General features: G+C 72.7%; 51 protein-coding genes and 2 pseudogenes (2 of these 53 only partly in view). 20 read left to right on the top strand and 33 right to left on the bottom strand.

What is annotated here, in order from left to right; translation table 11 throughout:
- Both pepN and ACFV9J_RS08460 read right to left on the bottom strand, forming a co-directional pair.
- A protein-coding gene (pepN, locus tag ACFV9J_RS08465) for an aminopeptidase N (RefSeq protein ID WP_385351706.1) crosses the window boundary here: on the bottom strand, positions 1 to 1,832 show its 5' portion. Its footprint begins 667 nt before the window's first position; 1,832 of the gene's 2,499 nt are visible here — the first part of the coding sequence; the start codon lies at positions 1,830 to 1,832; its stop codon lies beyond the left edge, outside the window.
- Between the two features lie 129 nt (positions 1,833 to 1,961).
- Entirely contained in the window at positions 1,962 to 2,312 is a 351-nt protein-coding gene (locus ACFV9J_RS08460) for a chorismate mutase (protein WP_385351703.1), read from the bottom strand.
- Between the two features lie 120 nt (positions 2,313 to 2,432).
- Here ACFV9J_RS08460 and ACFV9J_RS08455 point away from each other — a divergent pair, with 120 nt between their 5' ends.
- Together ACFV9J_RS08455 and ACFV9J_RS08450 are read left to right on the top strand one after the other, a co-directional pair.
- Positions 2,433 to 3,383, top strand: coding sequence for a hypothetical protein (locus ACFV9J_RS08455; protein ID WP_385351700.1), 951 nt, complete (start codon positions 2,433 to 2,435; stop codon positions 3,381 to 3,383).
- Positions 3,384 to 3,423: 40 nt separating this feature from the next.
- On the top strand, positions 3,424 to 4,053 hold the full coding sequence (locus ACFV9J_RS08450) for an SIMPL domain-containing protein (protein ID WP_385351697.1): 630 nt from the start codon (positions 3,424 to 3,426) through the stop codon (positions 4,051 to 4,053).
- 19 nt (positions 4,054 to 4,072) lie between these two features.
- Here ACFV9J_RS08450 and ACFV9J_RS08445 read toward each other — a convergent pair.
- Both ACFV9J_RS08445 and ACFV9J_RS08440 read right to left on the bottom strand, forming a co-directional pair.
- A pseudogene (locus ACFV9J_RS08445) lies at positions 4,073 to 4,585 on the bottom strand (VWA domain-containing protein); the annotation flags it as partial.
- 186 nt (positions 4,586 to 4,771) lie between these two features.
- Positions 4,772 to 4,984, bottom strand: a pseudogene (locus tag ACFV9J_RS08440) (VWA domain-containing protein); the annotation flags it as partial.
- Positions 4,985 to 5,138: 154 nt separating this feature from the next.
- Here ACFV9J_RS08440 and ACFV9J_RS08435 point away from each other — a divergent pair.
- Both ACFV9J_RS08435 and ACFV9J_RS08430 read left to right on the top strand, forming a co-directional pair.
- A complete protein-coding gene (locus ACFV9J_RS08435) occupies positions 5,139 to 6,074 on the top strand; it encodes a rhomboid family intramembrane serine protease (protein WP_385351694.1) in 936 nt (311 codons plus the stop codon).
- Positions 6,075 to 6,087: 13 nt separating this feature from the next.
- Entirely contained in the window at positions 6,088 to 7,005 is a 918-nt protein-coding gene (locus ACFV9J_RS08430; protein ID WP_385351692.1) for a chitosanase, read from the top strand.
- A 140-nt stretch (positions 7,006 to 7,145) separates the two neighbouring features.
- On the opposite strand, the gene ACFV9J_RS08425 is transcribed toward ACFV9J_RS08430, so the two are convergent.
- The 3 genes from ACFV9J_RS08425 to ACFV9J_RS08415 form a co-directional block, all read right to left on the bottom strand.
- Positions 7,146 to 8,609, bottom strand: coding sequence for a glutamate synthase subunit beta (locus ACFV9J_RS08425; RefSeq protein ID WP_385351689.1), 1,464 nt, complete (start codon positions 8,607 to 8,609; stop codon positions 7,146 to 7,148).
- Positions 8,602 to 13,212 (bottom strand): glutamate synthase large subunit, encoded by a 4,611-nt coding sequence (gltB, locus tag ACFV9J_RS08420; RefSeq protein WP_385351686.1) that lies wholly within the window; start codon positions 13,210 to 13,212, stop codon positions 8,602 to 8,604. The genes ACFV9J_RS08425 and gltB overlap by 8 nt, the downstream gene beginning before the upstream one ends.
- 384 nt (positions 13,213 to 13,596) lie before the next feature.
- Positions 13,597 to 14,328, bottom strand: a complete 732-nt coding sequence (locus ACFV9J_RS08415; RefSeq protein ID WP_385351683.1) for a VIT1/CCC1 transporter family protein — start codon at positions 14,326 to 14,328, stop codon at positions 13,597 to 13,599.
- Positions 14,329 to 14,562: 234 nt separating this feature from the next.
- Here ACFV9J_RS08415 and ACFV9J_RS08410 point away from each other — a divergent pair, with 234 nt between their 5' ends.
- The 6 genes from ACFV9J_RS08410 to ACFV9J_RS08385 are packed head-to-tail and all read left to right on the top strand — an operon-like array spanning position 14,563 to position 22,369.
- Positions 14,563 to 16,521: an ADP-ribosylglycohydrolase family protein gene (locus tag ACFV9J_RS08410; protein ID WP_385351680.1), complete on the top strand. Its 1,959-nt coding sequence runs from the start codon at positions 14,563 to 14,565 to the stop codon at positions 16,519 to 16,521.
- Positions 16,518 to 17,795: an ADP-ribosylglycohydrolase family protein gene (locus ACFV9J_RS08405; protein WP_385351677.1), complete on the top strand. Its 1,278-nt coding sequence runs from the start codon at positions 16,518 to 16,520 to the stop codon at positions 17,793 to 17,795. The genes ACFV9J_RS08410 and ACFV9J_RS08405 overlap by 4 nt, the downstream gene beginning before the upstream one ends.
- Positions 17,792 to 18,970 (top strand): ADP-ribosylglycohydrolase family protein, encoded by a 1,179-nt coding sequence (locus ACFV9J_RS08400; RefSeq protein ID WP_385351674.1) that lies wholly within the window; start codon positions 17,792 to 17,794, stop codon positions 18,968 to 18,970. Before ACFV9J_RS08405 ends, ACFV9J_RS08400 begins: the two co-directional genes overlap by 4 nt.
- Complete coding sequence (locus ACFV9J_RS08395) at positions 18,958 to 20,376, top strand: ADP-ribosylglycohydrolase family protein (RefSeq protein WP_385351672.1); 1,419 nt, start codon at positions 18,958 to 18,960, stop codon at positions 20,374 to 20,376. Before ACFV9J_RS08400 ends, ACFV9J_RS08395 begins: the two co-directional genes overlap by 13 nt.
- Complete coding sequence (locus tag ACFV9J_RS08390; protein WP_385351669.1) at positions 20,319 to 21,548, top strand: CaiB/BaiF CoA transferase family protein; 1,230 nt, start codon at positions 20,319 to 20,321, stop codon at positions 21,546 to 21,548. The genes ACFV9J_RS08395 and ACFV9J_RS08390 overlap by 58 nt, the downstream gene beginning before the upstream one ends.
- Complete coding sequence (locus ACFV9J_RS08385) at positions 21,545 to 22,369, top strand: HpcH/HpaI aldolase/citrate lyase family protein (protein WP_385351666.1); 825 nt, start codon at positions 21,545 to 21,547, stop codon at positions 22,367 to 22,369. The genes ACFV9J_RS08390 and ACFV9J_RS08385 overlap by 4 nt, the downstream gene beginning before the upstream one ends.
- A 74-nt stretch (positions 22,370 to 22,443) precedes the next feature.
- Here the strand turns inward: ACFV9J_RS08385 and lgt are convergent, their stop codons facing one another.
- From lgt to hisI, 10 genes are all read right to left on the bottom strand, one after another.
- Positions 22,444 to 23,502 (bottom strand): prolipoprotein diacylglyceryl transferase, encoded by a 1,059-nt coding sequence (gene lgt / locus ACFV9J_RS08380; protein WP_385351663.1) that lies wholly within the window; start codon positions 23,500 to 23,502, stop codon positions 22,444 to 22,446.
- 76 nt (positions 23,503 to 23,578) lie between these two features.
- A complete protein-coding gene (locus tag ACFV9J_RS08375; protein WP_385351661.1) occupies positions 23,579 to 24,352 on the bottom strand; it encodes a DsbA family protein in 774 nt (257 codons plus the stop codon).
- Positions 24,353 to 24,452: 100 nt separating this feature from the next.
- Positions 24,453 to 25,268 carry a tryptophan synthase subunit alpha gene (gene trpA, locus ACFV9J_RS08370; RefSeq protein ID WP_385351658.1) on the bottom strand — a complete coding sequence of 272 codons (816 nt, stop codon included), beginning with the start codon at positions 25,266 to 25,268 and terminating at the stop codon, positions 24,453 to 24,455.
- Positions 25,265 to 26,548, bottom strand: coding sequence for a tryptophan synthase subunit beta (trpB, locus tag ACFV9J_RS08365; protein ID WP_385351655.1), 1,284 nt, complete (start codon positions 26,546 to 26,548; stop codon positions 25,265 to 25,267). The genes trpA and trpB overlap by 4 nt, the downstream gene beginning before the upstream one ends.
- A gap of 328 nt (positions 26,549 to 26,876) precedes the next feature.
- On the bottom strand, positions 26,877 to 27,686 hold the full coding sequence (trpC, locus tag ACFV9J_RS08360; protein ID WP_385351652.1) for an indole-3-glycerol phosphate synthase TrpC: 810 nt from the start codon (positions 27,684 to 27,686) through the stop codon (positions 26,877 to 26,879).
- Between the two features lie 117 nt (positions 27,687 to 27,803).
- On the bottom strand, positions 27,804 to 28,250 hold the full coding sequence (locus ACFV9J_RS08355; RefSeq protein WP_385351650.1) for a DUF2752 domain-containing protein: 447 nt from the start codon (positions 28,248 to 28,250) through the stop codon (positions 27,804 to 27,806).
- Between the two features lie 102 nt (positions 28,251 to 28,352).
- On the bottom strand, positions 28,353 to 28,604 hold the full coding sequence (locus ACFV9J_RS08350) for an HGxxPAAW family protein (RefSeq protein WP_356864286.1): 252 nt from the start codon (positions 28,602 to 28,604) through the stop codon (positions 28,353 to 28,355).
- Positions 28,605 to 28,712: 108 nt separating this feature from the next.
- Positions 28,713 to 29,348, bottom strand: a complete 636-nt coding sequence (locus ACFV9J_RS08345) for a TIGR02234 family membrane protein (RefSeq protein WP_109031862.1) — start codon at positions 29,346 to 29,348, stop codon at positions 28,713 to 28,715.
- Positions 29,349 to 29,431: 83 nt separating this feature from the next.
- The gene (locus tag ACFV9J_RS08340; protein WP_385351646.1) at positions 29,432 to 30,949 is read right to left on the bottom strand and encodes an anthranilate synthase component I; all 1,518 of its coding nucleotides are present in this window, start codon (positions 30,947 to 30,949) and stop codon (positions 29,432 to 29,434) included.
- 11 nt (positions 30,950 to 30,960) lie between these two features.
- Positions 30,961 to 31,347: a phosphoribosyl-AMP cyclohydrolase gene (gene hisI / locus ACFV9J_RS08335; RefSeq protein ID WP_385351644.1), complete on the bottom strand. Its 387-nt coding sequence runs from the start codon at positions 31,345 to 31,347 to the stop codon at positions 30,961 to 30,963.
- A gap of 81 nt (positions 31,348 to 31,428) precedes the next feature.
- Between hisI and ACFV9J_RS08330 the strand changes: the two genes are divergently transcribed.
- Positions 31,429 to 32,064 carry a TIGR03085 family metal-binding protein gene (locus tag ACFV9J_RS08330; RefSeq protein WP_385351641.1) on the top strand — a complete coding sequence of 212 codons (636 nt, stop codon included), beginning with the start codon at positions 31,429 to 31,431 and terminating at the stop codon, positions 32,062 to 32,064.
- A 10-nt stretch (positions 32,065 to 32,074) separates the two neighbouring features.
- Here ACFV9J_RS08330 and ACFV9J_RS08325 read toward each other — a convergent pair whose 3' ends face one another.
- The 11 genes from ACFV9J_RS08325 to hisD all read right to left on the bottom strand — a co-directional run bounded on the left by ACFV9J_RS08325 (position 32,075) and on the right by hisD (position 39,794).
- Complete coding sequence (locus ACFV9J_RS08325; RefSeq protein ID WP_385351638.1) at positions 32,075 to 33,337, bottom strand: MFS transporter; 1,263 nt, start codon at positions 33,335 to 33,337, stop codon at positions 32,075 to 32,077.
- A 4-nt stretch (positions 33,338 to 33,341) separates the two neighbouring features.
- A complete protein-coding gene (locus tag ACFV9J_RS08320; protein ID WP_385351635.1) occupies positions 33,342 to 33,716 on the bottom strand; it encodes a hypothetical protein in 375 nt (124 codons plus the stop codon).
- Positions 33,713 to 33,931 carry a hypothetical protein gene (locus ACFV9J_RS08315; protein ID WP_030186025.1) on the bottom strand — a complete coding sequence of 73 codons (219 nt, stop codon included), beginning with the start codon at positions 33,929 to 33,931 and terminating at the stop codon, positions 33,713 to 33,715. Before ACFV9J_RS08315 ends, ACFV9J_RS08320 begins: the two co-directional genes overlap by 4 nt.
- A gap of 67 nt (positions 33,932 to 33,998) precedes the next feature.
- Complete coding sequence (gene hisF, locus ACFV9J_RS08310; RefSeq protein WP_385351631.1) at positions 33,999 to 34,754, bottom strand: imidazole glycerol phosphate synthase subunit HisF; 756 nt, start codon at positions 34,752 to 34,754, stop codon at positions 33,999 to 34,001.
- Positions 34,751 to 35,155 (bottom strand): RidA family protein, encoded by a 405-nt coding sequence (locus ACFV9J_RS08305; RefSeq protein ID WP_385351629.1) that lies wholly within the window; start codon positions 35,153 to 35,155, stop codon positions 34,751 to 34,753. The genes hisF and ACFV9J_RS08305 overlap by 4 nt, the downstream gene beginning before the upstream one ends.
- Positions 35,152 to 35,877, bottom strand: coding sequence for a bifunctional 1-(5-phosphoribosyl)-5-((5-phosphoribosylamino)methylideneamino)imidazole-4-carboxamide isomerase/phosphoribosylanthranilate isomerase PriA (gene priA / locus ACFV9J_RS08300; RefSeq protein ID WP_385352220.1), 726 nt, complete (start codon positions 35,875 to 35,877; stop codon positions 35,152 to 35,154). The genes ACFV9J_RS08305 and priA overlap by 4 nt, the downstream gene beginning before the upstream one ends.
- A gap of 50 nt (positions 35,878 to 35,927) precedes the next feature.
- Entirely contained in the window at positions 35,928 to 36,596 is a 669-nt protein-coding gene (gene hisH, locus ACFV9J_RS08295; RefSeq protein ID WP_385352218.1) for an imidazole glycerol phosphate synthase subunit HisH, read from the bottom strand.
- Entirely contained in the window at positions 36,587 to 36,751 is a 165-nt protein-coding gene (locus ACFV9J_RS08290; protein ID WP_385351626.1) for a hypothetical protein, read from the bottom strand. The genes hisH and ACFV9J_RS08290 overlap by 10 nt, the downstream gene beginning before the upstream one ends.
- Positions 36,752 to 36,754: 3 nt before the next feature.
- Positions 36,755 to 37,348, bottom strand: coding sequence for an imidazoleglycerol-phosphate dehydratase HisB (gene hisB, locus ACFV9J_RS08285; RefSeq protein ID WP_030186039.1), 594 nt, complete (start codon positions 37,346 to 37,348; stop codon positions 36,755 to 36,757).
- A complete protein-coding gene (locus tag ACFV9J_RS08280; RefSeq protein ID WP_385351623.1) occupies positions 37,345 to 38,454 on the bottom strand; it encodes a histidinol-phosphate transaminase in 1,110 nt (369 codons plus the stop codon). Before ACFV9J_RS08280 ends, hisB begins: the two co-directional genes overlap by 4 nt.
- Positions 38,451 to 39,794, bottom strand: a complete 1,344-nt coding sequence (hisD, locus tag ACFV9J_RS08275; RefSeq protein WP_385351620.1) for a histidinol dehydrogenase — start codon at positions 39,792 to 39,794, stop codon at positions 38,451 to 38,453. Before hisD ends, ACFV9J_RS08280 begins: the two co-directional genes overlap by 4 nt.
- A 199-nt stretch (positions 39,795 to 39,993) precedes the next feature.
- Here hisD and ACFV9J_RS08270 point away from each other — a divergent pair, with 199 nt between their 5' ends.
- The 4 genes from ACFV9J_RS08270 (at position 39,994) to ybaK (ending at position 44,133) form a co-directional block, all read left to right on the top strand.
- Positions 39,994 to 41,571, top strand: a complete 1,578-nt coding sequence (locus ACFV9J_RS08270; protein WP_385351618.1) for an oxidoreductase — start codon at positions 39,994 to 39,996, stop codon at positions 41,569 to 41,571.
- 147 nt (positions 41,572 to 41,718) lie between these two features.
- Positions 41,719 to 42,849, top strand: coding sequence for a hypothetical protein (locus tag ACFV9J_RS08265; protein WP_385351616.1), 1,131 nt, complete (start codon positions 41,719 to 41,721; stop codon positions 42,847 to 42,849).
- Positions 42,850 to 42,860: 11 nt separating this feature from the next.
- A complete protein-coding gene (locus ACFV9J_RS08260) occupies positions 42,861 to 43,601 on the top strand; it encodes an LON peptidase substrate-binding domain-containing protein (protein WP_385351614.1) in 741 nt (246 codons plus the stop codon).
- A gap of 13 nt (positions 43,602 to 43,614) precedes the next feature.
- Positions 43,615 to 44,133, top strand: a complete 519-nt coding sequence (gene ybaK / locus ACFV9J_RS08255) for a Cys-tRNA(Pro) deacylase (protein ID WP_385351611.1) — start codon at positions 43,615 to 43,617, stop codon at positions 44,131 to 44,133.
- 112 nt (positions 44,134 to 44,245) lie between these two features.
- On the opposite strand, the gene ACFV9J_RS08250 is transcribed toward ybaK, so the two are convergent.
- From ACFV9J_RS08250 to ACFV9J_RS08235, 4 genes are all read right to left on the bottom strand, one after another.
- Positions 44,246 to 44,983, bottom strand: coding sequence for an AAA family ATPase (locus tag ACFV9J_RS08250; protein ID WP_385351608.1), 738 nt, complete (start codon positions 44,981 to 44,983; stop codon positions 44,246 to 44,248).
- A 34-nt stretch (positions 44,984 to 45,017) separates the two neighbouring features.
- Positions 45,018 to 45,842 (bottom strand): ABC transporter permease, encoded by an 825-nt coding sequence (locus ACFV9J_RS08245; RefSeq protein ID WP_003976755.1) that lies wholly within the window; start codon positions 45,840 to 45,842, stop codon positions 45,018 to 45,020.
- 107 nt (positions 45,843 to 45,949) lie between these two features.
- Positions 45,950 to 46,924 (bottom strand): ABC transporter ATP-binding protein, encoded by a 975-nt coding sequence (locus ACFV9J_RS08240; RefSeq protein ID WP_385352216.1) that lies wholly within the window; start codon positions 46,922 to 46,924, stop codon positions 45,950 to 45,952.
- 165 nt (positions 46,925 to 47,089) lie between these two features.
- Positions 47,090 to 48,301: an NYN domain-containing protein gene (locus ACFV9J_RS08235; protein ID WP_385351605.1), complete on the bottom strand. Its 1,212-nt coding sequence runs from the start codon at positions 48,299 to 48,301 to the stop codon at positions 47,090 to 47,092.
- A gap of 224 nt (positions 48,302 to 48,525) precedes the next feature.
- Here ACFV9J_RS08235 and ACFV9J_RS08230 point away from each other — a divergent pair, with 224 nt between their 5' ends.
- A complete protein-coding gene (locus tag ACFV9J_RS08230) occupies positions 48,526 to 48,693 on the top strand; it encodes a hypothetical protein (RefSeq protein ID WP_361007512.1) in 168 nt (55 codons plus the stop codon).
- Between the two features lie 58 nt (positions 48,694 to 48,751).
- Here the strand turns inward: ACFV9J_RS08230 and dnaE are convergent, their stop codons facing one another.
- Entirely contained in the window at positions 48,752 to 52,291 is a 3,540-nt protein-coding gene (dnaE, locus tag ACFV9J_RS08225) for a DNA polymerase III subunit alpha (protein ID WP_385351601.1), read from the bottom strand.
- 202 nt (positions 52,292 to 52,493) lie between these two features.
- Between dnaE and ACFV9J_RS08220 the strand changes: the two genes are divergently transcribed.
- The 4 genes from ACFV9J_RS08220 to ACFV9J_RS08205 all read left to right on the top strand — a co-directional run.
- A complete protein-coding gene (locus ACFV9J_RS08220) occupies positions 52,494 to 53,834 on the top strand; it encodes a DUF2252 domain-containing protein (RefSeq protein ID WP_385351598.1) in 1,341 nt (446 codons plus the stop codon).
- A gap of 86 nt (positions 53,835 to 53,920) precedes the next feature.
- Positions 53,921 to 54,631: a hypothetical protein gene (locus ACFV9J_RS08215; RefSeq protein ID WP_385351595.1), complete on the top strand. Its 711-nt coding sequence runs from the start codon at positions 53,921 to 53,923 to the stop codon at positions 54,629 to 54,631.
- A gap of 98 nt (positions 54,632 to 54,729) precedes the next feature.
- Complete coding sequence (locus ACFV9J_RS08210) at positions 54,730 to 55,530, top strand: DsbA family protein (RefSeq protein WP_385351592.1); 801 nt, start codon at positions 54,730 to 54,732, stop codon at positions 55,528 to 55,530.
- 83 nt (positions 55,531 to 55,613) lie between these two features.
- On the top strand, positions 55,614 to 56,659 hold the 5' portion of the coding sequence (locus ACFV9J_RS08205) for an alkaline phosphatase D family protein (protein WP_385351590.1). The gene runs 610 nt beyond the window's last position; 1,046 of the gene's 1,656 nt are visible here — the first part of the coding sequence; it begins with the start codon at positions 55,614 to 55,616; the stop codon falls past the right edge of the window.

Below are 56,659 nucleotides of genomic sequence, written 5' to 3'. Positions count from 1 at the left end.
AGGGCGGCGGGCCGCTGTTCGGGGGTGGCGTAGCGGTCGGCGATCTGGCCGGCGGCGAAGGCGAGGACGCCGTCGACGAGGGCGAGGTCGCTCTCGTGCGGGAGGTGGGTGCGGGCGATGTCGAGGTAGGTGGTGGCGGGGAGTTCGCCGTCGCGGACGGCGTCCCTGAGGGCGTTCCAGACGACGGCGCGGGTGAGCGGGTCGGGCAGGCCGGACAGGCTGTCGCGGACGGTCCGGAAGGAGTCGGGGTCGAAGCGGATCTTGGCGTAGCTCAGGTCGCCGTCGTTGAGTACGACCAGGGCGGGGAGCTTGCCGATGGGCCGGGGCTCGGTCTGGGGGACGTCGATGTCGAGGCGTTCGCGCGGGGTGAGGCGGCCCTCGTGGTCCGGGTTCTGGTCGTAGAGGCCGACGGCGATGCGGTGGGGGCGCTCGCCGGTGCGGTGGACGGTGAGGGTGCGGCTGCCGTTGTCGCCGGTGACGCCGGGGAGGAGGCTGTCGACGCCGGTGGTGCGCAGCCAGGCGTCGGCCCAGGCGTGGACGTCGCGGTCGGTGGCGGCGGCCAGGGAGTCGATGAAGTCGGCGAGGGAGGCGTTGGCGAACTTGTGCCGCTCGATGTGGATGTTGATGCCGGCCAGGAAGTCCTTCTCGCCGAGCCAGGCGACGAGCTGGCGCAGGGCGGAGGCGCCCTTGGCGTAGGAGATGCCGTCGAAGTTGAGGAGGGCGGAGGCGGTGTCCTGGACGTTCTCGGGGGCGACGGGGTGGGTGGAGGGGCGCTGGTCGGCGTCGTAGCCCCAGGCCTTGCGGGTGACGCCGAAGTCGGTCCACGTGTCCGTGAAGCGGGTCGCCTCGGCGGTGGTCTGGTAGCCCATGTACTCGGCGAAGGACTCGTTCAGCCAGATGTCGTCCCACCAGCGCAGGGTGACGAGGTCGCCGAACCACATGTGGGCCATCTCGTGGGCGATGACCATGGCGCGGGTCTGGCGCTGGGTGTCGGTGACGGCGGAGCGGAAGACGAACTCGTCGCGGAAGGTGACCAGGCCGGGGTTCTCCATCGCGCCGGCGTTGAACTCGGGGACGAACGCCTGGTCGTAGGAGTCGAAGGGGTAGGGCTCGTCGAACTTCTCGTGGTAGCGGTCGAAGCAGGCCCGGGTGACGTCGAGGAGTTCGTCGGCGTCGGTGTCCAGGTGCGGGGCGAGCGAGCGGCGGCAGTGGATGCCGAAGGGCAGGCCGCGGTGCTCGGTGCGCACGGAGTGCCAGGGGCCGGCGGCGACGGCGACGAGGTAGGTGGAGATCGGTGGGGTGGTGGCGGCCTTCCAGTGGCCGTCGCCGGTGTGCTCGGTGACGCCGTTGGCGAGGACGGTCCAGCCCTCGGGGGCGGTCACGGCGAGGTCGAAGACGGCCTTGAGGTCGGGCTGGTCGAAGGCGGCGTAGACGCGCTGCACGTCGTCCAGGAAGAGCTGGGTGTAGACGTAGGTCTCGCCGTCGCTGGGGTCGGTGAAGCGGTGCATGCCCTCGCCGGTGCGGGAGTAGCGCATGGCGGCGTCGACGCGCAGTTCGTGCTCGCCGGGGGTGAGTCCCTTCAGCGCCAGCCGGTTCTCGTCGAGCGCGGCCGGGTCCAGGGGGTGTCCGTCCAGGGTGACGGCGCGCAGCTCCGCGGGCTTGACCTCGACGAACGTGTCCGTGCCGGCCGTGTCGCCGCGGACGGTGAACCGGATCACGGTCCGGGAGTCGAAGGTCTCGTCCCCACGGGTCAGATCGAGGTCGATCGCGTAGTGGTGGACGTCGAGGAGCCGGGAACGGGTCTGCGCTTCGTCGCGCGTCAGTACGGACATGCACGACATGCTGCCTGATGCGGTGGGCAGGGCACAGAGGCGGTTCGGTACGCGCGGTATGTCCGGTCCGTCGCGCCGGCCGTCGCACTCCCTGGGCGTGCGCCCCCGTGGGCGGGGGCGCACCCGGTCTCAGTCGGTGGCCGGTGCCCGGCCGGCGGCGTTGCTCTCCGCGATGCGCTCGTGGTGGTGGATCACCTCGGCGACGATGAAGTTCAGGAACTTCTCGGCGAACGCCGGGTCGAGCTTGGCGCTCTCGGCGAGGGTGCGCAGCCGGGCGATCTGCTGGGCCTCGCGGGCCGGATCGGCGGGCGGCAGCTGGTGGCGGGCCTTGAGGTGGCCGACCTGCTGGGTGCACTTGAAGCGCTCGGCGAGCATGTGGACGACGGCCGCGTCGATGTTGTCGATGCTGTCCCGCAGCCGGGCCAGCTCCTCGCGGACGGCGGGTTCGACGGCACCGGTACCGGTGTTGCTGGTGGTCATGGGCGCACACCCTACGGGCGGGGGCCCGGGTGTCGCAGACCGTCTCAGGCGCTGAACGCCGTACGGTCCTCGTGCGGCTCGTACAGTGGGGGCAGGGTTCAGGCGCCTTGGGGGTCGGACGTGGCGAACGGCGGACCGGTCGAGCACGGGTTCCCGCACCTGGAGACGGTGCGGGCGGCGGTCACGGCGCTGTACCGGCGGCTGTCGTACGACACCGTGCGGACGTTCTCGGCCAGTGTGGCCCCGGTGGACGTGGCGTTCTGCGACACGGACGACCTGTACCTGGGTACGCAGCGGGTGGCGCACGAGCTGGTGCGGCACTACCGGCTGCCCGACGCCCGCATGATCGTGTCCTTCCGCGAGATGACCCACGCGGCGAACGTGGAACTCACGGCGGGCCCGGAGTACTTCGTCGAGCTGAACGACCGCTTCCGCACCCATCGCCAAGACATCGGCGCGGCCCTCGCGCACGAGGTGATGCACGTGTATCTGCACCGCCTCGACCTGGCCTTCCCCTCCACCCGGGACAACGAGATCCTCACCGACACGGCGACGACGTACCTGGGCGCCGGCTGGCTGCTGCTCGACGCCTACCGGGAGGACGCGGCGTCCTCGCAGAAGCTGGGGTACCTGACCCCGGAGGAGTTCGGCTACGTCCTGGCCAAGCGGGCGCTGGTGTTCGGCGAGGACCCGTCGGTGTGGTTCACGAGTCCGCAGGCCTACACGGCGTACGGCAAGGGCCTGGCCCGGGCGCGCCGGGACGAGCAGCAGCCGCCGTTGACCGCGGCCGGCTGGGCGGGCCGCCGCCGCTACGCCCGGGACCGCCGGCACGCGCAGGACCCGCACCCCGCCGGGGCGGTGGCCGGCGGCCCGGCGGCGGACGGCGGCCCGGCGGCGGACGGCGGCCCGGCGGCGGACGGCGGCCCGTACGCCTTCACCGCTCAGGCGCCGGGGCAGCTGCGGGTGTCGTTCCCCTGTCCGACCTGCCACCAGCGGATCAGGGTGCCGGTGCGGGGGCGGGTCCGGGCGCGGTGCGGGCTGTGCCGGACGGTGCTGGAGTGCGACACGTAAGTCGCCGCGCGGGGTGCGGGGCCGCTGCTTCAATGCCCTTATGACACAGGCCATCGAAGAACCGTGGGGCATCAGTGTGTTCGGCTCGGGCACGGTGCGGGCCGAGCCGTCGCTCGCTCGGGTGCGGCCGGCGGTGGACGTGCTGGAACCGTCGCCGGAGCAGGCCTTCCAGCGGGCCGGGGAGGCCGTGGCCCGGCTGCGGGAGGTGCTGCGGCGGCACGGCGTGCCGGACGCCTCGGTGTCGGGTTCCCGGCTGGGCCTCAGCTCGGAGTACGACGGTCACGCCCGTGGCCGGACGCTGCTCGGGTACCGGTGCCAGGCCTCGTACTCGGTGGAGACGGGGGCGCTGGACGACCTGGAGCGGCTGATCGCGGACGTGGTCGACGCGGGCGCGCACCGGATCGACGGCGTGGAGTTCGACGTGCGCGACAGGCCGGCGCTGCTCGACGAGGCACGGCGCAGGGCGGTGGCCGCGGCCCGCCGCAAGGCCCAGGTGTACGCGGAGGCGGCGGACGCGCGGCTGGGGCCGGTACTGCACATCCAGGACGTGGAGGCGGAGCCCGTCGCCGCGTTCCGGGCCTCCGCGGGCGGCGGCCCGCCCGGCGTGCTGGCTCCGGGCGCGGTGGAGGTGTCCGCCCGGGTCGTGCTGGGCTTCTCCCTGCGGCACTGACCGGCGCGCTCGGGCGCCTTCAGGAGGGCCGCACGATCCCCTGGGCGCGGGCGGCCGCCAGCCACTGGGGGAACTCGCCCACCAGCCGGTCGTACAGCTCGGCGTCGGTCACCTTCCGCGGGTCGCGGCCCGCGTGGAAGAACCCGGCGTTGTCGATCACCCGCTTGCCGGGCACCGCGAGTTCGTCGAGCCCCCGCAGGTACTCGAACTGGCGGCTGCCGGGGTCGCCGAAGCCGACGAACTGCCAGAACAGCGGCAGCGGCGCCGCCTTGCACAGGTAGCGTTCGGCGGCGAGCCGGTTGATCGGGCCGCCGTCGGTCTGGAAGACGACCAGGGCGGGGTGGCGGGCGCCGCTGTCCAGGTAGTGGTCGATGACGGCGTCCATGGCCAGGTGGTAGCTGGTCTTGCCCATGTGCCCGAGACCGGCCACGATCCGCTCGATCCGGCCCTGGTGGTCGGTGAGCGCGATGTCGGTGACGGCGTCGACGTCGGTGGAGAAGAACACCACCGGGACGGTGCCGTCGTCGTGCAGGGCCTGCCGTCTGGATCAGGCCGGCTGAGAGCGACGGCGCCTCCCGGCCGACCCGAGCGGGGCGTGGTGCGTGCAGCTGCAAGGCGGAGGAGGGAGTCGACGCGGAGCGTCGGCGATCGACGACAACGCGGCAGATGTGCGTGCCACGCCCCGCGACGCCGGCATGATCCAGACGGCAGGCCCTGGGTGGGCGGACAGGCTCAGCACGCGGTCGGCGAGCGCCTGGACGCTGCCGTCCTTGTAGTACGGCTTCATGGAGCCGGAGTAGTCGACGACGAGGTAGACCGCGGCCCGGGTCCCCTCCATGCCGTGCTTGGTGAGCGACACCCCGGCGGTCTTGTACAGATCGACCAGCGCGGGCGCGCTCTCCCGCACCTTGGTGAGACTGATCGCGGCCATGCGGACTCCCCCTGTCTTCCCTGCCGTGCGCCGTACGGGTGCCGAGGGTACGGCACGGCGCACCCCGCCTCCCGGCCGGTCCACCGGCATTCGTTATTTTGTTCGCCGCCGTCCCCACCGGCTCACCGTCCGACCGTCCCGAGGAGCCGGCCCCGTGGATTCCGAGTCCACCGCCACCACCTGCTACCGCCATCCCGCGGTGGTGTGCCACGTCCGCTGCACCCGCTGCGAGCGGTCCATCTGCCCGGACTGCGTGCGCGAGGCGCCCGTCGGCCACCAGTGCCCGGAGTGCGTGCGGGAAGGGGCGCGGTCGGTCCGGCGGGCCCGGACCATCGCCGGGGGCCGGATCTCGACGACGCCCGTGGTGACGTACGTGCTGTTCGCGCTGACCGTGCTGGCGTACCTGGCGGAGCTGGTGCGGCCGGAGCTCGTGGACCGGTTCGCCATGGTGGGTTCGCGGCTGGTCGCTCCTGACGGCACTCCGCTGATCGGCGACGGCGTGTTCCTCGGCTCCGGACCCCCGCGGGTGGAGGGTGTCGCCGGGGGCGAGTGGGAGCGGATGCTCACCGGCGCGTTTTTGCACCAGTCGCCCTTCGACGGCACGTTCGGACTTCTGCACATCAGCGTGAACATGGTCGTGCTGTGGCAGTTGGGGCGGGTGGTGGAGCTGATGCTCGGCCGGGTCCGCTTCGCCGTCCTGTACCTGCTGTCGGCGCTCGGGGGTTCCGTACTGGAACTGGTCCTCGCCGATCCCTGGCAGGCCTCGGTCGGCGCGTCCGGTGCGGTCTTCGGCGTGGGGGCCGCGTACTACGTGCTGCACCGCAGGCTCGGCGCCGGGACGGGGCGGGTCAACCGTTTCATGGCCGGGCTGCTGCTGTGGCTGGTGGTGTCCGCCTGGTTCACCTCGTGGCAGGGTCATGTCGGCGGCCTGCTGATGGGCGGCGCGCTGGCCCTGGCGTTCGCGTACGCGCCCCGGGACGGACGCCGGGTGGCGGTGCAGGCCGGGGCGGGGGCCGGGCTGGTGGTGCTGCTGGCGGTGACGGCGGCGGTGAAGGTGTCGGAACTGACCGGCGGAAGTGTTCCCCTATGAGAGGTGTCCCCCAATGAAACGTGCCGGAGTGCTGCTCCTCGGGGCGCTTCCCGTGATCGCCGCGGGCGTGTACTTCGCCGTGCCGGACGACTCGGCGGACCCGGCGGACACCGCGGCCGCCTCCTCGTCGTCCTCGGCCACCGCCCGGTCGACCCGCGACGACGCCAAGGACCGGGCCGAGGAGGAGCGGGCGGCGGACGACGCGCTCATCGCCGACCTGCCGCCGGGGCTCGCCGCACCGGCGAAGAAGGAGCTGGCCCAGCAGCTCGTGTCCAGCGCCGAGAACTCGACCACGAAGTGGCGCACCGCCTACGGCAGCATCCAGGACGTCGGCGACGGCGACGGGTACACCGCGGGCATCATCGGCTTCTGCACCGGCACCCACGACCTGCTCATGCTGGTCGAGCGCTACACCGAGGGCCACCCGGACAACGGACTGGCGGAGTACCTGCCCGCGCTGCGCGAGGTGGACGGCAGCGACTCGCACGAGGGCCTGGACCCGGGCTTCACGGCGGCCTGGCAGGCGGAGGCCGAGGTCCCGGCGTTCCGCGCGGCGCAGGAGGAGGAGCGCGACCGGGTCTACTTCGAACCGGCGGTGCGCCTGGCCAAGCTGGACGGCCTGGGCACGCTCGGCCAGTTCGTCTACTACGACGCGATGGTCTTCCACGGCCCCGACACCGACGCCGAGGGTTTCTACGGGCTGCGCGAGCGGGCCATGGCGAAGGCGAGGACGCCGGGGCAGGGCGGCTCCGAGAAGGCCTACCTGGAGACCTTCCTGGACGTCCGTGAGCAGGCCATGCGGGCCAAGCGGCCGGGCATCGACACCTCTCGCGTCGACACGGCCCAGCGCCGGTTCCTGACGGCCGGGAACCTGAAGCTGGCGACGCCGCTGGTGTGGGAGATGTACGGGGACACCTACCGGGTGCCCTGAGCATGCGACAGCGCCTGCCCTTGGTCCGGTCGGGGACGGGGCAGGCGCCATCAGTGTTCCGCACGCCTTTGTGCGGGACGTTCTTCGGTTGTTCCGTCCGTCAGGACGGTCGTCCGCCCCTCAGGACGGTCGTCCGTCCGTCAGACCGCGAGGGCGCGGTCGGTCGGGCGGATCGGGGCCGGCAGTTCGCTGGCCCCGGTCAGGAAGCGGTCGGCGCCGCGCGCCGCCGAGCGGCCCTCGGCGATCGCCCAGACGATGAGCGACTGGCCGCGGCCGGCGTCACCGGCGACGAACACACCCGGCACGTTGGTCTGGAAGTCGGCGTCCCGGGCGATGTTACCCCGTTCGTCGAGCGCCAGGCCGAACTGGTCGACCAGACCGTTGTCCTTGTCGGTGCCGGTGAAGCCCATCGCGAGGGTGACCAGCTGGGCCGGGATCTTCCGCTCGGTGCCCGGCTTCGAGGTGAGCTTGCCGTCGACGAACTCGACCTCGCTCATGTGCAGCCACTGGACGTTGCCGTCCTCGTCGCCCTCGAAGTGGGTGGTGGAGACGGCGTAGACCCGCTCGCCGCCCTCCTCGTGGGCGCTGGTGACCTTGTAGAGCATCGGGAAGGTCGGCCACGGCTGGCGCACCGCGTCCCGCTCCTCGCCGGGCCGGGGCATGATCTCCAGCTGGGTGACGGAGGCCGCGCCCTGGCGGTGGGCGGTGCCCACGCAGTCGGCGCCGGTGTCGCCGCCGCCGATGACGACGACGTGCTTGCCCTCGGCCGTGATCGGGGGCGCCACGTAGTCGCCCTCCTGGACCTTGTTGGCCAGCGGCAGGTACTCCATCGCCTGGTGGATGCCGTTCAGCTCGCGGCCGGGGACCGGCAGGTCGCGGGCGGTGGTGGAGCCGGCGGCGATGACGACGGCGTCGTAGCGCTTCTTGAGGCTGGTGGCCGTCAGGTCGCGGCCGACCTCGACGCCGGTGCGGAAGCGGGTGCCCTCGGCGCGCATCTGCTCTATGCGCCGGTTGATGTGCCGCTTCTCCATCTTGAACTCGGGGATGCCGTAGCGGAGGAGGCCTCCGATGCGGTCCGCGCGCTCGTAGACGGCGACGGTGTGGCCGGCCCGGGTGAGCTGCTGGGCGGCGGCCAGGCCCGCCGGGCCGGAGCCGATGACGGCGACGGTCTTGCCGGACAGGCGCTCGGGGATCTGCGGGGCGACGTCCCCGGTCTCCCACGCCTTGTCGATGATGGAGACCTCGACGTTCTTGATGGTGACCGGCGGCTGGTTGATGCCGAGCACGCACGCCGACTCGCACGGGGCCGGGCACAGGCGGCCGGTGAACTCCGGGAAGTTGTTGGTGGCGTGCAGGCGCTCGGACGCCGCCGACCAGTCCTCGCGGTAGGCGTAGTCGTTCCACTCGGGGATCAGGTTCCCGAGCGGGCAGCCGTTGTGGCAGAACGGGATGCCGCAGTCCATGCAGCGGCTGGCCTGCTTGCTGATGATCGGCAGCAGGGAGCCGGGGACGTAGACCTCGCTCCAGTCCTTGACGCGCTCGTCGACGGGGCGGGTCCTGGCGACCTCGCGTCCGTGGTTGAGAAAGCCCTTGGGATCAGCCATTGGTCGCCGCCTCCATCATCTTCTCGGTGGTCTCGGTCTCGGAGAGACCGGCCCGCTCGGCGGCGTCCTTGGCGGCGAGCACTGCCTGGTACGTGCTGGGGATGATCTTGCTGAAGCGCTCCACGGCGACGGGCCAGTCGGCGAGCAGCTTGCCCGCGACCGTGGACCCGGTCTCCTCGGCGTGGCGGCGCACCACGTCGTGCAGCCACTCCCTGTCGGCGTCGTCCAGGGCCTGGACGGCGTCGACGTTGCCGACGTTGACGTTGTCGCGGTCGAGGTCGACGACGTAGGCGATGCCGCCGGACATGCCGGCCGCGAAGTTGCGCCCGGTCTCGCCGAGGACGACCGCGTGGCCGCCGGTCATGTACTCGCAGCCGTGGTCGCCGACGCCCTCGGAGACGACCAGCGCGCCGGAGTTGCGGACGCAGAAGCGCTCGCCGACCTTGCCGCGCAGGAACATCTCGCCGCCGGTGGCGCCGTAGCCGATGGTGTTGCCGGCGATGGTGGAGTACTCGGCGAGGTGGTCGGCGCCCCGGTCGGGGCGGACGACGATCCGGCCGCCGGACAGGCCCTTGCCGACGTAGTCGTTGGCGTCGCCCTCCAGGCGCAGCGTGATGCCGCGCGGGACGAAGGCGCCGAAGGACTGTCCCGCGGAGCCGGTGAAGGTGATGTCGACGGTGTCGTCGGGCAGTCCGCCGCCGCCGAACTTCTTGGTGACCTCGTGGCCGAGCATGGTGCCGACCGTGCGGTTGATGTTGCGGATCGCGACCTGGGCGCGCACCGGGGCGGCCTGGGTGGCGTCCGCGGCGGCCAGCGCGTCGGAGGCGAGCTTGATCAGCTGGTTGTCGAGCGCCTTCTCCAGGCCGTGGTCCTGGGCGACGGCCCGGTGGCGCACCGCGCCCTCGGCCAGCGCGGGCACGTGGAACAGCGGCTCGAGGTCGAGGCCCTGCGCCTTCCAGTGGTCGACCGCGCGGGTCACGTCGAGGGTCTCGGCGTGGCCGACGGCCTCCTCGATGGTGCGGTAGCCCAGCTCGGCGAGGATCTCGCGGACCTCCTCGGCGATGAACCGGAAGAAGTTGACGATGTACTCGGCCTTCCCGGAGAACCGCTCGCGCAGCACCGGGTTCTGGGTGGCGATGCCGACCGGGCAGGTGTCCAGGTGGCAGACGCGCATCATGACGCAGCCGGAGACGACGAGCGGCGCGGTGGCGAAACCGAACTCCTCGGCGCCCAGCAGCGCGGCGATGACGACGTCGCGGCCGGTCTTGAGCTGGCCGTCGGTCTGGACGACGATGCGGTCGCGCAGGCCGTTGAGCAGCAGGGTCTGCTGGGTCTCGGCGAGGCCCAGCTCCCAGGGGCCGCCCGCGTGCTTGAGACTCGTCAGGGGCGAAGCACCCGTGCCGCCGTCGTGGCCGGAGATCAGCACCACGTCCGCGTGCGCCTTGGACACGCCCGCCGCGACCGTGCCGACGCCGACCTCGGAGACCAGCTTGACGTGGATCCGCGCCTGCGGGTTCGCGTTCTTCAGGTCGTGGATCAGCTGGGCCAGGTCCTCGATGGAGTAGATGTCGTGGTGCGGCGGCGGGGAGATCAGGCCGACGCCGGGGGTGCTGTGCCGGGTCTTGGCGACCCAGGGGTACACCTTGTGGCCGGGCAGCTGGCCGCCCTCGCCGGGCTTGGCGCCCTGGGCCATCTTGATCTGGATGTCGTCCGCGTTGACCAGGTACTCGCTCGTGACGCCGAAGCGGCCGGAGGCGACCTGCTTGATGCTGGACCGGCGCGCCGGGTCGTACAGGCGCTCCGGGTCCTCGCCGCCCTCACCGGTGTTGGACTTGCCGCCCAGCTGGTTCATGGCGATGGCGAGGGTCTCGTGCGCCTCCTGGGAGATGGAGCCGTACGACATGGCGCCGGTGGAGAAGCGCTTGACGATCTCGGAGACGGGCTCGACCTCGTCGAGCGGGATCGGCTGCCGGCCGCCGTCGCCGGTCTTGAAGCCGAACAGGCCGCGCAGCGTCATCAGCCGCTCGGACTGCTCGTTGACGCGCTCGGTGTACTTCTTGAAGATCTCGTACGTGCCGGAGCGCGTGGAGTGCTGGAGGCGGAAGACCGTCTCCGGGTCGAACAGGTGCGGCTCGCCCTCGCGGCGCCACTGGTACTCGCCGCCGATCTCCAGGGCGCGGTGGGCCGGCGCGATGCCGCTGGCCGGGTAGGCCTTGGCGTGGCGGGCGGCGACCTCCTTGGCGACGACGTCGATGCCGACGCCGCCGATCTTGGTGGCGGTGCCGTTGAAGTACTCGGCGACGAACTCCTCGTCGAGGCCGACGGCCTCGAAGACCTGGGCGCCGCGGTAGGAGGCGACGGTGGAGATGCCCATCTTGGACATGACCTTGAGGACGCCCTTGCCGAGCGCGTAGATCAGGTTGCGGATGGCCTGCTCGGGCTCGCCGTCGTCGGTCTGCAGGAAGGTGCCGGCCCGGACCAGGTCCTCGACGGACTCCATCGCCAGGTACGGGTTGACCGCGGCGGCGCCGAAGCCGATGAGCAGGGCGACGTGGTGGACCTCGCGGACGTCGCCGGCCTCGACCAGCAGGCCCACCTCGGTGCGCTGCTTGGTGCGGATGAGGTGGTGGTGGACGGCCGCGGTGAGCAGCAGCGAGGGGATCGGCGCGTGCTCGGCGTCCGAGTGGCGGTCGGACAGGACGATCAGCCGGGCGCCGTTCTCGATGGCGGCGTCGGCCTCGGCGCAGATCTCCTCTATGCGCGCGGCCAGCGTGTCGCCGCCGCCGTGCACCCGGTAGAGACCGGAGAGGGTCGCGGCCTTGAAGCCGGGCATGTCGCCGTCGGCGTTGATGTGGATGAGCTTGGCCAGCTCGTCGTTGTCGATCACCGGGAAGGGCAGCAGGACGCTGCGGCACGAGGCGGCCGTCGGGTCCAGCAGGTTGCCCTGCGGGCCGAGCGAGGAGCGCAGCGAGGTGACCAGTTCCTCGCGGATCGCGTCCAGCGGCGGGTTGGTGACCTGGGCGAAGAGCTGGGTGAAGTAGTCGAAGAGCAGCCGGGGCCGCTCGGAGAGCGCGGCGATCGGCGAGTCGGTGCCCATGGAGCCGATCGGCTCGGCGCCCGCCTTGGCCATCGGCGCGACGAGGACGCGCAGCTCCTCCTCGGTGTACCCGAAGGTCTGCTGGCGGCGGGTGACCGAGGCGTGGGTGTGCACGATGTGCTCGCGCTCGGGCAGGTCGGACAGCTCGATCTCGCCGGCTTCCATCCACTCGCCGTACGGCTGCTCGCCGGCGAGCTGGGCCTTGATCTCGTCGTCCTCGATGATGCGGTGCTCGGCGGTGTCCACGAGGAACATGCGGCCGGGCTGGAGGCGGCCCTTGCGGACGACCTTGGCGGGGTCGATGTCGAGGACGCCGACCTCGGAGCCGAGGACGACGAGGCCGTCGTCGGTGACCCAGTAGCGGCCGGGGCGCAGACCGTTGCGGTCGAGGACCGCGCCGACCTGGGTGCCGTCGGTGAAGGTGACGCAGGCGGGACCGTCCCAGGGCTCCATCATCGTGGAGTGGAACTGGTAGAAGGCGCGCCGGTCCGCGTCCATGGAGGCGTGGTTCTCCCACGCCTCCGGGATCATCATCAGCACGGAGTGCGGCAGCGAGCGCCCGCCGAGGTGGAGCAGTTCCAGCACCTCGTCGAAGGAGGCGGAGTCCGAGGCGTCCGGCGTACAGATCGGGAAGATCCGCTCCAGGTCCGCAGATGACCCGAACAGGTTCGACGCCAGCTGGGACTCGCGGGCGCGCATCCAGTTGCGGTTGCCCTTGACCGTGTTGATCTCGCCGTTGTGCGCGACGAAGCGGTACGGGTGGGCGAGCGGCCACGACGGAAAGGTGTTGGTGGAGAACCGGGAGTGCACGAGCGCGATCGCGGAGGCGAAGCGGCGGTCGGACAGGTCCGGGAAGAACGGCTCCAGCTGGCCGGTGGTCAGCATGCCCTTGTAGACGATGGTCCGCGCGGACAGCGACGGGAAGTAGACACCGGCCTCGCGCTCGGCGCGCTTGCGCAGCGCGAAGGCGTGGCGGTCCAGGGCGATGCCCCGCGAGGAGCCGTCACCCACGAAGATCTGGCGGAAGACCGGCATGGTGGAGCGGGCGGTCGCGCCCAGCATCTGCGGGGCGACCGGGACCTCGCGCCAGCCGAGGACGGTGAGGCCCTCCTCGTGCGCGATCGTCTCGATGCGCGAGACGGCGTCCTCGGTGCCGTCGACCGGCAGGAAGGCGATGCCGACGGCGTACGCCCCGGGCTCCGGCAGCTCGAGTCCGGCCACCTCGCGGAAGAACGCGTCGGGCACCTGGGAGAGGATGCCGGCGCCGTCGCCCGAGTCGGGCTCGGAGCCGGTGGCGCCGCGGTGTTCCAGGTTGCGCAGCACGGTGAGCGCCTGGTCGACCAGGGTGTGGGACGCCTCGCCGGTGAGGGTGGCGACGAAACCGACGCCGCACGCGTCGTGTTCGTTGCGGGGGTCGTACATACCCTGCGCGGCAGGGCGAGCATCCATGAAGGACCAGTTCTGGCCACTCTCGGAGTGCTGGGACGGCTGGCGCGGCGTACGCATCGGCTCTCCCGTCGTCGTCATCTGGCATGTGGCAAGTGCCGAGGGACGACGTTGGCCCTCTGCGGTGGGTGCATCAGTGGCTGAAAAATTTGGTGCAGGTTACATGATGGATTGGTTCTCGGTAAACGGGACAATCCGTTCCAGCATGCGGACACCGACGGGGTGCGGTGGGGGTTCCGCACCCGCGGGGGAAGCTATGGAGACCGAGGCGGACAGATCGGTGTCCGTCGGTCCGGGGGAGCGGAAGGGGCGTCGTCGCCCACTCCGCGCGTGCACGGCAGGCTTCGTTGCCCGCAGCGCTTACGGCTCATGCCCGGAGATTACGCACTGGAAACCTGCGAGTAACGGCTACTTATGCGGCCCGCCGCATAAGTTCGAGCCGGACTATCCTACGGCCGTTCCGAACAGGCTGCCCAGGAGATACGTCACACCGGCCGCCGCGCCGCCGAGGGCGAGCTGTCGCAGGCCGCTGTACCACCAGCTGCGGGCCGTGACCTTGGCGACCACCGCGCCGCACAGGAACAGCCCGGCCAGCGCGAGCAGCACGGCGGGCCACAGCGCACCGGCGCCGAGCAGGAACGGCAGGACGGGGAGCAGGGCGCCCAGCGCGAAGGATCCGAACGAGGACACGGCCGCGACCGTCGGCGAGGGCAGGTCGGAGGGGTCGATGCCCAGCTCCTCGCGGGCGTGTATCTCCAACGCCTGCTCGGGGTCGCTGGACAGCTGGCGGGCCACCTCGCGGGCCAGCTCCGGCTCGACGCCGCGCGCCTCGTAGAGCGCGGCCAGCTCGGCCTCCTCGTCCGCCGGGTGCTTGCGCAGCTCGCGGCGCTCCACGTCCAGCTCGGCCTCGACCAGCTCGCGCTGGGAGGCGACGGAGGTGTACTCGCCGGCGGCCATGGAGAAGGCGCCGGCGGCCAGTCCGGCGAGCCCGCTGATCACCACGGTCTGCTGGCTCGCCGTACCGCCGGCGACGCCGGTCATGAGGGCGAGGTTGGAGACCAGTCCGTCCATCGCGCCGAAGACGGCGGGGCGCAGCCAGCCGCCGTTCACGTCGCGGTGGGTGTGGTTGTCGCGGTGCGCCTCGTGCAGCGGCGCCTCGGTCTCGATGATGGCCATGAGGGTTCCCCCGGAAAGCTAGTTTGGACTCATTCCACTTTTTAACAACGCCCAATCTACGCCGATCATTTCCGTCTCGCCAGCAAGGAAAGGCTGGGCTTACCTGCGGTTTTACCTCTCGGCACTCATCCGTGATCTTGTCCGCTCATATGTCGACCGGGTGACACCGGCCCCGGTTCGGCTGCGGCGCGCACCGCACCGGGGACAGATGTGCGGAGGGAGAGGAGAGGCCGCATGGCATCCACCGCCTGCATTCCCCCGGCCCCCGCGCCGCAGGACGCCGTCGGGCTCCGCGACCGGGCCCGGGGCGCGCTGCTCGGACTGGCCGTCGGGGACGCCCTCGGAGCGCCGGCCGAGAACATGAAGCCCTCCGAGATCCGGGCCCGCTGGGGCCGCATCACGGGGTACGTGGCCGACCGGCCCGCCGGTACCGACGACACCGAGTACGCGATCTTCTCGGGCCTGCTGCTGGCCCGCCACGGCAGCGCGCTCACCCCGGCCCATGTGGAGGCGGCGTGGCACGAGTGGATCGCGGACCGGGAGGAGGGTCCGTTCCGCGGCGCGGGCTTCAGCGAACGCGGCACCCTGGAGAACCTGCGCCGGGGCCTGGCCGCCCCGATCTCGGCCCAGCACCGGCACGCCTGGAGCGACGGGCTGGCCATGCGGGCCGCGCCGCACGGCGTGTTCGCGGCCGGGCGGCCCGCCGAGGCGGCCCGGCTGGCGGCGATCGACGGCTCGGTCAGCCACGAGGGCGAGGGCATCTACGGCGGCCAGGCGGTGGCGGCGGGCGTCGCGGCGGCGATGGCCGGGGCGTCGACCGTCGCGGTGGTGGCCTCCGCCCTGGCCGTAGTCCCGGACGACTCCTGGACGGCGCGCTGTCTGCGCCGCGCGCTGACGGCGGCCCACCGCGGCGAGCGCGCGGTGCGGTCCGCGGTGGTCATCGGCGGCTACCCGTGGACCGACCTGGCCCCCGAGGCGGTCGCCCTCGCCTTCGGCGCGTACGCGGCGGCCGACGGCGACTTCACGGACTCCGTGCTGACGGCCGTCAACATGGGCCGCGACGCCGACACCACCGCCGCGGTGGCCGGCGCCCTGGCCGGCGCGACCCGCGGCGTCCACGCCATCCCCGCCGACTGGGCCAGGGCCATCGGCCCGGCCCGCGGCACCTGCCTCCCGTCGATGGCCGGCCACCACGTCCTGGAGGTGGCGGACCTCCTGACGCGGGAGGCTCCGCCGGGCGCGGCGGGCCGGGAGAACGTGCCTCGGGGTTCGGCGGGGGTGCCGGGGACCACGGTGCGGGTGCGCCGGGGCGCGGAGGCGGCGCCGTCCGGCTCAGGACCCGTACCACCGGGCACGGAAGCCCCACCGCCGAACGCGGTGCGAACACCCCGCAGCACAGAACAGGAACCGCCCGCCCCAGACCCCGCCCGGCCGAGCACGGAAGCCCCACCGCCGAACGCGGTGCGAACACCCCGCAGCACAGAACAGGAACCGCCCGCCCCAGACCTCGCACGACCGAGCACCGGAGCCCCACCGCCGAACGCGGTGGAAACGCCCCGGGGCGCGGAACAGAGGCCGTCCGGCTCGGGACGCGTACCACCGGGCACGCAAGCCCAGCCGCCGAACGCGATGGGAACCCCCCGCAGCACAGAACAGAGGCCGCCCGGCCCAGACATCGCACGACCGGGCACGGAAGCCCCACCGCCGAACGCGGTGCGAACACCCCGCAGCACGGAACAGGAAACGCCCGCCCCGAAACCCGCACGACCGAGCACCGGAGCCCCGCCACCGAGCGCGGTGGAAACGCCCCGGGGCGCGGAACAGAGGCCGTCCGGCGCGGAGCTGGCACGGCCGGGTGCGGGAGCCCTGCCGCCGGGCGTCGAGCCGACGACGGCGGACACGGTGACGCCGGCGGCACCTCCGGACGCGGAACGAACGCCGGTGCGGCCGGGCGAGGCGCAGGCGCCGTGCGATGCGCCGTGGGTGACGGGGGACTCCGGGCGGGCACCGTCGGAGGCGATCGAGGCGTCGGACCAGAAGTCGGCGCGGGGTCCCTGGACGGCCGCACCCCTCGTCCCGGGCGAAGCGCCCACCGGCGCGCTCCCGCTCGGCGACAGCGGCACCCGGCCCCCACCCCGCCCGGCCGTGCATCCGCCCGCCCCGGGCGGCCACGCGGCGGAGGCGACGTCGTGAGCAGGGCGCGCGGTGAGGTCCGGGCGACGGGCGTCACGGCGTATGTCGAAGGGCCCGGTGTGCCGGGGGTGGGCGGGTCCAGTGGGAGCGGGCACCGGCCGGGGAACGAGCCGGGAACGGCCGCGGTGTCCCGTGGGGTGTCGCTCGCCGCCCGCGTCGAGGGCCTCCTCCTCGGGCTCGCCGCGGGAGACGCCGCCGGCTGGCCGGCCGCCCGGCACCGGGCCGCCCGCATGCCGGAGTGGACGCGGCGGCTCACCCGCGAACTGGACACCTTCGCCGAACAGAACGCGACCACCACCCTTCCCGTCCCGATCGCCCTGAACCAGCCCCCGGAACCGCTGCGCCTCGGCCCCTCGGACGACGCCGAGTGGGCGGCGTTCGCCGCGGAGGCCCTGCTGCGGGCAGGCGACGACAGCGTGCTCGGGGACCTGAGCCGGGACCGCCGGATGCGCGCGGCGATCGACCTGACCTGGAACGCCGTCGCCAGCGAGGTCGCCGCCGCCACGGAGCGCGCCCCGGAGGCCGAGTCCGCGGTGCTGCCGCTGCGCGCCCGCATCTCGGTACGGGCCGGGCTCGGCAACCTCGCCGCCGGGCTGCGTCCGCCCGCCACCGGCCACGACAACCCGCACTACTTCGACGACGCCGCCTGCGTGCGGGCCTGCGTCCTCGCCGTCGCCCACCCCGGCGCCCCGCGCCTCGCCGCCGACCTCGCCGAGTTCGACGCCCGCTACACGCAGGACGGCGACGGTGTGCACGGCGCGCGGGCCATGGCGGCGGCGCTGGCCCGCGCCCTGGACGGCGCCGACGTGGACGCCTGCGTGACGGCCGCGCTCGCCGAACTCCCCGAGGCGACGGAGATCGGCCGCAACGCCCGCCAGGCCCTGGCCCTCGCGGCGGCCACCGACAGCACCTTCGCCCTGGTCCCGCTCCTGGAGCACCGCATCGTCGACCACGTCTACAGCTACGGCATCGCCGCCGCCGAGACCGTCCCGGTCGCCCTCGCCCTGGCCGTTGCCGCTCGGGGCCGGATCGCGGAGGCGGTCCCGGCGGCGGCCTGTCTGTCCCGGGTCGCGGACTCCGCACCCGCGCTGGCCGGCGCCCTCACCGGCGCCCTCGGCGGCGGCGCGTCGATCCCCGCCTCCTGGCGGGACGCCTGCCGCACCCTGCCCGGCTGCGTACTGCCCCGGCTCACCGGCACCGACCTGGTCGAACTCGCCGGTCTCCTGCACGCCACGCAACCGTCCCCACCGGAAGGACGAGGCACCACCCCATGACTCCCCCGCCCCAGGACCACAGCACCGCAGCATCCCTCGACGAGCGCGTCACCGGCGCTCTCGTCGGCGCGGCCGTCGGCGACGCCCTCGGCGGCCCCGTCGAGGGCTACTCCCCCGAGCAGATCGTCGAACGCCACGGCGGCCGCGTCCACGGCGTCGTCGGTCCCTGGAACGGCGACGCCTGGCGCACCGCCCGGCCCATCGCCCCTTACCACAAGGGCGACGGGCACGTCACCGACGACACCCTGATGACGCACGCGCTGGTGCGGGTCTACGGCACGGTCCGCGACCACCTCGACGCCTACGCGGTCGCCGAACACCTGGTCCCGGACCTGATCGCGAACCCGCGCTGGATCCCGGAACTGGAGGCCGAGGCACTGCCGCTCCAGCGGATCTTCCTCGCGGAGAAGTGGCTGGCCGCACGGATCCACTACGGCCACGTGGACCCGCGCGAGGCGGGCACCGGCAACATCGTCAACTGCGGTGCCGCGATGTACATGGCCCCGGTCGGCCTGGTCAACGCCGCCCACCCCGCGGCCGCCTACGCCGAGGCGCTGGACGTCGCGGGCGCGCACCAGTCGTCGTACGGCCGGGAGGCGGCCGGTGTCTTCGCGGCGGCGGTGGCCGCGGCCTGCGCGCCGGGCGCGACCCCGGACTCGGTGGTCGCCGCCGGTCTGTCCCTGGCCAAGGACGGCACCCGGGCCGCGATCGAGGCCGGGTGCGAGGTGGCCGCACGCCACTCGGACTTCGAGTCGGCGCTGGCACCGCTGCGGGCGGCGGTGGCCCCGTACGACACGGTGGGACCCGACTACCGCGCTCCCTCGCTCGGCGCCCGCCGCCCCTCGCGCCTGCACGCGATCGAGGAACTGCCGGTCGCGCTCGGCATGCTGCTCGTGGCCGGCGGCGACTTCCGGCACGCGGTGCTCGGCGCGGTCAACTACGGCCGCGACTGCGACTCCATCGCCACCATGGCGGGCGCGCTGGCCGGGGCGCTGGGATCGCCGGTCCCGGAGGACTGGGCCAAGACCGTCGCGGAGGCGAGCCGCCTGGACCTGTGGGAACCGGCGGCGGCGCTCACCGCGGTCGCGCGGGAGGTCTTCGCGCGTGACGTACGGCGCCGCCGGGCCCACGAGGAGGCGTTCGCCGCGATCGGGGGCGTCGGATGCTCCGGCTGACCTGGGTCCAGCCCGAGGACCTGGTCGGCCACGAGCTGCGCCAGGCACGGCTGGACGGCCGTGACGCGTCGGCGGTCGCGGCCCGCTGGCGCGCGGCGGGCGGTGGCGAGGCACCGGCCCGGGCGGGCGCCTCGCCCGGACCCGCCTCCCCCCGCCTGAGCCGGCTGGCGGAGGACCTGCTGGACGAGCTGGCCGGCCTGCCCAGTCCCCTGGCGGCGGCCGAGCCGACGGAACTCGACCGGATCAGGGCACTGTGCCCCGACTGGCCCGCCCCGCACCCCGGAGCCCGTGTGTCGCCCGGCCGGCTGGAGGCCGCCTGGCTCGGCCGCGCCGTCGGCTGCCTCCTCGGCAAACCCGTCGAGAAGCTCTCCCTCACCGGTATCCGGCTGCTCGGCCGGGCCGTCGGCAACTGGCCCCCGACCGTGTACTTCACCGCCCGGGGCGTCCCCGGCGACCTGCTCACCGCGTACCCCTGGAACCGTCGCTCCGCGCCGACCTCCCTCGCCGAGAACATCGACGGCATGCCGGAGGACGACGACCTCAACTACCCGCTGCTCGCCCTCCTGCTCCTGCGGCGCCACGGCAGGGCCTTCACCACCGGCGACGTGGCCCGCGTCTGGCTCGACGAACTCCCGCCCGGCCGCACCTTCACCGCCGAGCGCGTCGCCCTGCGCAACCTCCTCACCGGACTGGAACCGCCGCACACCGCCCGCCACCGCAATCCCTTCCGCGAGTGGATCGGCGCCCTGATCCGCGCCGACGTGCACGGCTGGACCAACCCGGGCGACCCGGGTGCCGCCGCCGAGCAGGCGCACCGCGACGCGACCCTCAGCCACACCGGCATCGGCGTCCACGCGGCCATGTTCGCGGCGGCCGTCATCGCCGCCGCCGCACCCGACGGCGCACCCGACGTGCACGCCTGTCTGCGCGCCGGACTCGCGGTCGTCCCGCCCGGTTCCCGCCTCGCCGGGGCCGTCCGGCACGCCGTAGGGCTCGCGGGCGCGCACGCCGACTTCGACACGGTCGTGGACCGGCTCCACGCCGTCCACTCCCCGGCCCACCACTGGGTGCACGCGATCCCCAACACCGCCCTGATCGCCGCCGCGCTCACCCACGCGGACGGCGACTTCACCGGCTCGGTCTCCCGCGTCGTCTCCGGCGGCTGGGACACCGACTCCAACGGCGCCACCGTGGGCGGCGTCGCCGCACTGCTCGCCGGTTGTCCCGCCGCGCTGCCCGAGCACTGGACGGCCCCGCTGAAGAACCGCCTGGCCACCTCCGTCGGCGACTTCGACGGCACCGGCTTCGACACCCTCGCCCACCTCACCCACCGGGAGGCCACCCGCCCATGCCCGAGCCCGCCGCCCCCGCCCCCGTCTCCGCTCCCGTCGTCTCCGCTCCCCTGACCGGCCTGCGCGTCCTCGACCTCGCCACGCTCTTCGCGGGACCGCTCGCCGCCACCATGCTCGGCGACTTCGGCGCCGAGGTGATCAAGGTCGAGCACCCCACCCGGCCCGACCCCTCCCGGGGACACGGTCCCTCGAAGGACGGGGTGGGCCTGTGGTGGAAGCTGCTGGGCCGCAACAAGCACACGATCACCCTGGACCTGTCGAAACCCGCCGGGCGCACCACCCTGCTGCGGCTCGCCGCCACCGCCGACGTCGTCGTCGAGAACTTCCGGCCGGGCACCCTGGAGAAGTGGGCCCTGGGCTGGGACGAGCTGTCCGCCGTCAACCCGCGCCTGGTCCTGACCCGGGTCACCGGCTTCGGCCAGTTCGGGCCGTACGCGCGCCGTCCCGGCTTCGGCACCCTCGCCGAGGCCATGAGCGGTTTCGCCGCGATGACCGGCGAGCCCGACGCGCCGCCGACGCTGCCGCCGTTCGGCCTCGCGGACTCGATCGCGGCGCTGGCGACGGCGTACGCCGTGATGACCGCGCTGGCCGCCCGGGAGCGCACCGGCGAGGGCCAGGTCGTCGACATGGCGATCATCGAGCCGATCCTGACCGTGCTGGGCCCGCAGCCCCTCTGGTACGACCAGCTCGGCCACGTCCAGCCGCGCACCGGCAACCGCTCGCAGAACAACGCCCCGCGCAACACCTACCGCACCGCCGACGGCACCTGGGTCGCCGTCTCCACCTCGGCCCAGTCGGTCGCCGAGCGGGTGATGCGGCTGGTGGGCCGCCCGGAGCTGATCGACGAGCCCTGGTTCGCGACGGGCGCCGACCGGGCCCGGCACGCCGACGTGCTGGACGCGGCGGTCGGGGACTGGATCGCCCGGCACCGCCGCGCCGACGTGCTCGCCGCCTTCGAGAAGGCCGAGGCGGCCGTCGCGCCGGTCCAGGACGTGCGGGACGTCATGGCCGACCCGCAGTACCAGGCCCTCGACACCGTCACCACGGTCGACGATCCCGAGCTGGGCCCGCTGCGCATGCAGAACGTCCTCTTCCGGCTCTCCGCCACCCCGGGCGCGATCCGCTGGGCGGGCCGCCCGCACGGCGCCGACACCGAGGAGGTGCTGACCGGGCTTGGGCTCACCCCGGCGGACGTCAAGGAGCTGCGCGAGGAGGGCGTCGTATGACCGTACCCCCGCTGACCTGGCTGTACGTGCCGGGGGACCGGCCCCCGGTGGTCGCCAAGGCGCTGGCCGCCGGTGCCGACGTGGTGGTCGTCGACCTGGAGGACGCGGTCGCCGCCGACCGCAAGGAGTACGCCCGCGACGCCACGGCCGAGCTGCTCACCGAGCCGCAGCCGGTGCCGGTGCACGTCCGCGTCAACGCCCTGGACGGTCCGCTCGCCGCCGGGGACCTGGCGGCGCTGGCCGCGCTGCCGGGGCTGTCCGGGCTGCGGCTGCCCAAGGTGACGTCGCCGGAGCAGGTGACCGGCGTCGCCGCGCTGACCGGCGGACCGCCGCTGTACGCCCTGCTGGAGACGGCGCTGGGGGTGGAGCGGGCGTACCGGATCGCCGCGGCCCATCCGGCACTGCGCGGGATCGCCCTCGGCGAGGCGGACCTCCGTGCCGACCTGGGCGTGCGCGGGGACGCGGGCCTGGACTGGTCGCGCTCGCGCGTGGTCGTGGCCGCGCGGGCGGCGGGCCTGGCGCCGCCGTCCCAGACGGTGCATCCGGACACCCGGGACCTGGAGGGCCTGGCGGCGTCCTGCGCCCACGGCCGCGCCCTGGGCTTCCTGGGGCGGGCCGCGATCCACCCGCGCCAGCTGCCGATCATCGAGCGGGCCTATCTGCCCACCGAACGGGAGCTGGAGGAGGCGGAGACGATCGTCAAGGCGGCCACGGTCCAGCCGGGTGCGCAGGCGCTGCCGGACGGCCGGTTCATCGACGCGGCGGTGGTGGCGACGGCCCGGCGGACGCTGTCGCTGGCCCGGCGGCCCGCCCTGTCCTGAACCCCGGCCCCGGCATACGCCAAGGGCGCCCGGAGAGACCCGGGCGCCCTCGGCGGCGTACCTCGCGGGCGGGGTCAGCCCTTCTTGGCGGAGTCGGCGCCGTTGGTCACGCCCTCGGCGTCCTTCGCGTCGTCCGCGGCATCCGCGTCGTCTGCTTCGTCCGCACCCGACGTGTCCTTGGGGGCCTCGGTGGCGTCGGTCGCGTCGGTCTTCCCCGCGGCGTCCGCGTCGTCCGCGTCGTTCTCGGTGTCCTTGACGTCCTCGGCGTCCTCGGCGTCCCTTTCCACCGCGGAGCCGGTGTCACCGGTGGCGGACTCCGCGCCCGGCTCCACCACGGCCTCCCGGCCCGGCCGCTTCCGCGCCGAGAGCACGATGTACAGCACGGCGAGCAGGAACACGAAGAGCGCGGTCCAGTTGTTCAGCCTGAGACCCAGGATGTGGTGGGCGTCGTCGACGCGCATGTACTCGATCCAGAACCGGCCCGCGCAGTACGCCGCCACGTACAGGGCGAAGGCGCGCCCGTGGCCGAGCTTGAAGCGGCGGTCGGCCCAGATGACGAGCAGCGCGACGCCGATGCACCAGAGCGACTCGTACAGGAACGTCGGGTGGTAGGTGCCCGGCAGCCGTCCGTCGGCCGTCGAGGTGATCTCCACGGCCCACGGCAGGTCGGTCGCCTTGCCGTACAACTCCTGGTTGAACCAGTTGCCCCAGCGGCCGATGGCCTGCGCGAGGGCGATGCCGGGGGCGACGGCGTCGGCGTAGGCGGGCATCGGGACGCCCCGGCGGCGGGCACCGATCCAGGCACCCACCGCGCCGAACGCGATGGCGCCCCAGATGCCGAGGCCGCCCTCCCAGATCTTGAAGGCGTCGACCCAGTCACGGCCCTCGCTGAAGTACAGCTGGTAGTCCGTGATCACGTGGTAGAGGCGTCCGCCGATCAGGCCGAAGGGAACGGCCCAGACCGCGATGTCGGCCACCGTGCCCGGCCGCCCGCCCCGGGCGACCCAGCGCTTGTTGCCGAGCCAGACGGCAACGAAGACGCCGATGATGATGCAGAACGCGTAGCCGCGCAGCGGGATGGGACCGAGGTGCAGCACCCCGCGCGACGGGCTGGGAATGAAGGCAAGTTCCATGGCAGGGTCGACGCTACCGTGTCGGACGGGGGGCGCGGCGGGCAGCCCGGCTACGGGTCCGTAACGAGCGGGCGCGCTACTTGTTGGCGTCCTCCACCATCTGCTTGAGCTTGGCCGGGGTCATGGAGCGGTCCTGGTAGATGTTCTTGCCGTCCAGGAGCACGGTCGGCGTGCCGCTGAAGCCGCCGTTCTGGAAGGCCTTGTTGGACTTCTCCACCCAGCTGTTGTGCTTGCCGTTCTTCACGCACTCCTGGAACAGGGTGGTGTCGAGGCCGTCGACCTTGCCCGCCAGGTCGAGCAGCTTGTCCTCGTCGGCGAAGGCGTCGTCGGTCTCCGGCGGCTGGTTGTCGTACAGCACGTCGTGGTACGGCGGGAACTCTCCGGCGTCCTGGGCGCAGGCGGCGGCGTTGGCCGCCTTGCGGGAGCCGGTGCCGCCCATGTTGCCGTCGATGATGGTCGCCAGGTGGTACTCGACCTTGAGCTGCCCGGCGTCGGTCAGCTCGTGGATGGTGTCGCGGTACGCCAGCTCGAAGGCCTTGCAGGCCGGGCAGCGGAAGTCCTCCCAGATGGTGAGCGTGGACTTGGCGCTCTCCTTGCCGACGGGGATCGCGAGGCCGTCCTTGCCCTGCGCTCCCGAGGGTGCGACGACCGGACCGGCCGACTCGCTGCCGTCGTCCTTGCCCGCGTTCGCGGCGACCACGCCGATCACCGCCGCGAGTCCCAGCACGCAGACCACGCTCGCGCCGACGATCAGCGCACGGCGGCGCTTGTCCCTGGACTTCTGCTTCTCGCGCTCGGCCGCCAGCTTCTCGCGGGCGCCGCGCTTTCCCTGTCGGTTCTTCTCGCTCACACCCCGCAGAACGAACCGGGGAGGCGCAGCGCGCCTCCCCGGTCCCGAGTCCACTCGTACGAGGGACCTCTGTCACGTGCTGGTGCTCACCTGCTGGTGCTCACGCCTGTCCGCGCACGCCCTTCGCCAGGTCGGCGGCGAGCGCGCGGACGCCCTCCAGGCCGGCCGCGTCGTCGGGCGCGTCCAGCATCCGCTTGACGAAGGCCGAGCCGACGATCACGCCGTCGGCGAAGCCGGCCACCTCGGCGGCCTGGGCCGCGTTGGAGACGCCGAGGCCGACGCAGACCGGGGTGTCGGTGGTGGCGCGGGTGCGCCGCACCAGGTCCTCGGCCTGCGCGCCGACCGACTCACGGGTGCCGGTGACGCCCATGAGGGAGGCGGCGTAGACGAAGCCGCTGCCGGCCGCGGTGATCTCGGCGAGCCGCGCGTCCTTGCTGCTGGGCGCGACCACGAAGACCGTGGCGAGCCCGTGCTTGTCCGCGTGCTCCCTCCAGAGCGCCGACTCCTGGACCGGCAGGTCGGGCAGGATGCACCCGGCGCCGCCCGCCTCGGCCAGCTCGGCGGTGAAGCGCTCCACGCCGTAGCGGTCGATCGGGTTCCAGTACGTCATGACGAGGATCGGCTTGCCGGTGGCCTCGTGGGCCTCGCGGACCGTGCGCATCACGTCGGCGATCTTCACGCCGCCGCGCAGGGCGATGTCGTCGGCGGTCTGGATCACGGGGCCGTCGAGCACCGGGTCGCTGTGCGGCAGGCCCACCTCGACGACGTCGGCGCCGCCGTCGAGCGCGGCCTTGATCGCCGCGATGCCGCCCGTGACGGTCGGGAACCCGGCCGGGAGGTAGGCGATGAGGGCGGCGCGGCCCTCGGACCTGGCCGCGGCGAGGGTGTCGTTCAGCAGCTGTACGTTCCCGCTCACTTGGCGTCCCCCTCGATCTCCGCGGCGCCGCTCTCGTCGGCGGCGACCTCGGCGTCGGTGTCGTACAGCCCGAAGTAGCGGGCGGCGGTGTCCATGTCCTTGTCGCCGCGGCCGGACAGGTTGACCACGAGCAGCCCGTCCTTGCCCAGCTCCTGGCCGACCTCCAGGGCGCCGGCCAGCGCGTGGGCGCTCTCGATGGCCGGGATGATGCCCTCGGTGCGCGACAGCAGGCGCAGTGCCTGCATGGCGGCGTCGTCGGTGACCGCGCGGTACTCGCCGCGGCCGGAGTCCTTGAGATAGGCGTGCTCGGGACCGATGCCGGGGTAGTCGAGCCCCGCCGAGATCGAGTACGGCTCGGTGATCTGGCCCTCGTCGTCCTGGAGGACGTAGGACCGGGAGCCGTGCAGGATGCCGGGCTCGCCCGCGGTCAGGGTCGCCGCGTGTTCGCCGGTCTCCACACCGTGTCCGGCGGGCTCGCAGCCGATGAGGCGGACGTCCGCGTCCGGGATGAAGGCGTGGAAGAGGCCGATGGCGTTGGAGCCGCCGCCGACGCAGGCGATCGCGGCGTCGGGCAGGCGCCCGGCCTGCTCCAGGAGCTGGCGCCTGGCCTCCACGCCGATGACGCGGTGGAAGTCGCGGACCATCGCCGGGAAGGGGTGGGGGCCCGCGACGGTGCCGAACAGGTAGTGGGTGCGGTCGACGTTGGCGACCCAGTCGCGGAAGGCCTCGTTGATCGCGTCCTTCAGCGTGCGGCTGCCGGACTTCACGGCGACGACCTCGGCGCCGAGCATGCGCATGCGGGCCACGTTGAGCGCCTGGCGGCGGGTGTCGATCTCGCCCATGTAGATGGTGCAGTCGAGGCCGAAGAGGGCGCAGGCGGTCGCCGTGGCCACGCCGTGCTGGCCCGCGCCGGTCTCGGCGATGACGCGGGTCTTGCCCATGCGCTTGGTGAGCAGGGCCTGGCCGAGCACGTTGTTGATCTTGTGCGAGCCGGTGTGGTTCAGGTCCTCGCGCTTGAGGAAGATCCTGGCTCCGCCGGCGTGCTCCGCGAAGCGGGGCACCTCGGTGAGGGAGGACGGGCGGCCGGTGTAGTGGACGAGGAGGTCGTCCAGCTCGCGGGCGAACTCCGGGTCGGACTTGGCCTTGTCGTACTCGACGGCGACCTCGTCGACCGCCGCGACGAGGGCCTCGGGGATGAACTTGCCCCCGAAGGCGCCGAAGTAGCCCTCGGCGGAGGGGACTTGACCCTCCGGGTCGGGGATGAAGAAGTTGCTGGGCATGCGTGAACCTCACGGTGAGTGTCTGGTTTGGACTAATCGCCGTGGGGGCGGGGACCAGTTGTCGGCTACCGGCCGTGGGTGGCTGGTCGCGCCCACGCGACGGAGTCGCAAATTCAACGGGGCCCCCGCGCCCCTATGGGGCGCGTGAGCCATCGCATGCCGTTGACCTGGCCCGGTTCGTCTCCGATGACGTACCGCACCCGGCGGCCGTGCACCCGGCGTGCGGGGGCGCGGCAGCCCCGGGGCCGGCAGCCGCGCGCGAGGCGGGCGTACGGGTCCCGGGGGGCCGGAGTGAGTGCGGAGGTCATCGGGGTCAGCCTACCGGGGGTCAGCCCCGGCCGTGGCGGAGTGCGGGATGTTCGCCGGCCGCCACCAGGTCGGAGACCGCCGTCTTCGGGTCCCGGCCGGTGACCAGGGACTCGCCGACCAGCACGGCGTCGGCGCCCTCGTTGGCGTAGGCGATGAGGTCGTGCGGGCCGCGGACGCCGGACTCGGCGACCTTGACGATGTGCGCGGGGATCTCCGGGGCGACCCGTTCGAACGTGCCGCGGTCCACTTCGAGCGTCTTCAGGTTGCGCGCGTTGACACCGATGACCTTGGCGCCCGCGTCCACGGCGCGCTCGACCTCGTCCTCGTCGTGCACCTCGACCAGCGGGGTGAGGCCGATGGACTCGGCTCGCTCGATCAGCGACTCCAGGGCCGGCTGTTCGAGGGCCGCGACGATCAGCAGCACGAGGTCGGCACCGTGGGCGCGGGCCTCCCACAGCTGGTACGAGGTGACGACGAAGTCCTTGCGCAGCACGGGGATGTCCACGCGCGCGCGGACCGAGTCCAGGTCGGCCAGCGAGCCGCCGAAGCGGCGCTCCTCGGTGAGGACGGAGATGACGGCGGCGCCGCCCGCCTCGTAGTCGGCGGCGAGCCCGGCCGGGTCGGCGATGGCCGCCAGCGCGCCCTTGGAGGGGCTGGAGCGCTTGACCTCGCAGATGACCTTGACGCCGTCGCCGCGCAGCGCGGCCACGCCGTCCTTGGCGGGGCGAGCCTTGGCCGCGCGCTCCTTGAGCTCGTCGAGGCCGACGCGCGCCTGCCGCTCCGCGAGGTCGGCACGGACTCCGTCGATGATCTCGTCGAGCACACTCACGCGAGCGGCCCCCTTTCAGACGGCAAAACGTGTGGTCACTGTGATGGTATCCGCAGCCGGGCACCGGGCCCGCATCCACCCGATCCCAGTCCCAGTACCTGGACGCCCCATGGATGATCAAGGCAGCAGCCAGCCACCGAACGGCAGGTTCCGGACAACGGTGAAGACCAGCAGCAACGTCCCCAGCGTCCACAGGTGGACCGGTCCGAGGTCGACGCGCACGGGACGTCCCCGGGCCGCGCGGATCACCCAGACGGTCCACAGGACGGCGAAGCCCAGATAGGCGAGGACGGCGGGCACGTTGGCGTGCAGCGCGGCCGTCAGGTCGCCGTGGACGAAGGCGTGGGCGCTGCGCAGGCCGCCGCAGCCGGGACAGTAGACGCCCGTGAAGCGCAGCAGGGGGCAGACGGGGTAGTGGCCGGGCTCGTAGGGGTCCACGCTCCCCACGTAGGCGAAGGCCCCGGCGACGGCCGCGAGCACTCCGGCCGGGACGGCGAGGCGAAGAGCCGCGCCGCGCGGCAGGGGGAAGCTGGTCCGGCCGGGTTTCCCGCTCTCGACGTCCACGCCCGCATTCTGCCTCCGGCGGCCCCCGCACGCACGTGAGGGGCGGTCCCGGCACGGTGGTGCCGATCCGCCCCTCGGGAGGTCCGTGACCGCCGCGCCCGGTCAGCCCTTGGCGCCGGCCTCCGCACGCTCGCCCGCGACCTGGTGCACGGGGTGGTTCTTCTTCGGCTGGCCGAGGCCCATCATGCGCATGATGTAGCCGACGACACCACCGAGGAGCACGACCGCCAGGCCGGCCCAGAAGCCCCACGGCTGGGCCGCCACCATGAACATGCCCGCGATGCAGAAACCGATGAAGGCGATGATGACACCGGTCCAGGCGGCCGGGGTGTGACCGTGGCTGCTGCCCGCCATTGCTTGCTCCTCGTTGCTGTGTGCCATGTCTGAGCAGGACGCTCGCACCCATTGTCCCGCACGGGGGCACGCGCCGTGAGCGGGGGTGCTCCAGTGGGTGAACGGCGGTCAGGCGCTGGTGGGGTCCTCGCCGCGGTCGATGGCCTTCCACAGGTCCTCGGGGCGGTCCGGGTCGACGGTCTGCGGCCTGCGTCGCGGGGCGCCGCCGCGTTCGTAGCGTCCGGACATCGCGGGCCACTGGCGGCCGTAGCGCAGCGCGAGCAGCCCGGCCAGCAGGAGCAGGGCGCCGCCCACGGCCGCGACGTACGGCCAGGCGGTGTGGGAGAGCGCGTCGACGGTGGCCGAGGTGTCGCCCGCCGCCTTCGCGGCCTGGTCGTCGAGCGCGGAGCTGTCGGAGGCGCCGGCCAGGGCGGCGGCGACGGTGCCCGCGCCGCTCAGCGCGAGCAGCGCGGCGACGGCGAAGCGGCCGGCCCGGCGGACGGCGAAGACGGCGACGAGCGCGGCGAGGCCGACTATGGCGAGCGACGCGGGTACGCCCGTGACGTCGCTGCCCTTGGCGGTCAGGGTGAACGCGCCGCCGGCCACCGTCGCGGTGCCCTCCGCCCACTCCTGCCGGGTGGCGAGCAGGGCGACGGCGGCGCCGAGCGCGCCGCACAGCAGGGCGACGGCGAGGCTCCGGCGGCCGGCCCGGGCGGGTCCTGCGGCTGGGGTACGGGGGTGAGGAACGGCTGTCACGTACTCCACTATCACCCGAACCCCGGGCGAACCGTCACCCGGGGTTCGCATTGGGGGCGTGAGAATCGCCCCACCGGTCCGACCGGTTGGCCCTATTGCGCCAGCCGGTTGGCCGTGTGTACGGCCCTCAGCACGGCCGCCGCCTTGTTGCGGCACTCGGTGTCCTCGGCGACCGGGTCGGAGTCGGCGACGACGCCCGCGCCCGCCTGGACGTAGGCGGTGCCGTCGCGCAGCAGGGCGGTGCGGATGGCGATGGCGGTGTCGGAGTCGCCCGCGAAGTCGAGGTAGCCGACGCAGCCGCCGTACAGGCCGCGCCGGGAGGGTTCGAGTTCGTCGATGATCTGCAGGGCGCGCGGCTTGGGCGCGCCGGACAGGGTGCCGGCCGGGAAGCAGGCGGTGAGGACGTCGAAGGCGGTGCGGTCCGGGGCGACCCGGCCGGTGACCGTGGAGACGATGTGCATGACGTGCGAGTACCGCTCGACGGACATGAAGTCGACGACCTCGACGGAGCCGGGCTCGCAGACGCGTCCGAGGTCGTTGCGGCCGAGGTCGACCAGCATCAGGTGCTCGGCGCGCTCCTTGGGGTCGGCGAGCAGTTCGTCGGCGAGGGCCTGGTCCTCCTGCGGGGTGGCGCCGCGCGGGCGGGTGCCGGCGATGGGGTGCACCATGGCGCGCCCGTCCTCGACCTTGACCAGCGCCTCGGGGGACGACCCGACGACGTCGAAGCCGTCGAGGCGGAGCAGGTACATGTACGGGGAGGGGTTGGTGGCGCGCAGGACCCGGTAGACGTCGAGCGCGCTCGCCGTGCAGGGCGTCTCGAAGCGCTGGGAGGGGACGACCTGGAAGGCCTCGCCCGCGCGGATGCGCTCCTTGATGTCCTCGACGGCGTCCTGGAAGTCGGGGCCGCCCCACCGCGCGGTGTACTCGGGCAGCTCGGAGGGGGGCAGCGCGGCCGGGGGCTGGGCGACCGCGCGGGTGAGGTCGGCCTCCATGGCGTCCAGGCGGGCGATCGCGTCGGCGTAGGCCTCGTCGACGCCGGTGTCCCGGTCGTTGTGGTTGATCGCGTTGGCGATCAGCAGGACCGAGCCCTCCCAGTGGTCCATGACGGCGAGGTCGCTGGTGAGCAGCATGGTCAGCTCGGGCAGCTTCAGGTCGTCGCGCTCCCCCGGGCCGACCTTCTCCAGGCGGCGCACGATGTCGTACCCGAGGTACCCCACCATGCCGCCGGTGAAGGGCGGCAGGCCCAGGTCGTGGGCGAGGTCGCGCGGGGTGTGCAGGGCCTCGACGGTGGCACGCAGGGCGGCGAGCGGGTCGCCGTCGGTGGGGACGCCGACGGGCGGGGTGCCCTGCCAGTGCGCCTGGCCGTCCTTCTCGGTCAGGGTGGCGGCGCTGCGGACGCCGATGAAGGAGTAGCGGGACCATTGGAACGCCGCGCGTCCGTTCTCCGCGGACTCCAGCAGGAAGGTGCCGGGGCGCTCGGCGGCGAGCTTGCGGTACAGCGCCACCGGGGTGTCGCCGTCGGCGAGGAGCTTGCGGCTCACCGGGATCACCCGGCGGTCGGCGGCCAGCTTGCGGAAGGTGTCGAGGTCCATGTCATGCGTGACGTCCATGGCGGCAGACCCTACTGACCCGCGAGGAGCACGTCGGTGTCGAAGCAGGTGCGGGTGCCGGTGTGGCAGGCGGCGCCGACCTGGTCGACCTTGACGAGCACGGTGTCGGCGTCGCAGTCCAGGGCGACCGACTTCACCCACTGGAAGTGGCCCGAGGTGTCGCCCTTGACCCAGTACTCCCGGCGGCTGCGCGACCAGTAGGTGCAGCGGCCGGTCGTCAGCGTGCGGTGCAGCGCCTCGTCGTCCATCCAGCCGAGCATCAGCACCTCTCCGGTGTCGTACTGCTGGGCGATGGCGGGCAGGAGGCCGTCGGCGCTGCGCTTGAGGCGGTCGGCGATCTCCGGGGCGAGCGGGCCGGGACGCCGGGGGCTGCCGCCGGTGGGGGAGCTGCTGGTCATGCGCCCATTGTGCCGCGTGGGAAGGACACGCCCCCGGGATGTCCATTGGGCGGACCCGGCCGGCCGCCGTAGGCTGACCGCATGTCGACTTTCGCCAAGCGTGAACGACTTCTGCTCGCGGACCTGTTGGAGACGGCGGGTCCGGACGCCCCGACCCTGTGCGACGGCTGGGGTACCCGTGACCTGGCCGCGCACGTGGTGGTGCGCGAGCGGCGTCCGGACGCGGCCGGGGGCACCCTGATCAAGCCGTTGGCGTCCCGCCTCGACCGGGTGATGGAGGAGTACGGCGCCAAGCCGTACGAGGAGCTGCTCCAGCTGATCCGCACCGGCCCGCCCCGCTTCTCCCCCTTCCAGCTCAAGCAGGTGGACGAGGCGGCTAACACGGTGGAGTTCTACGTCCACACCGAGGACGTCCGCCGCGCCCAGCCGGACTGGTCGCCGCGCGAGCTGGACCCGGTCTTCCAGGACGCCCTGTGGTCCCGCCTGGAGCGGGCCGCCCGGCTGATGGGCCGGGGCATCCCGACGGGCCTGGTGCTGCGCCGCCCGAACGGCCAGACGACGGTCGCCCACCGGGGCACGCCGGTGGTGACGGCGACGGGCGAGCCGTCCGAGCTGCTGCTGTTCGCGTACGGCCGGCAGGGCGCCGCGAAGGTGGAGCTGGCGGGCGAGGAGAACGCGATCGCCAAGCTGCGGGAGACGAAGCAGCTGGGCATCTGACCTCCGCCGCTCACTTCGGCAGCTCGGCCCGCCGCACACCCGGCGCGCACAGGGCGACGACCCCGCCGAGGCCGCACACCACGGCACTGACGGCGAAGACCGGGCCGGTGCCCCAGACGCCGATGGCGGCGGCGGACAGCGGCATGCTCAGCGGGGCGATTCCCAGGCTGACGATGCCGGAGACCGCGGTGACGCGCCCGAGCAGAGCGGGAGCGGACTGCGTCTGGAGCAGGGCCCCGCAGAGCGCGCCGCTGAGGCCCGCGAGCAGCCCGATGAGCAGCGCCGTCCCGACGGCCACCACAAGGGCGGGGGCCTGCGCCAGCGCGCCGATCGCCACCGCGCCGGGGACGAGGGCGCCGGCGACGACGTACCCGGCGTGCGGCACGCGTCCCCGGACGGTCAGCAGCAGGGCGGCCGTCCCGGCGCCGACCCCGAAACCGGCGAGTACCCAGCCCATGCCGGAGGCTCCCCAGCCGCGTTCGTCGGCGAGCAGGGTCAGGCCGATGTTGAGCGGGCCGACGAAGCCGAGGTCGCCGAGGGCGATGACCAGCATCAGGGGCCCGAGGACGCGGTGCCGGCGAATGTAGCGGAGCCCGTCCCGCAGGTCCCGCCACGCGGTGCCGCCCTCGGCGGTGGCCGTGTCGTCGGGGGGCAGCTCGCGCATCCGTACGGAGACCAGCAGCGGCACCGACACGGCGATCAGCACACCGGCGAGGGCGAAGGCCGCCGCGGCGCCGCCGAGCGCCACGCCGAGGCCGCCGAGCGGGGCGCCCACGACGGAGGACAGGCGGACGGCGAGGCCGCGCATGCCCTGGACGCGGGCGAGCTGGCCCTTGGCGGTGATGCGCGCGGGCAGCGCCCCGACGGCGGGCATGAAGAGGGCGTCCACCGCGCCGAAGACGAGGGCGAGCAGGGCCAGGAGCCACAGTCCCGGGGCGGTGGCGAAGAGCAGCGCGGCCACCGCGAGGACCGCGGCGCACCGTACGGCGTCGCTGGCGATGACAACCCTGCGCGGTCCCAGCCGGTCGACGACCACTCCCCCGCCGAGCATGAGCAGCGCACGCGGCACGGCGCTCACGGCCGTGACGATCCCGGCCTCGGCGGGACTGCCCTGCCGCACGGCGGCCCAGGACAGCGCGAGGAAGAAGACGCTGTCACCGAGCATCGACGCGGTGTAGGCCCCGACCCAGCGCAGGACGTTGGGGTCGCGGTGGGCGGGGCGAGCGGGAATGGAGCCGGCCTGCCGGTCGGCTATGTCGGTGAGGTCGGACACCGGGTCAGGCAGCCCAGTCGCGCAGCAGGCGGGCGGTTTCGTTGAGGTCGGCCTCGTCGCTGCGGATGTCGGAGACGAGTTTGGCCCAGTCGCCGGGTCGCGGGTCGACCGGTGTTCCGGATGCCTCCATGTACGCCCGAATGCAGCCGATGCCGATCGACGCGTTGTAGTCCGTGAACGGGCGGAGCCTTAGCGCGGTGTGCAGGAACGTGGCCGCTCGAGCCGGGATCTCCTCGTAATAGGGCTCTCCCGCGACACGCTCGTACCGATGCCTCTCGGCCATGCAGTGAAGGGCGCCCCAATCCCTGATGGGCGTGTTCGGCGGTGAGACCTCCACCTGCACGCAGAGGACCCAGCCGGCGTCGACGTAGAGGGTCACCGCAGTCCCGCCGGGAAGCGCTCTTCGAAGTCGGCCATGATCTCGCGGGCGTACTTCGACGCCCCCTCCACGAACCGCTGCTTCTGCCGTCGGCGCACCACGTCCTCGGTCAGTATGTCGTGCGCGAGACGCTTGATCGCGACGCCCTGCTCCTTGGCCTCGGCACGCAGCTCGGCCAGCTCTTCCTCGGTGAACTCAATCGTGATCCCAGGCATATGAGCACCTTAGCGGGACCGCCACCGGGACCACTACCACGTTCACTACCAAGGGTGACTCCTCGAACTACCGAACGGGGTGACCCGCCCCCCGCAGGGCGGTCTTCACCTCGCCGATCCGCAGGTCGCCGAAGTGGAAGACGGACGCCGCAAGGACCGCGTCCGCGCCCGCCTCGACCGCCGGGGCGAAGTGGGCGAGGCTGCCCGCGCCGCCGGACGCGATGACCGGGACACTCACGTGCTTGCGCACCGCCGCCAGCATCTCCAGGTCGTAGCCGTCCTTCGTGCCGTCCGCGTCCATCGAGTTGAGCAGGATCTCCCCCGCGCCCAGCTCGGCGGCCCGGTGCGCCCACTCCACGGCGTCGATGCCGGTGCCGCGCCGGCCGCCGTGGGTGGTCACCTCGAAGGTGCCCGCCTCGGTGCGGCGGGCGTCGACCGACAGCACCAGCACCTGGCGCCCGAAGCGCTCGGCGATCTCGCGGATCAGGTCGGGGCGGGCGATGGCGGCGGTGTTGACGCCCACCTTGTCCGCACCGGCCCGCAGCAGCTTGTCGACGTCCTCGGCGGTGCGCACCCCGCCGCCGACGGTCAGCGGGATGAACACCTGCTCGGCGGTGCGGCGCACCACGTCGTAGGTCGTCTCGCGGTTGCCCGACGAGGCGGTGATGTCCAGGAAGGTCAGTTCGTCGGCGCCCTCGGCGTCGTACACCTTGGCCATCTCGACGGGGTCGCCCGCGTCGCGCAGGTTCTGGAAGTTGACGCCCTTGACGACCCGGCCGTCGTCCACGTCCAGGCAGGGGATGACTCGGACCGCCAGGGTCATGAATCCACGGCTCCTCTATACGCTTCCACTTCGACCGACACGAGGACCCGCGAGTCGATGAAGCCCTCCACGACCAGCAGGGTCGTGGCAGGGCGTACGGAGTCGAACAGCTCCTTGTGGGCGCGGCCCACCTCATCGACATCGCGCGAATGCGCCAGGTACACACGGGTCCGGATCACGGACTCGATGCCGAGCCCGAACTCGGCGATCGCCTCGACGGCGGTGCCGAAGGCCACCTTGGTCTGTTCGTACGGGTCGCCCTCGCCGTAGAGCATGTCGCCCTTGAAGGCGGTGGTGCCCGCCACGATGACACGGTCACCCGCCGCCACGGCCCGTGCGAAACCGAAGGACTCTTCCCAGGGACTTCCGCTCTGCACGCGCCGTACGGCTTCGGATGTCATGTGGACACAGCCTCCAGGGCCTCTTCCAGGGTGAACGCCTTCGCGTAGAGGGCTTTCCCGACGATGGCCCCCTCGACACCGGCCGGGACGAGCCCGGCGATCGCGCGCAGGTCGTCCAGGGAGGAGACGCCGCCCGACGCCACGACCGGGCGGTCGGTGGCCGCGCAGACGTTCTTCAGGAGCTCCAGGTTGGGGCCCTGGAGGGTGCCGTCCTTGGCGATGTCGGTGACGACGTACCGGGCGCAGCCCTCCTTGTTCAGGCGGTCCAGCGTCTCGTAGAGGTCGCCGCCGTCGCGGGTCCAGCCGCGGCCGCGCAGCGTGGTGCCCCGTACGTCCAGGCCGACCGCGATCTGGTCACCGTGCTCGGCGATGACCTTGGCGACCCACTCGGGGGTCTCCAGGGCGGCCGTGCCCAGGTTCACCCGGGTGCAGCCGGTGGCGAGGGCGGCGGCGAGGGTGTCGTCGTCGCGGATGCCGCCGGACAGCTCCACCTTGATGTCCATGGCCTGCGCGACCTCGGCGATCAGCGCGCGGTTGTCCCCGGTGCCGAACGCCGCGTCCAGGTCCACCAGGTGCAGCCACTCGGCGCCGGAGCGCTGCCAGGCGAGGGCGGCCTCCAGCGGGGAGCCGTAGGAGGTCTCGGTGCCGGACTCGCCGTGCACGAGGCGGACGGCCTGGCCGTCGCGGACGTCGACGGCGGGGAGGAGTTCGAGCTTGCTCATCTCTACCGGGTTCATCTCTACCGGGCTCATCTCTTCTACCGGGCTCATCTCTAGAGGGTTTCGATCCAGTTGGTGAGGAGCTGGGCTCCGGCGTCGCCGGACTTCTCGGGGTGGAACTGGGTGGCCCACAGCGCGCCGTTCTCCACGGCGGCCACGAAGGGCTTGCCGTGGGTGGACCAGGTGACCCTGGGCTCGGCGATCAGCGGGTTGTGCGACTCCTGGGTCCACTCGTGGACGGCGTAGGAGTGCACGAAGTAGAAGCGGGCGTCCGCGTCCAGGCCCGCGAAGAGCTGGGAGTCGGCCGGTGCCTCGACCGTGTTCCAGCCCATGTGGGGCACGACGTCGGCCTGGAGGGGTCCGACCGTGCCGGGCCACTCGTCCAGGCCCTCGGCCTCCACCTCGTGCTCGATGCCGCGCGAGAAGAGGATCTGCATGCCGACGCAGATGCCCATGACCGGGCGCCCGCCGGACAGCCTGCGGTCGACGATCCAGTCGCCGCGGGCCGCCTTGAGGCCGTCCATGCAGGCGGCGAAGGCGCCGACGCCGGGGACCAGCAGTCCGTCGGCGTTCATGGCCTTGTCGTAGTCGCGGGTGATCTCCACGTCGGCTCCCGCGCGCGCGAGGGCGCGCTCGGCGGAGCGGACGTTGCCGAAGCCGTAGTCGAAGACGACGACCCGCTTGGCGCGCGAGGCGGCGGAGGTCTCGGCGGTCAATTCCAGACCTCCAGCCTCAGGACGCCGGCGAGCAGACACATGCCGGCGCCGATGCAGAGCAGCACGATCAGGCCCTTGGGCATCTGCTGCTTGGCGAAGGAGTAGATACCGCCGGCCAGGAAGAGGCCGACGAGGATCAGTGCGGTGGACGTACCGTTCATGGGTTACAGCGCGCCCTTCGTGGAAGGCAGGATGCCGGCCGCGCGCGGGTCGCGCTCCGAGGCGTAGCGCAGGGCCCGGGCCAGCGCCTTGAACTGGCACTCCACGATGTGGTGCGCGTTGCGCCCGTAGGGCACGTGGACGTGCAGGGCGACCTGGGCCTGGGCGACGAAGGACTCCAGGATGTGCCGGGTCATCGTCACGTCGTACTCGCCGATCATCGGCGCCATGTTCTCGGGCTCGGTGTGCACGAGGTAGGGGCGGCCGGACAGGTCGACGGTGACCTGGGCGAGGGACTCGTCCAGCGGGACCGTGCAGTTGCCGAAGCGGTAGATGCCCACCTTGTCGCCGAGGGCCTGCTTGAAGGCGGCGCCCAGCGCGAGGGCGGTGTCCTCGATGGTGTGGTGGGAGTCGATGTGCAGGTCGCCGTCGGTCTTCACGGTCAGGTCGAACAGACCGTGCCGGCCGAGCTGGTCGAGCATGTGGTCGTAGAAGCCGACGCCGGTGGCGATGTCGGTCTTGCCGGTGCCGTCGAGGTCGATCTCGACGAGGACCGAGGTCTCCTTAGTGGTGCGCTCCACGCGCCCTACGCGGCTCATGTGTGCTGCTCCTTCTTGACTTCACGTACCGCGTCGAGGAACGCGTCGTTCTCCTGCGGGGTGCCGGCGGTGACCCGCAGCCACCCCGGTACGCCGTTGTCCCGGACCAGGACGCCCCGGTCGAGGATCTTCCGCCAGGTCGCGTGGGAGTCCGCGAACCGCCCGAACTGGACGAAGTTGGCGTCGGACTCGGTCACCGCGTAGCCGATGGCGCGCAGTTCGGCGACCAGCCGGTCCCGCTCGGTCTTCAGCTGCTCGACGTACTTCAGCAGCGTGTCCGTGTGCTCCAGGGCGGCCAGCGCGGTCGCCTGCGTCACGGCGGACAGGTGGTACGGCAGCCGTACGAGCTGGACGGCGTCGACGACGGCCGGGTGCGCGGCGAGGTAGCCGAGGCGCAGGCCCGCCGCGCCGAACGCCTTCGACATGGTGCGGGAGACGACCAGGTTCGGCCGGCCGTCGAGGAGCGGCAGCAGCGAGGCGCCGTGGCTGAACTCGATGTACGCCTCGTCGACCACGACCATCGACGGCTTCGCCGCCTGGGCGGCCTCGTAGAGGGCGAGGACCGTCTCGGCGGGGACCGCGTTGCCGGTGGGGTTGTTGGGGGTGGTGACGAAGACGACGTCCGGGCGGTGCTCGGCGATCGCCTTCTCGGCGGCGGGCACGTCGATGGTGAAGTCCTCGTGCCGCGGCCCGGAGATCCAGCCGGTGCCGGTGCCGCGCGCGATGAGGCCGTGCATCGAGTACGACGGCTCGAAGCCGATCGCGGTGCGGCCCGGCCCGCCGAAGGTCTGCAGCAGTTGCTGGATGACCTCGTTGGAGCCGTTGGCCGCCCAGACGTTGCTCACGTCCAGCGGGTGTCCGGAGGTGTTCGTCAGGTACTCGGCGAGCTTCGTGCGCAGCTCGACCGCGTCCCGGTCGGGGTAGCGGTTGAGGTCGCGGGCGGCCTCGCGGACCCGCTCGGTGATCCGCTCGACCAGCGCCTCGGGCAGCGGGTAGGGGTTCTCGTTGGTGTTCAGCCGTACCGGCACGTCCAGTTGGGGCGCGCCGTAGGGGGACTTGCCGCGCAGCTCGTCCCGTACGGGGAGATCGTCGATGCCGAACGTCACTTGTTCTCGGGGACCTTCCACTCGAACCTCGCCTTGATCGCCGCTCCGTGCGCGGGCAGGTCCTCGGCCTCGGCCAGCGTCACCACGTGGTGCGCGACCTCGGCGAGCGCGTCGCGCGTGTAGTCGACGATGTGGATGCCGCGCAGGAAGGACTGCACGGACAGGCCCGAGGAGTGGCAGGCGCAGCCGCCGGTGGGCAGGACGTGGTTGGACCCGGCCGCGTAGTCGCCGAGGGAGACGGGCGCCCAGGGGCCGACGAAGATCGCGCCGGCGTTCTTGACGCGGTCGGCGACGGCGGCGGCGTCGGCGGTCTGGATCTCCAGGTGCTCGGCGCCGTAGGCGTCGACGACGCGCAGGCCCTCGTCCAGGCCGTCGACGAGGACGATCGCGGACTGGCGGCCGGCCAGGGCCGGGCGGATCCGGTCCTCGATGTGCTTGGTGGCCTCGACCTGCGGCTTCAGCTCCTTCTCCACCGCGTCGGCCAGCTCCACGGAGTCGGTGACCAGGACGGCGGCGGCCAGCGGGTCGTGCTCGGCCTGGCTGATCAGGTCGGAGGCGACGTGCACCGGGTCGGCGGTCGAGTCCGCCAGGACGGCGATCTCGGTGGGACCCGCCTCGGCGTCGATGCCGATCTTCCCGGTGAAGAAGCGCTTGGCGGCGGCGACCCAGATGTTGCCGGGGCCGGTGACCATGTTGACGGGCGGGCAGGACTCGGTGCCGTACGCGAACATCGCCACGGCGGTGGCGCCGCCCGCGGCGTACACCTCGTCGACGCCGAGCAGGGCGCAGGCGGCCAGGATGGTGGGGTGCGGGATGCCGCCGGCCGGGTCGTTCTCAAAAGCGGGGGCCTGCGCGGGCGAGGCGAGCGCGATCGAGCCGACCCCGGCCTCCTGGGCGGGCACCACGTTCATGATCACGGAGGACGGGTAGACCGACCGGCCGCCGGGCGCGTAGAGCCCGACCCGCTCGACCGGCACCCACTTCTCGGTGACCGAGCCGCCGGGCACGACCTGCGTGGTGTGCGTGGTGCGGCGCTGCTCGCGGTGGACGAGACGGGCACGGCGGATGGACTCCTCCAGGGCCGCGCGCACCTCCGGGTCGAGGCCCTCCAGCGCACGGGTCAGCTCCTCGGCCGGAACCCGCACCCGCTCCAGCCGGACGCCGTCGAACTGCTCGGTGAAGTCGATCAGCGCCGCGTCCCCGCGATGATGCACGGCCTCGCAGATCGGACGCACCTTCTCCAGGGCGACCGAGACGTCGAAGTCGGCTCGGGGCAGCAGGTCGCGCAGGGCGGGGCCCTCGGGGAGGGCGTCGCCGCGCAGATCGATTCGGGAGATCACGGAACCAATTCTCTCAGACCCGCGTCCGGCACGGTCCGCGCGTATCAATGGCTGATACAGAACGCGACGGACCTCCCGGCCCACGGTGAACTCGCGCGATCCGCGCTCACTTTGAGTGTTCAGACAGTCACGCAGTGGGCATGAACGGTTGTACGAAGCGTGAGCGACCGGCGAGTAGTTGGGGAGGGAGTGAAGCACCGTGACCGAGGGGGCCCGCCACCGTGACGGAGAGCTGCCGGACGACCTGACCACCGCCGAGGCCGGCATGTGGCAGGCCTTCCGCAACGGCAGCGTGTACGACCTGAGCAGCGGCGACACGCTGGTCGACGACCCGCACGGCGGGCATCCGTGGGGGCCGGAGCGGACCGTGCGGGCCCGCGTCGTGTGCTGGCTGCTTCTCGACGGCCCGCCGGCGCTCGCGGGCCGGGTGTCCTCGCTGCAGCTCGTGGGGGTGCGGATCAGCGACACGATGGATCTGGCGGGCGGCACGGTGGTGCCCTACGTCGAGCTGCGCCGCTGTCGCTTCGAGCGGGAGGTACTGCTGCCGGAGACCCGGTTCACGACGGTGCGGCTGGTGGACTGCGCGGTGCCGCGCCTGGAGGCGGCCCGGCTGCACACCGAGGGCGACCTGCACCTGCCGCGCTCCCGCTTCCCGGGCGGCATCCGGCTCACGGACGCGCAGATAGGCACCGACCTGCTGCTCAACCAGGCGATCGTGCACCGGGACCGCAGCGGGCGGTCCATCGCCGCGGACGGCATGACGGTGGGGCAGGACCTCCAGGCCGAGATGCTGGAGTCGCACGGCGAGGTGAGCCTGCGCAGCGCCCAGGTCGGCGTGTCGCTGAGCCTGCGCGGCGCCCGCCTGCTGAACCCGTACACGCGGCACGCGCTGAACGCCCCGCAGCTGACGGTGGAGCGCACGCTGTACCTGACCCCGGCGGGCCTGGGCAGCCCGCTGCTGCGCGGCACCACGCCCGCGCAGGGCACCCGGATCCAGCGCTTCGAGTGCGAGGGCGGGGTGCGGCTCGACGACGGGCGGTTCGGCGACGCGCTGGACCTGGAGCACGCCCGGTTCACCTTCACCGACGACCAGGAGCTGTCGCTGCGCCGGGTGCAGACGCCCGAGCTGCGTTTCCTGGGCGAGCGTCCGGCGCGCGGGCGGGTGGTGCTGTCGGGGGCGCGGGTGGTCAACCTGATGGACCGGGCGGACAGCTGGCCGGGCCCCGGCCGGCTGCACATGGGCGGCTTCGCCTACGAGAACCTGGTGCCGCGCGGGCCGTTCCCGCTGCAGAAGCGGCTGCGCTGGGTGGGCGCCGCGACCGCCGAGTACAACCCGGAGCCGTACGAGCGCCTGGCCGCCGTGCTGCGGGCCGGCGGTGAGGACGAGGACGCCCGCGAGGTGCTGCTCGCCAAGCACCGCAGGCGCCGCGAGAGCCTGCCGGTCGCCGCGAAGCTGGTGGGCTACGCCCAGGACTGGACGGTCGCCTACGGATACCGGCCGGGCCGGGCGGCGGTGTGGATGGCGGTCCTGTGGGCGGCCGGTTCCCTCGCCTTCGCCCGCGCGGACCCGCCCCCGCTGAAGAGCGGCGAACACCCGGACTGGAACCCGGCGCTCTTCGCCCTCGACCTCCTCCTCCCGGTGATCGACCTGGGCCAGGCCGGCTCCTGGCAGCTGCACGGCGGCTGGCAGTGGCTGTCCACGGCCCTGGTCCTGCTGGGCTGGGTCCTGGCGACCACCGTGGCGGCGGGCGCCACCCGCCTCCTCCGCCGAAGCTGACTCCTCCGGCCCGCGGACACGGTCACCCGTTCCTCGCCACGGAGGGCGCACCCCAACCGCCACCGGAACGCCGCCGACGGCGGGACGAGTCGCCGGGGTCGCCCGCACGGGTGGCGCGGGTGGTGCCGGTGGGAACCCGAACGGCCGATGGCGGAGCCCGGGCCGCACAACCATCCCGAACCCTCGGCCGTCGTACTGGCCATGCTGCGCGCGTTCCTGCGGACCGCGGCTGCCCGGGCCCGCTCCCGGTCACCCCGGCCCGCCCAAGACGACGACGTGCTCCTCGACGCCCCCGACGACCGCCTCGCCCCGGCCCTCGTCGCCGCGGCCCACGGCGAGCACGGCCCCGCGGCACGCCTCCTCGCCGGTACCCGCCTCGACGCCGAATGGGACCATCGCGACCGTTACGCGACCCGGCTCGCCGCCTTCGCGCGCTTCCGCTCCGAGTGGCTCGACACCTGGCGCGCCGCCGCCCCGGACGATCCGGACGCCCTGCTGGTCGCGGCCCGCCTGGCGGTCCACCGCCACTGGGACTCACCGGCCCGCACCGAACTCCTGCGCCAGGTGATCCCCACCGTGGTCGCCGCCGCCGAGGCCGCCGGCCCCGCCGACCCGGTGCCGTGGCGCACCGCGCTGGACGCCGCACGGGGCGCGGGCGCCGAGCACGCCGAGTTCGAGCGCCTGTGGGAGCAGGCGGTCCGCCGCACCCCGCACCACTACGGCAGTCACGTCGCCGCCCTGGAGTACCTGGCCGCCGCCTCGCCCGACGCCCACGGCGAGTGCCTCGACTTCGCGGAGACGGCCGCCCAGGAGGCCCCCGAGGAAGCGCTCGTCAGGGCGCTGCCGCTGCACGCGGCCTTCACCTGCCTGACTGCCACCGGCACCGGCACAGGCACCGACACCCGCACCGGCGGCGCGGTCGCTGCCGCCGTACGCACCCACCGCCCCCGTCTGGACGCCGCCGCCGACCACGCGATCACCCTCTCGGCGGCCCACCCGGCGGCCGATCCCTGGGCGGCGGAACTGCGGAACCTGCTCGTCTACGTCCTCGTACGCCTGGAACGCCACCAGGACGCGGCGGAGCAACTGCGGCTGACCGGCCCGTACGTCACGTCCTTCCCGTGGGACCGGGACACGGACGACCCGCTCGGCGGCTTCCTGCGGGTGCGCGCGGACGTCCGTGCGCACCCCGGGGAAGCGGCCCCCGCGACCGGTACGGCGGCTCCTGGGCGGCCACGGAACGGGCACGGCGAACGCGTCCGCCCCGGCGACCATTAGGCTTCTGCGTCGTGACCACCGTCCGGCTCCCCCTCTTCCCCCTGAACTCGGTCCTGTTCCCGGGGCTGGTGCTCCCGCTCAACATCTTCGAGGAGCGCTATCGCGCCATGATGCGCGAGTTGCTGAAGACCCCCGAGGACGAACCACGCCGGTTCGCCGTCGTGGCGATCCGCGACGGCTTCGAGGTGGCCCAGACCGCCCCCGGCCTGCCCGACCCCACGGCCACCCCCGAGCGCGGGCCGACCGCCGGGTTCGGGACCGACCCGCTCAAGGCGTTCCACAAGGTGGGCTGCGTCGCGGACGCGGCGACGGTCCGCGAGCGGGCCGACGGCACCTTCGAGGTGCTGGCGACCGGCACGACCCGGATGCGGCTGCTCTCGGTGGAGGCCTCGGGACCGTTCCTGACGGCCGAGCTGGAGCCGCTGCCCGAGGAGCCGGGCGACGAGGCGGGTGCCCTGGCGGAGGGCGTGCTGCGGTCCTTCCGGCAGTACCAGAAGCGGCTGGCGGGGGCCCGCGAACGGTCACTGGCGACCGGCGCCGACCTCCCCGACGAACCGGGTGTGGTCTCCTACCTGGTCGCCGCCGCGATGATGCTGGACACGCCGACGAAGCAGCGCCTGCTGCAGGCCCCGGACACCGCCTCGCGGCTGCGGGACGAGCTGAAACTCCTTCGCTCGGAGACCGCCATCATCCGTACGCTGCCGTCCCTGCCCGCGCAGGAACTGACGCGCGGCCCGACGAGTCTCAACTGAGGTGCCGGCCCGCATGGCGAAGAAGCCGAACAAGCCCGGCAGGGCGAAGAAGCAGCAGCCGGGCGGCACGCCCGCGACGGTGGCGCTCACGGCGGCCGGGGTGACGTACACGGTCCACGCCTACGAGCACGACCCGGCGCACCCGTCCTACGGCGAGGAGGCGGCCGAGGCGATGGGTGTGTCGCCGGAGCGGGTGTTCAAGACGCTGGTGGCCGACGTCGACGGCGCCCTGACGGTCGCGGTGGTGCCGGTGGCGGGCCAACTGGACCTCAAGGCGCTGGCGGCCGCGGTGGGCGGCAAACGCGCGGCGATGGCCGACCCGGCGCTCGCCGAGCGCACCACGGGCTATGTGCGCGGCGGCATCTCCCCGCTGGGCCAGCGCAAGCGGCTGGCGACGGTCCTGGACGCGTCGGCCTCCGGGCACGCCACGATCTGCGTCTCGGCGGGCCGCCGCGGCCTGGAGGTCGAGCTGTCCCCCGACGACCTGGCCAAGCTCACGGATGCGGTGCTGGCGCCGATCGGGCGTGCCTGACCCCTCGACAGGGCGCCTGTCGTCGGCTAATCAGACAGGACATGTCGAAGCGAACGCGCAAACGCCGCTGGCGCACCAAAAAGGGCCGGGCGAACCACGGCCGCCGACCGGCCTAGGCCGACTTGTCCCCGTACGGCGCCGACGGGTACTGCCCCGGTGCCGACGGGTACTGCCCCGGTGCCGGCCACGGATCGGGCTCCGGGTCCCGGGGCCCGAACAGTCCCGTCAGCCCCAGGTGGACCACCAGGGCCGCGAGCGACCACGCCAGCAGCGCGCCCTTGGCGCCCAGCTTGAGCGGGGCGGAGAACGTCACCCCTTTACCGACGTCCTTCGCGTGCGCGATCACGTCCTGCGTCGGCCCGAGCCACACCCCGAGCCGCCACGCCAGCAGCGATCCGAGCAGCCCGCCGACACCGAGGGCCACCACCAGCGGCACGCCCCCGCGCCGCCGCAGCAGGAACACCACGACCGCGCTGAGCGCCCCGAACGCCAGCGCGAGCAGCGTGAACGTTCCGTCGACGCCGATCGCCTGCTCGCCCTCGGAGTCCTTGAGGTAGACGACCCAGCTGTCGTCGAGGATCTGACCCACCAGCGGCACGCTCGGTGCCAGCTTCCACCACAGCACGCCCAGCAGCGCACCAAAGAGCGCGACCGCCAACGCGGTCACGGCGGCCTGCCGCACTTCGGTCAACATCCCGGGGCCGTCCTGTTCGCCGTACGTGCCGTAAGGGTCGTGGGAACCGCCGGGCGCGGCTCCCACCGCGTGCGCGCCGACGGGCGGCGGCACCGGCCCGCCCTGGTACGACGGGCGTTCGTTCGGCGGCGGTGGCGGGGTCAAGGGTGCGGTCACCGTGCCATCGTGCCAAACCCGCCTGTGCGGCGCGTCACCGGACGGCGGCCCGGCGGTAGGCCCAGGTGGCCACGGCCAGCGAGATCACCCCGACCGCGGCGCACACCGCGAGGTCGCCGAGGACGAAGCCCCAGTCGGGCCGCTCGCCGAAGGTGCGCGCGAAGGCCTCCACCCCGTACGTGGAGGGCAGCAGGTCCCGGGCCAGGCGGACCACCTGCGGCATCCGTTCGGGCGGCAGCACGCCGAGCAGCAGCGCCGCCGACATGCCGAGCTGGCCGAGGAGGGTGGCGAACTCGGGCCGGGGGGCGAGCAGCCCCAGCGCCGCGCCCAGTCCGGCGAGGGCGGCGCCCGCCAGCGGGATCACGGCCACCAGCACCCACAGGTGGGTCATCGGCAGCCCGAACAGCAGACATCCGAACACCGCGGTCACCACGGTCCCGGGCACGGTGAAGGACGCGTAGGCGCCCGCCGCGCCCAGCACCACCGCGGCCGGCGGAACGGGCAGCGTCGCGTAGTGGTCGAGGCCGCCGCTGGCGCGCAGCTGGCCGAAGTACTGGGCGAGGAGGTTCAGCGCGACGAAGGCCACGACGAGCACCGCGGATCCGGCGACCACGGCCCGTGCCTCGCCGCCGCCGTCGACGACGCCGCGCATGAGGATCATGATGCCGACGGACTGGAAGGTCGCCACGAACAGCAGCGGGATGCGCGCGACCCGCGCCCGGGACAGCTGTGCCCGGTACACGGCCACCAGCGAGGGCCACAGCCGTGCCTTCGGTCCCAGCGCGGCCGGACCGGCCGCGCGCCGCCCCTCGGCCGCCGGGGCGGCACCCCGCAGGGCATCGGCGGGTACGACACTCACGTCGCGCAGCTCCCCTTCGCTCGGGTCGTTCGAAGCGGTCGCCCGGGCGGGGGCGCTCGCCCCGACGGGTACGGATGCGGCAGCCGGTGTGCTCATCGCTCGCGTGCTCACGTCCTCACCAGCCCCTGCCGCGCGGCGCCGCCCAGGGCCAGGTACACGTCCTCCAGGCTGGGCGTGGCCAGGGTGAAGTCGTCCAGGGCGGCGAAGGCGGCGCCGCCGGTGACGGTGGCGACGACCGCGCGGGCCTCCTCGGGGGCGAGCCGCAGGGTCCAGCGGCGTCCCGACTCGACGACGCGGTCGCGCAGGGCGGCGACCTCCGGGACGTTCAGCGGCGCGCTCTCGCGCCACACCAGGTCGACGCGGACCTCTCCGGCGACCTGCTCCTTGAGCCCGGCGGGCGTGTCGCAGGCGATCACGCGTCCCCGGTCGAGGACGGCGACCCGGTCGAGCACGGTCTCGGCCTCGATGACGTTGTGGGTGACGAGCAGCACGGTGGCGCCGTGCTCGGCGCGCCGCCGGTCGACGGCCGACCACACCGCGCGCCGGGCCACCGGGTCCATGCCGGTGGTCGGTTCGTCCAGCACGAGCAGCGGGCGCTCCCCCACCAGTGCGGCGGCGAAGCAGGCCAGGCGGCGCTGGCCGCCGGAGAGCTTCTTGATCGGGCGGGCGGCGAGCCCGGTCAGGCCCAGTTCCTCGAGCACGGCGTCCCGCTCGGCGCGGGCCCGGCGCACCTCCAGGCCGCGCAGCCGCCCGGTGGTCTCGGCGGCGAGCGACACGGTCAGCTCGTCCAGGGCGCTGGACTCCTGCCCCAGGTAGGCGAGGATCCGGGCGGCCCGCTCCGGGTGGCGCACGATGTCGTGCCCGAGGATCTCCACGCTGCCGCCGTCGGGCCGCATCAGCCCGGTGAGCTGGCGGACGAGGGTGGACTTGCCGGCGCCGTTGGGTCCGAGCAGTCCGAAGATCTCACCGCGGCGGATGTCCAGGGTGACGTCGTCGGTGGCCCGCACCTCGGGGGCGGCGGGTACCCCGCGCCTGCCGCGCACCGCCGGATAGGTCTTGGTCAGTGCGCGCACCACGCACACGGCATCGCCACCGGGTCGAGGTGCCTGTGCCGCGCGCGTACTCACAAGGGAGGAGACTACGGGGTCGGTCCCCCCGGCCCGCTCCCGGGTCCGCCCATAAGTGTCGATTCAGCAGGTGTCGGTTCGGCCCTGGAGCGCCGGGGAGCACGGGGGCGCAGGGGTGTCTCACTCGGCGGCCGGCGTGCGTTCGGTCGCCGTGCGCACGTCGATCTCGCGCCAGAACCCGGCCCGGATGGCGTACCGGTCGTGCTCGTCGATCTGGTCGTCCTTGTGCGCGAGCAGTCCGAAGCGGGCCGCGTAGCGCAGCAGCTCGCCGTCGACGCGGTGCGGGATGCGGGGGTACATCCCGGACAGTTTCTGCAGGTGGCCGTGGTCGCCGAGCCGTTCCAGCCAGCGCCGGGCGAAGACCTGCCCCACCTCGTACGGGTCGCCGCCGACCGTGGTGATGTCCTCCTCGCGGTCGGCCCAGCGCTGCTCGGCCGTGGTGAGCTGGGCCAGCGTGGGCAGGGTGGCGGCCTCGGAGGGCTCGGCGGCGGGCCGGTCGACCCAGCCCTTGTCGGAGGACCAGCGCAGGGTGGCGTTGGCCGGCTGCGGGGCGGGGTGGGCGCCGGGGGCGCGCAGGGCGGCGAGGTCCTTGGGGGTGGGGACGCCCTTGGCGGGCGGTACCCGTTCCTCGGTGCCGGACGGTCCGGCGGCGGCCGTGGTGGGGTGTTCGGGCGCCTCGGCGGGGCGCTGGGCGGCGGAGAGCGCGGACTCGGGCAGCGGCGCGGAGAGGATCGCGGCGATCTCGGGGCGGGGTACGGGCGGCGGCGCGCAGATGCCGCCGAGTTCCTTGGCGCGTACGGCCTTCGTGATCCACGTACGGTCCAGGACGCGGCGTTCGTCGGCCTCGGCGACCAGGTCCTCGGACTGGTTGTAGTCGCCGTCGGCGGCCTGCACGGCCCACAGGTGGACGGCGACGCCGTGCTCCTTGGCGGCCATCATGCCGGGCAGCAGGTCGCCGTCGCCGGTCACCAGGACGACGTCGGAACAGGCGCGGTTGCGGGCCAGTTCGGTCAGTTCGGCGTGCATGGCGGCGTCCACGCCCTTCTGCGCCCACCGTCCGTCACTGCGGGTGAGCGCGCCGAGCCGGACGGTGACCCTGGGCATCACGCGCAGCCGCCGGTGTTCGGGCTGCGGAACGCGGTCGGGGGCGCCGTCGAACCAGTAGATGCGCAGCAGGGGCTGTTGCGTGTCGGACTCGGCGCGGTCGCGCAACCCCTGGATGAGGGCGGCGTGATCGACGGTGATGCGCGAACGCGAGGGTTCCCCCGCCAGGAGACTCGCGGCGGCCCCCAGCAGATACCCGGCGTCCACCAGGACGATGCAGCGGTCCACGCGGTCCACCCTCTTTCCGGGAGGTTTGCTTCGGGCTTCCTTCGAGTCTGCCCGACCACGCGGAGGTTAACGGCCCGAACTCGATCTTCGGCGTGGCGTTTCGGCACCCCGTGACCGCTCGGACCGCGTCACGGACGGTAATTGCCCGATATGCGTTCTTTGTTGGCCTATGTGAATCTGGTTCCGGCCCTGGCCCCTAGATCCCCCTCAGGAGGTAGATCACCATGGCCAAGAACAAGAACAACCGTGATCGTAAGCACCCGCAGGCCGAGCGCTCCCCGCAGGCCGCCGAGTCGGCCGTACTGGACCGCGAGGAGCAGCACTCCCCGCAGCTGACGACGCCCGGCGACGCGGCCTCCCGCAAGCGGAACAAGCGCTTCGGCCACAACTGACGTCCACGACTGAGGGGCGCCCCCGGCAACCGGGGGCGCCCCTCGCTCGTTTCTCCGCTCAGCCCGCCAGGCAGGACGGCCCGAGCAGCACCTTCAGGTCGCCGAACAGCGCCGGATCGGGCTTCACCCGGTGCCGGTCCAGGCGCAGCACCGTCGTCTTCGTGGGCCCCTGGAGCTTGATCCGCACCTCGCTGTCGCCCCGGTGGTGGGTGAGGATCTCACCGAGCCTGCTGACCATCGGCGGCGTGATGCGGGTCGCCGGGATGGTGAGGACGACGGGCGCGTTGGTGCCCGCGTTGGACAGGTCGGGGATCATCAGCTCCATCGCGACCAGCCGGGGCACGTCCTCGCGCTTGTCGAGGCGCCCCTTGACGAACACCACGGCGTCCTCGACCAGTTGCGTGGACACCAGCTGGTAGGTCGCCGGGAAGAACATGCACTCCAGCGAGCCGGCCAGGTCCTCGACGGTGGCGATGGCCCAGGCGTTGCCCTGCTTGGTCATCTTGCGCTGCAGGCCCGAGATGATGCCGCCGATGGTGACGACCGCGCCGTCGCCGAAGTCACCGCCGGTGAGCTGGGAGATGCCCGCGTCGGCCTTGTCGGACAGCACGTGCTCCAGGCCGAAGAGCGGGTGGTCGGAGACGTAGAGACCGAGCATCTCCCGCTCCTGGGCGAGCAGATAGGTCTTGTCCCACTCGTCCTCGCCGAAGACCACGTCGAGTCCGAAGCCGGGCTCGTCGTTCGCCTCCTCGCCCATGCCGCCGAAGAGGTCGAACTGGCCCTCCGCCTCCTTGCGCTTGACCGCGACCACGTTGTCGATCATCGGTTCGTACTGCGCGGTGAGGCCCTTGCGGGTGTGCCCCATCTCGTCGAAGGCGCCGGCCTTGATCAGCGACTCCGTCGTCCGCTTGTTGCAGACGACCGCCTCGACCTTGTCCAGGTAGTCGGGGAAGGACGCGTACTTCCCCTTGGCCTTGCGGCACTTGATGATCGACTCGACGACGTTGGTGCCGACGTTGCGCACGGCGGAGAGGCCGAAGAGGATCACGTCGTCGCCCTGGGCGGCGAAGTTCGACATGGACTCGTTGACGTTGGGCGGCAGCACCTTGATGCCCATGCGCCGGCACTCGTTGAGGTAGACGGCCGACTTGTCCTTGTCGTCCTTGACCGAGGTGAGCAGGGCGGCCATGTACTCGGCCGGGTAGTTCGCCTTCAGGTAGCCGGTCCAGTACGAGACCAGGCCGTAGGCGGCCGAGTGCGCCTTGTTGAAGGCGTAGCCGGCGAAGGGGACCAGGACGTCCCACAGGGCCTGGATGGCCTCGTCGCTGTAGCCGTTCTTCCGGGCTCCGGCCTGGAAGAGGACGAAGTTCTTCGCCAGTTCGTCGGGCTTCTTCTTGCCCATCACGCGGCGCAGGATGTCGGCCTCGCCGAGCGAGTAGCCCGCGATGATCTGGGCGGCCTTCTGCACCTGCTCCTGGTAGACGATCAGGCCGTAGGTGACCGCGAGGACCTCCTGGAGGGGCTCCTCCAGCTCCTTGTGGATCGGCGTGATCTCCTGGAGGCTGTTCTTGCGCAGCGCGTAGTTGGTGTGCGAGTCCATGCCCATGGGGCCGGGGCGGTAGAGCGCGGAGACGGCGGAGATGTCCTCGAAGTTGTCCGGCTTCATCAGCCGCAGCAGGGAGCGCATCGGGCCGCCGTCGAACTGGAAGACGCCGAGCGTGTCGCCGCGCTGCAGCAGTTCGAAGGTCGTGGGGTCGTCCAGCGGCAGCGACAGCAGGTCGAGGTCGATGCCCTTGTTGGACTTCACCATCTTGACGGCGTCGTCCATGATCGTGAGGTTGCGCAGGCCGAGGAAGTCCATCTTCAGCAGGCCGAGCGACTCGCACTGCGGGTAGTCCCACTGCGTGATGGTCACGCCGTCCGTGTGCCGGACCCAGATCGGGGCGTGGTCGACGATGGGCTCGCTGGACATGATCACGCCGGCCGCGTGCACGCCCATCTGCCGGACCAGGCCCTCGACGCCCTTGGCGGTGTCGATGACCTTCTTGACGTCCGGCTCGGCCTCGTACATCCCGCGGATCTCGCCGGCCTCGCTGTAGCGCGGGTGGGTCGGGTCCGTGATGCCGTTGAGGTCGATGCCCTTGCCGAGGACGTCGGCGGGCATGGCCTTGGTGAGCCGGTCCCCCATCGCGTACGGGTAGCCCAGCACGCGCGCGGAGTCCTTGATGGCGTTCTTCGCCTTGATCTTGCCGTAGGTGCCGATCATGGCGACCTTGTCGGCGCCGTACTTCTCGGTCACGTACCTGATCACCTCGACGCGCCTGCGCTCGTCGAAGTCGATGTCGACGTCGGGCATGGAGACGCGCTCGGGGTTCAGGAATCGCTCGAAGATCAGGCCGTGCGGGATGGGGTCGAGGTCGGTGATGCCCATCGCGTACGCCACGATCGAACCGGCCGCGGAGCCTCGGCCGGGGCCGACCGCGATGCCCTGGTTCTTGGCCCACATGATGAAGTCGGCGACCACCAGGAAGTACCCCGGGAACCCCATCTGGATGATGACGTCCATCTCGTACTCGGCCTGCTTCTGGCGGTCCTCGGGGACCTGGCCCGCGAAGCGGCGCTCCATGCCGCGGCGGACCTCCTCCTGGAACCAGGTGATCTCCGTGAAGCCCTCGGGGATGTCGAACTTCGGCATGAGGTCGCGCTTCTCGAACATGCCGGTGGTGTCGATCATCTCGGCGATCAGGCGCGTGTTGGCGCAGCCCTCCTGCCAGGCGTCGGAGGAGTCGATGGCGTACATCTCGTCCGTCGACTTCAGGTAGTAGCCGGTGCCGTCGAAGCGGAAGCGGTCCGGGTCGGAGAGGTTCTTGCCGGTCTGGATGCACAGCAGGGCGTCGTGGGCGGTCGCCTCGTGCGCGTACGTGTAGTGCGAGTCGTTCGTCACCAGCGGCGGGATGCCGAGCTTCCGGCCGATCTCCAGGAGACCGTCGCGGACCCGGTGCTCGATCTCGATGCCGTGGTCCATCAGCTCCAGGAAGTACCGGTCCTTGCCGAAGATGTCCTGGTAGTCGGCGGCGGCCTTCAGGGCCTCGTCGAAGTGGCCGAGGCGCAGCCGGGTCTGCACCTCGCCGGAGGGGCAGCCGGTGGAGGCGACGATGCCCTCGGACCACTGGCTGATGGTCTCCTTGTCCATCCGCGGCCACTTCTGCAGCCAGCCCTCGGCGTAGGCGTCGGAGGAGAGGCGGAAGAGGTTGTGCAGACCCTTGCTGTTCGTCGCCCACATGGTCTTGTGGGTGTAACCGCCCGAACCCGAGACGTCGTCCCGCTTCTGGTGCGGCTGGCCCCACTGGATCTTGCGCTTGTTGCGCCGGGACTCGGGCGCGACGTACGCCTCGATCCCGATGATCGGGGTGACCCCGGCCTTCTGCGCGGAGTGGAAGAAGTCGTACGCCCCGTGCAGGTTGCCGTGGTCGGACATGGCGATGTGCGACATGCCCATCTCGTTGCACGCGTCGAACATGTCCTTGAGCCGCGCGGCACCGTCCAGCAGCGAGTACTGGGTGTGGACGTGCAGGTGCGTGAACGGCGGCTTTGACACGTGCGGCCTCCTGGGAAAACTGGGGACGACTGGCGGCGGTCGATCCGGGGGGTCAGCGTCGAAGTCTATGCCTCACCACTGACACTCCGAGGCCCCCCACGCGTACCTTCTGGGGCGGGCACTCCCGCACCCCTTCGAACGTTGGCCCGAGTGGAGATCCGCTCCACTCGTCAGGCACCACCCGCACCAGGAGGCACCAGGCATGTCGGTCCCGCAGCTCAACGAGGAGCACCGCGGCGAGGAGATCCTCGCCGTCTTCGACACCGCCTTCGGCCAGCTGCTGGCCGCGGATCCCGCGGCGTTCCGCGTGAAGTTCCGGAAGATGGCGGCCTCCGCCTTCGCGTTCTACCGCGGCACCGCGGGTCTCTTTTACCGCGATTTGACCGAGGATCCGGACTTCGGTGACCAGCACGGCGGCGCCTACCTGGACGAGCGGACCTCCCGGGTGTGGATCCACGGCGACCTCCACGCGGAGAACTTCGGCACGTACATGGACTCCACCGGCCGGCTGATCTTCAACGTCAACGACTTCGACGAGGCCTACGTCGGCCCCTTCACCTGGGACCTCAAGCGCTTCGCCGCCTCCGTCGCGCTGATCGGGTACGCCAAGGCGTTCAGCGACGAGCAGATCACCGAGCTGGTGCGGGTGTACGCGGGCGCGTACCGCGAGCGGATCCACTCCCTGGCCACCGGCGCCAAGAGCGACGAGGTGCCGCCCTTCACGCTGGACACCGCGGAGGGCCCGCTGCTCGGCGCGCTGCGGGTGGCCCGCTCGCTGACCCGCTTCGGGCTGCTGGACTCGATGACCGAGATCCGTGACTTCGAGCGCCGCTTCGCCCCCGGCGGCGGCTCCATCGAGCTGGACGCCGCCACGCGCTACAAGGTGCTCGCGGCCTTCGACGGCTACCTGGAGACGCTCCCCGAGTCCTCCCTGGCCCGCCCGGACTCCTACCGGGTGAAGGACGTCGTCGGCCGCCGGGGCATCGGCATCGGCTCGGCCGGCCTGCCCTCGTACAACATCCTGCTGGAGGGCAACAGCGACGCGTTGGAGAACGACGTCGTGATCTACATCAAGCAGGCCCAGACCCCGGCCGTCTCCCGGCACATCACCGACCAGGCGATCCGGGACTACTTCCAGCACGAGGGCCACCGCACGGTGATCTCCCAGCGCGCCCTCCAGGCGCACGCCGACCCGTGGCTGGGCTGGACCGAGCTGGACGGCGCCGGGCAGCTGGTCGCCGAGGTCTCGCCGTACGCGGTCGACCTGGACTGGGGCGACATCGACGACCCGGAGGAGATCGCCGAGGTCGTCGCCGACCTGGGCCGGGCCACCGCGACCATGCACGCGGCGGCCGACGACCAGTCCGGGGAGTCCCTGGTGCCGTTCTCCACCGAGCGGGCCATCGACGCGGCGATCGCGGCCGACGAGGAGGGCTTCGCGCCGCTGCTGGTCGACTTCGCGCACCGCTACGGCGCTCGCGCGCGCGGTGACCACCAGACCTTCGTCGACCTGTTCCGCAACGGCCGGATCCCGGGTCTGTGACCATTCCGGTTCGGTAACCGTCGGCCGTCTCACAGGAACCCTTTAGGGGTCCCTTACCGGACCCCGTGACACACTCTTCTACTGCTATGGACATATCCGGAACCCCGCTCAGAGCCGTACGCGCGGCGCTGTTCACGGCACTCGCCGTGACCCTCAGCACCGCGTCGCACGTGCTGCTGTCCGGGGTTCCGCTGCCGCTGCCCACGGTGGCCGCCGTCGCCGCCGCCGTGTTCCTGATCGCGTACGCCCTGGCCGGGCGGCGCGAGCGCGGCTTCGGGCGGATCGCCGCCCTGCTGATCCCGCTGGAGCTGGCCGCCGACACGGTCTTCACCACCGGCCAGCACGTCTGCTACGGCCGGGCGGGCGGCCCGGTCGCCGGCCCGCTGCGCTCGGTCGGCTTCGACGTGCTGTGCGGCGACGGGACCGGTATCCACGCCGGGGTGACCGCGCCGCTGACCCGGGTGACCGGGGCGGAGACCGACCGGATGGCGTCGGTCCTTGCCCAGGCCGACCCCGGCACCGCCTGGCTGCTCCTTGCCGCGCACGTCGGTGTCGGACTGCTCGCGGCGGCCTGGCTGCGGCGCGGCGAGCGGGCGCTGGCCCAGCTGCTCGGCGCGGTGGCCGCGACCACGTTCCGGCCGCTGCTGCTCGCCGTCGCGGCCGTGGGCGTACGCCGGACCCCGGCGGTGCGCCGCCCGGCGCCCCCGGCCCGCCGCACCGCCGGCGCCCGCGAGCGGATCCTCACGCACTCCCTGGGACGTCGCGGACCGCCGCGCCCGGTGGCCACCCTCGTCTGACCCGGCACCGGCCGCGTCGCGCGAGCACCACCGAGCACCGCAGTCCCCCCGTACGTACTTCCGCACACCCCCGTGTGCGCGTCCCCGGAGAGATCATCATGAGCAAGCGGAACAGCCAGTCGGCGAAGACGGCGGCCCGTGAGCGCCTGCGCCAGGAGCGCGAGCGCCAGGCCAAGCGCGACAAGGTCAGGCGCCAGGTCATCGTGGCCGCCTCCATCGTCGGCGTGCTGGCGATAGCCGGCGGCATCAGCTACGCCGTCGTGCAGGGCAACAAGCCCAGCGGCTGGGACAAGGCCGCCGAGGCGAAGGTGGTGGCCCCGGCCAACACCTCCGGCAAGGACGGCACCACGATCGTCATGGGCGAGTCCAAGTCCGACAACGTCATCCACCTCTACGAGGACCCGCGCTGCCCGGGCTGCGCGGCGATGGAGCAGAGCATCGGCGAGACCGTCAACAAGGGCATGGAGGACGGCGACTACAAGCTCTCCTTCACCGTCGGCACCTTCCTCGACGGCAACCTGGGCGGCGAGGGCTCCAAGAACGCGCTGAGCGCGCTGGGCGCCGCGCTGAACGTCAGCCCCGAGGCGTTCGTCGACTACAAGACCGCGCTGTACTCCACGAAGTACCACCCCGAGGAGTCGACCGACGAGTTCGCCAAGGACGACTACCTGATCAAGGTGGCGGACTCGGTCGACGCCCTGAAGGGCAACAAGAAGTTCCAGGACGCCGTGGAGAAGGGCACCTACGACGCCTGGGCGATGCGGATGAGCAAGTCCTTCGACAAGGCCGAGGGCGTCCAGTCGACCCCGACCATCAAGATCAACGACAAGGTGGTCGAGACCCCGAGCACGCCCGACGCGTGGCAGAAGGCGCTGAAGGACGCGGGCGTCACCAAGTGACCCGGTGATCGCCGTCTGACGAGTGGGCGAACTTTTGCGAGTTCGCCCACTCGCGCGTGTACCGATCAGTAACCTGATCGGCCGTGACCAGTCGACACAGAGCCTCCGAGAACTCCCGCACCCCGAGCCGCCGTACGGTCGTCAAGGCCGCGGCGGCCGGTGCCGTGCTCGCCGCCCCGCTCGCCGCGGCGCTGCCCGCCGGTGCCGCCGACGCGGCCCCCGCCTTCCTGCACGGCGTCGCCTCCGGCGATCCGCTGCCCGACGGGATCCTGCTGTGGACCCGGGTGACCCCGGTGCCCGAGGCCATACCGGGCTCCGGGACCGGTCCGGACACCGCGGTGAGCTGGGTGGTCGCCACGGACAAGGCCCTCACGAACGTGGTCGCCAAGGGGTCCGTCACCGCCACGGCCGCCGCCGACCACACCGTCAAGGCGGACGTCCGCGGCCTCGCGCCCGCCACGGACTACTGGTTCCGCTTCTCCGCGGGCCCCACCGACTCCCCCGTCGCCCGCACCCGCACCGCCCCCGCGCACGACGCGGCCGTCACCGGCCTGCGCTTCGGCGTGGTCTCCTGCGCCAACTGGGAGGCCGGGTACTTCTCCTCGTACCGCCATCTCGCGGCCCGCGGCGACCTGGACGCCTGGCTGCACCTGGGCGACTACATCTACGAGTACGGCACGGGCGAGTACGGCACCCGCGACACCGTCGTGCGCCCGCACGCGCCGGCCCACGAGATCCGCACCCTCGCCGACTACCGGATCCGGCACGGCCGCTACAAGACCGACCCCGACCTCCAGGCCCTGCACGCCACGGCCCCGGTGGTGGCGATCTGGGACGACCACGAGATCGCCAACGACACCTGGTCCGGCGGCGCCGAGAACCACACCGAGGGGGCCGAGGGGAGCTGGACGGCGCGTCAGAGCGCCGCCAAGCGGGCCTACTTCGAGTGGATGCCGGTGCGCCCGGCGATCGCGGGCACCACCTACCGGCGGCTGCGATTCGGCAAGCTCGTCGACCTCTCGCTGCTCGACCTGCGCTCCTTCCGCTCACAGCAGGTGGCGCTCGGCAACGGTGAGGTCGACGACCCGGACCGCACCCTCACCGGCCGCGCCCAGCTCGACTGGCTCAA

This window comes from Streptomyces sp. NPDC059906 (assembly GCF_042730645.1).
Classification (GTDB): domain Bacteria; phylum Actinomycetota; class Actinomycetes; order Streptomycetales; family Streptomycetaceae; genus Streptomyces; species Streptomyces rubrogriseus.
Note: the sequence above shows the minus strand (reverse complement) of the source record. Positions and strands in the feature narration are given on the sequence as shown.

Bases quoted from the DNA above. Each gene is read 5' to 3' on its own strand.
- ACFV9J_RS08410 (WP_385351680.1), top strand. From the start codon at position 14,563: ATGGCATCCACCGCCTGCATTCCCCCGGCCCCCGCGCCGCAGGACGCC.
- ybaK (WP_385351611.1), top strand. From the start codon at position 43,615: ATGGCGAAGAAGCCGAACAAGCCCGGCAGGGCGAAGAAGCAGCAGCCG.
- ACFV9J_RS08425 (WP_385351689.1), bottom strand. From the start codon at position 8,609: ATGGCTGATCCCAAGGGCTTTCTCAACCACGGACGCGAGGTCGCCAGG.
- gltB (WP_385351686.1), bottom strand. From the start codon at position 13,212: ATGCGTACGCCGCGCCAGCCGTCCCAGCACTCCGAGAGTGGCCAGAAC.
- ACFV9J_RS08460 (WP_385351703.1), bottom strand. From the start codon at position 2,312: ATGACCACCAGCAACACCGGTACCGGTGCCGTCGAACCCGCCGTCCGC.
- ACFV9J_RS08305 (WP_385351629.1), bottom strand. From the start codon at position 35,155: ATGACATCCGAAGCCGTACGGCGCGTGCAGAGCGGAAGTCCCTGGGAA.
- ACFV9J_RS08400 (WP_385351674.1), top strand. From the start codon at position 17,792: ATGACTCCCCCGCCCCAGGACCACAGCACCGCAGCATCCCTCGACGAG.
- trpB (WP_385351655.1), bottom strand. From the start codon at position 26,548: ATGCCCAGCAACTTCTTCATCCCCGACCCGGAGGGTCAAGTCCCCTCC.
- ACFV9J_RS08315 (WP_030186025.1), bottom strand. From the start codon at position 33,931: ATGCCTGGGATCACGATTGAGTTCACCGAGGAAGAGCTGGCCGAGCTG.
- ACFV9J_RS08415 (WP_385351683.1), bottom strand. From the start codon at position 14,328: ATGGCCATCATCGAGACCGAGGCGCCGCTGCACGAGGCGCACCGCGAC.
- hisB (WP_030186039.1), bottom strand. From the start codon at position 37,348: ATGAGCCGCGTAGGGCGCGTGGAGCGCACCACTAAGGAGACCTCGGTC.
- ACFV9J_RS08395 (WP_385351672.1), top strand. From the start codon at position 18,958: ATGCTCCGGCTGACCTGGGTCCAGCCCGAGGACCTGGTCGGCCACGAG.
- ACFV9J_RS08215 (WP_385351595.1), top strand. From the start codon at position 53,921: ATGGACATATCCGGAACCCCGCTCAGAGCCGTACGCGCGGCGCTGTTC.
- hisI (WP_385351644.1), bottom strand. From the start codon at position 31,347: ATGACCAGCAGCTCCCCCACCGGCGGCAGCCCCCGGCGTCCCGGCCCG.
- ACFV9J_RS08265 (WP_385351616.1), top strand. From the start codon at position 41,719: ATGGCGGAGCCCGGGCCGCACAACCATCCCGAACCCTCGGCCGTCGTA.
- ACFV9J_RS08450 (WP_385351697.1), top strand. From the start codon at position 3,424: ATGACACAGGCCATCGAAGAACCGTGGGGCATCAGTGTGTTCGGCTCG.
- ACFV9J_RS08290 (WP_385351626.1), bottom strand. From the start codon at position 36,751: ATGAACGGTACGTCCACCGCACTGATCCTCGTCGGCCTCTTCCTGGCC.
- lgt (WP_385351663.1), bottom strand. From the start codon at position 23,502: ATGGAACTTGCCTTCATTCCCAGCCCGTCGCGCGGGGTGCTGCACCTC.
- ACFV9J_RS08210 (WP_385351592.1), top strand. From the start codon at position 54,730: ATGAGCAAGCGGAACAGCCAGTCGGCGAAGACGGCGGCCCGTGAGCGC.
- ACFV9J_RS08340 (WP_385351646.1), bottom strand. From the start codon at position 30,949: ATGGACGTCACGCATGACATGGACCTCGACACCTTCCGCAAGCTGGCC.
- ACFV9J_RS08330 (WP_385351641.1), top strand. From the start codon at position 31,429: ATGTCGACTTTCGCCAAGCGTGAACGACTTCTGCTCGCGGACCTGTTG.
- ACFV9J_RS08350 (WP_356864286.1), bottom strand. From the start codon at position 28,604: ATGGCGGGCAGCAGCCACGGTCACACCCCGGCCGCCTGGACCGGTGTC.
- priA (WP_385352220.1), bottom strand. From the start codon at position 35,877: ATGAGCAAGCTCGAACTCCTCCCCGCCGTCGACGTCCGCGACGGCCAG.
- ACFV9J_RS08430 (WP_385351692.1), top strand. From the start codon at position 6,088: ATGAAACGTGCCGGAGTGCTGCTCCTCGGGGCGCTTCCCGTGATCGCC.
- ACFV9J_RS08220 (WP_385351598.1), top strand. From the start codon at position 52,494: ATGTCGGTCCCGCAGCTCAACGAGGAGCACCGCGGCGAGGAGATCCTC.
- ACFV9J_RS08385 (WP_385351666.1), top strand. From the start codon at position 21,545: ATGACCGTACCCCCGCTGACCTGGCTGTACGTGCCGGGGGACCGGCCC.
- ACFV9J_RS08390 (WP_385351669.1), top strand. From the start codon at position 20,319: ATGCCCGAGCCCGCCGCCCCCGCCCCCGTCTCCGCTCCCGTCGTCTCC.
- hisF (WP_385351631.1), bottom strand. From the start codon at position 34,754: ATGACCCTGGCGGTCCGAGTCATCCCCTGCCTGGACGTGGACGACGGC.
- ACFV9J_RS08230 (WP_361007512.1), top strand. From the start codon at position 48,526: ATGGCCAAGAACAAGAACAACCGTGATCGTAAGCACCCGCAGGCCGAG.